At 61.3% G+C, this 56533-nt stretch carries 52 protein-coding genes and 5 pseudogenes (1 of these 57 only partly in view); 31 read left to right on the forward strand and 26 right to left on the reverse strand.

All coding sequences use genetic code 11. The annotated features are described in order from the left end of the window. The 9 genes from AC3FKH_RS21550 to AC3FKH_RS21590 form a co-directional block, all read left to right on the forward strand. On the forward strand, positions 1 to 1424 hold the 3' portion of the coding sequence (locus tag AC3FKH_RS21550; protein ID WP_488677867.1) for a metallophosphoesterase family protein. 16 nt of this gene lie to the left of the window's left edge; 1424 of the gene's 1440 nt are visible here — the last part of the coding sequence; the start codon falls outside the window, past its left edge; its stop codon occupies positions 1422 to 1424. A gap of 147 nt (positions 1425 to 1571) precedes the next feature. Beyond that, positions 1572 to 2090, forward strand: coding sequence for a hypothetical protein (locus tag AC3FKH_RS21555; protein WP_488677868.1), 519 nt, complete (start codon positions 1572 to 1574; stop codon positions 2088 to 2090). Then, positions 2078 to 4402, forward strand: a complete 2325-nt coding sequence (locus AC3FKH_RS21560) for an SMC family ATPase (protein WP_488677870.1) — start codon at positions 2078 to 2080, stop codon at positions 4400 to 4402. The genes AC3FKH_RS21555 and AC3FKH_RS21560 overlap by 13 nt, the downstream gene beginning before the upstream one ends. A 79-nt stretch (positions 4403 to 4481) precedes the next feature. Continuing rightward, positions 4482 to 5006 (forward strand): hypothetical protein, encoded by a 525-nt coding sequence (locus AC3FKH_RS21565; protein ID WP_488677872.1) that lies wholly within the window; start codon positions 4482 to 4484, stop codon positions 5004 to 5006. A gap of 173 nt (positions 5007 to 5179) precedes the next feature. Continuing rightward, entirely contained in the window at positions 5180 to 5410 is a 231-nt protein-coding gene (locus AC3FKH_RS21570; RefSeq protein ID WP_488677873.1) for a hypothetical protein, read from the forward strand. A gap of 67 nt (positions 5411 to 5477) precedes the next feature. Further along, positions 5478 to 5672, forward strand: coding sequence for a hypothetical protein (locus tag AC3FKH_RS21575; protein ID WP_488677874.1), 195 nt, complete (start codon positions 5478 to 5480; stop codon positions 5670 to 5672). Positions 5673 to 5744: 72 nt separating this feature from the next. Beyond that, positions 5745 to 6008, forward strand: coding sequence for a hypothetical protein (locus AC3FKH_RS21580; protein WP_488677875.1), 264 nt, complete (start codon positions 5745 to 5747; stop codon positions 6006 to 6008). Positions 6009 to 6022: 14 nt separating this feature from the next. Next, complete coding sequence (locus AC3FKH_RS21585; protein WP_488677876.1) at positions 6023 to 6223, forward strand: cell division protein ZapA; 201 nt, start codon at positions 6023 to 6025, stop codon at positions 6221 to 6223. Positions 6224 to 6295: 72 nt separating this feature from the next. Further along, the gene (locus tag AC3FKH_RS21590; RefSeq protein ID WP_488677877.1) at positions 6296 to 8065 is read left to right on the forward strand and encodes an adenine nucleotide alpha hydrolase family protein; all 1770 of its coding nucleotides are present in this window, start codon (positions 6296 to 6298) and stop codon (positions 8063 to 8065) included. A 79-nt stretch (positions 8066 to 8144) separates the two neighbouring features. Here AC3FKH_RS21590 and AC3FKH_RS21595 read toward each other — a convergent pair whose 3' ends face one another. From AC3FKH_RS21595 to AC3FKH_RS21635, 9 genes are all read right to left on the reverse strand, one after another. After that, complete coding sequence (locus AC3FKH_RS21595; protein ID WP_488677878.1) at positions 8145 to 8579, reverse strand: HU family DNA-binding protein; 435 nt, start codon at positions 8577 to 8579, stop codon at positions 8145 to 8147. Positions 8580 to 8706: 127 nt separating this feature from the next. Then, positions 8707 to 9618 (reverse strand): tyrosine-type recombinase/integrase, encoded by a 912-nt coding sequence (locus AC3FKH_RS21600; RefSeq protein ID WP_488677879.1) that lies wholly within the window; start codon positions 9616 to 9618, stop codon positions 8707 to 8709. Positions 9619 to 9699: 81 nt separating this feature from the next. Then, a complete protein-coding gene (locus AC3FKH_RS21605) occupies positions 9700 to 10032 on the reverse strand; it encodes a hypothetical protein (protein ID WP_488677880.1) in 333 nt (110 codons plus the stop codon). Continuing rightward, positions 10029 to 10790 (reverse strand): DUF6884 domain-containing protein, encoded by a 762-nt coding sequence (locus AC3FKH_RS21610; protein ID WP_488677881.1) that lies wholly within the window; start codon positions 10788 to 10790, stop codon positions 10029 to 10031. Before AC3FKH_RS21610 ends, AC3FKH_RS21605 begins: the two co-directional genes overlap by 4 nt. A gap of 279 nt (positions 10791 to 11069) precedes the next feature. Beyond that, a complete protein-coding gene (locus tag AC3FKH_RS21615) occupies positions 11070 to 11510 on the reverse strand; it encodes a hypothetical protein (RefSeq protein ID WP_488677882.1) in 441 nt (146 codons plus the stop codon). 81 nt (positions 11511 to 11591) lie between these two features. Continuing rightward, complete coding sequence (locus AC3FKH_RS21620) at positions 11592 to 11942, reverse strand: hypothetical protein (RefSeq protein WP_488677883.1); 351 nt, start codon at positions 11940 to 11942, stop codon at positions 11592 to 11594. 116 nt (positions 11943 to 12058) lie between these two features. Continuing rightward, positions 12059 to 12622, reverse strand: a complete 564-nt coding sequence (locus AC3FKH_RS21625) for a hypothetical protein (RefSeq protein ID WP_488677884.1) — start codon at positions 12620 to 12622, stop codon at positions 12059 to 12061. Between the two features lie 298 nt (positions 12623 to 12920). Beyond that, positions 12921 to 13331: an HVO_A0114 family putative DNA-binding protein gene (locus tag AC3FKH_RS21630; RefSeq protein WP_488677885.1), complete on the reverse strand. Its 411-nt coding sequence runs from the start codon at positions 13329 to 13331 to the stop codon at positions 12921 to 12923. Then, entirely contained in the window at positions 13328 to 13693 is a 366-nt protein-coding gene (locus AC3FKH_RS21635) for a toxin-antitoxin system TumE family protein (protein ID WP_488677886.1), read from the reverse strand. The genes AC3FKH_RS21630 and AC3FKH_RS21635 overlap by 4 nt, the downstream gene beginning before the upstream one ends. Positions 13694 to 13842: 149 nt before the next feature. On the opposite strand from AC3FKH_RS21635, the gene AC3FKH_RS21640 reads away from it, so the two are divergent. After that, a complete protein-coding gene (locus AC3FKH_RS21640) occupies positions 13843 to 14274 on the forward strand; it encodes a hypothetical protein (protein ID WP_488677887.1) in 432 nt (143 codons plus the stop codon). A gap of 78 nt (positions 14275 to 14352) precedes the next feature. Here the strand turns inward: AC3FKH_RS21640 and AC3FKH_RS21645 are convergent, their stop codons facing one another. Continuing rightward, positions 14353 to 14949, reverse strand: coding sequence for a hypothetical protein (locus AC3FKH_RS21645; protein ID WP_488677888.1), 597 nt, complete (start codon positions 14947 to 14949; stop codon positions 14353 to 14355). 221 nt (positions 14950 to 15170) lie between these two features. On the opposite strand from AC3FKH_RS21645, the gene imuA reads away from it, so the two are divergent. The 6 genes and pseudogenes from imuA to ligD all read left to right on the forward strand — a co-directional run bounded on the left by imuA (position 15171) and on the right by ligD (position 24778). Continuing rightward, positions 15171 to 15878, forward strand: a complete 708-nt coding sequence (imuA, locus tag AC3FKH_RS21650) for a translesion DNA synthesis-associated protein ImuA (protein ID WP_488677889.1) — start codon at positions 15171 to 15173, stop codon at positions 15876 to 15878. Beyond that, positions 15802 to 17268, forward strand: a complete 1467-nt coding sequence (locus AC3FKH_RS21655) for a Y-family DNA polymerase (RefSeq protein WP_488677890.1) — start codon at positions 15802 to 15804, stop codon at positions 17266 to 17268. The genes imuA and AC3FKH_RS21655 overlap by 77 nt, the downstream gene beginning before the upstream one ends. Before the next feature lie 5 nt (positions 17269 to 17273). After that, the gene (locus tag AC3FKH_RS21660) at positions 17274 to 20429 is read left to right on the forward strand and encodes an error-prone DNA polymerase (RefSeq protein ID WP_488677891.1); all 3156 of its coding nucleotides are present in this window, start codon (positions 17274 to 17276) and stop codon (positions 20427 to 20429) included. A 463-nt stretch (positions 20430 to 20892) separates the two neighbouring features. Further along, positions 20893 to 21114: a DUF2188 domain-containing protein gene (locus AC3FKH_RS21665; RefSeq protein ID WP_488677892.1), complete on the forward strand. Its 222-nt coding sequence runs from the start codon at positions 20893 to 20895 to the stop codon at positions 21112 to 21114. A gap of 109 nt (positions 21115 to 21223) precedes the next feature. Next, the gene (gene ku / locus AC3FKH_RS21670) at positions 21224 to 22126 is read left to right on the forward strand and encodes a non-homologous end joining protein Ku (RefSeq protein ID WP_488677893.1); all 903 of its coding nucleotides are present in this window, start codon (positions 21224 to 21226) and stop codon (positions 22124 to 22126) included. A 165-nt stretch (positions 22127 to 22291) separates the two neighbouring features. Further along, positions 22292 to 24778, forward strand: a pseudogene (gene ligD, locus AC3FKH_RS21675) (DNA ligase D). 123 nt (positions 24779 to 24901) lie between these two features. Here the strand turns inward: ligD and AC3FKH_RS21680 are convergent. The 6 genes and pseudogenes from AC3FKH_RS21680 to AC3FKH_RS21705 all read right to left on the reverse strand — a co-directional run. Continuing rightward, positions 24902 to 25867 carry an SOS response-associated peptidase family protein gene (locus AC3FKH_RS21680; protein WP_488677894.1) on the reverse strand — a complete coding sequence of 322 codons (966 nt, stop codon included), beginning with the start codon at positions 25865 to 25867 and terminating at the stop codon, positions 24902 to 24904. Then, positions 25867 to 26361: a zinc-finger-containing protein gene (locus tag AC3FKH_RS21685; RefSeq protein ID WP_488677895.1), complete on the reverse strand. Its 495-nt coding sequence runs from the start codon at positions 26359 to 26361 to the stop codon at positions 25867 to 25869. Before AC3FKH_RS21685 ends, AC3FKH_RS21680 begins: the two co-directional genes overlap by 1 nt. A gap of 380 nt (positions 26362 to 26741) precedes the next feature. Continuing rightward, positions 26742 to 27035 carry a hypothetical protein gene (locus AC3FKH_RS21690; protein ID WP_488677897.1) on the reverse strand — a complete coding sequence of 98 codons (294 nt, stop codon included), beginning with the start codon at positions 27033 to 27035 and terminating at the stop codon, positions 26742 to 26744. Positions 27036 to 27111: 76 nt separating this feature from the next. After that, positions 27112 to 27423 carry an H-NS histone family protein gene (locus AC3FKH_RS21695; protein ID WP_488677898.1) on the reverse strand — a complete coding sequence of 104 codons (312 nt, stop codon included), beginning with the start codon at positions 27421 to 27423 and terminating at the stop codon, positions 27112 to 27114. Positions 27424 to 27781: 358 nt separating this feature from the next. After that, entirely contained in the window at positions 27782 to 28393 is a 612-nt protein-coding gene (locus tag AC3FKH_RS21700) for a 3'-5' exonuclease (RefSeq protein WP_488677899.1), read from the reverse strand. Positions 28394 to 29199: 806 nt separating this feature from the next. Then, positions 29200 to 30148 (reverse strand): annotated as a pseudogene (locus AC3FKH_RS21705) (sensor histidine kinase); the annotation flags it as partial. A 378-nt stretch (positions 30149 to 30526) separates the two neighbouring features. Between AC3FKH_RS21705 and AC3FKH_RS21710 the strand changes: the two are divergent. After that, complete coding sequence (locus AC3FKH_RS21710; RefSeq protein ID WP_488677900.1) at positions 30527 to 30859, forward strand: hypothetical protein; 333 nt, start codon at positions 30527 to 30529, stop codon at positions 30857 to 30859. Positions 30860 to 31196: 337 nt separating this feature from the next. Here AC3FKH_RS21710 and AC3FKH_RS21715 read toward each other — a convergent pair whose 3' ends face one another. The 3 genes and pseudogenes from AC3FKH_RS21715 to AC3FKH_RS21725 all read right to left on the reverse strand — a co-directional run bounded on the left by AC3FKH_RS21715 (position 31197) and on the right by AC3FKH_RS21725 (position 34278). Continuing rightward, positions 31197 to 32135 carry a PDR/VanB family oxidoreductase gene (locus AC3FKH_RS21715; RefSeq protein ID WP_488677939.1) on the reverse strand — a complete coding sequence of 313 codons (939 nt, stop codon included), beginning with the start codon at positions 32133 to 32135 and terminating at the stop codon, positions 31197 to 31199. Between the two features lie 69 nt (positions 32136 to 32204). Further along, positions 32205 to 32702: pseudogene (locus tag AC3FKH_RS21720) on the reverse strand (MOSC domain-containing protein); the annotation flags it as partial. 334 nt (positions 32703 to 33036) lie between these two features. Next, positions 33037 to 34278: an MFS transporter gene (locus tag AC3FKH_RS21725; RefSeq protein ID WP_483735047.1), complete on the reverse strand. Its 1242-nt coding sequence runs from the start codon at positions 34276 to 34278 to the stop codon at positions 33037 to 33039. A gap of 239 nt (positions 34279 to 34517) precedes the next feature. Between AC3FKH_RS21725 and AC3FKH_RS21730 the strand changes: the two genes are divergently transcribed. The 11 genes and pseudogenes from AC3FKH_RS21730 (at position 34518) to AC3FKH_RS21780 (ending at position 47086) form a co-directional block, all read left to right on the forward strand. After that, positions 34518 to 35399 (forward strand): helix-turn-helix domain-containing protein, encoded by an 882-nt coding sequence (locus tag AC3FKH_RS21730; RefSeq protein ID WP_483735046.1) that lies wholly within the window; start codon positions 34518 to 34520, stop codon positions 35397 to 35399. 26 nt (positions 35400 to 35425) lie between these two features. After that, positions 35426 to 35749 (forward strand): hypothetical protein, encoded by a 324-nt coding sequence (locus tag AC3FKH_RS21735; protein ID WP_483735045.1) that lies wholly within the window; start codon positions 35426 to 35428, stop codon positions 35747 to 35749. A 1263-nt stretch (positions 35750 to 37012) separates the two neighbouring features. Further along, complete coding sequence (locus AC3FKH_RS21740) at positions 37013 to 38251, forward strand: MFS transporter (RefSeq protein ID WP_483735044.1); 1239 nt, start codon at positions 37013 to 37015, stop codon at positions 38249 to 38251. Positions 38252 to 38320: 69 nt separating this feature from the next. Next, on the forward strand, positions 38321 to 39169 hold the full coding sequence (locus AC3FKH_RS21745; RefSeq protein WP_483735043.1) for a dihydroorotate dehydrogenase electron transfer subunit: 849 nt from the start codon (positions 38321 to 38323) through the stop codon (positions 39167 to 39169). Next, positions 39162 to 40112: a dihydroorotate dehydrogenase gene (locus AC3FKH_RS21750; protein WP_483735042.1), complete on the forward strand. Its 951-nt coding sequence runs from the start codon at positions 39162 to 39164 to the stop codon at positions 40110 to 40112. The genes AC3FKH_RS21745 and AC3FKH_RS21750 overlap by 8 nt, the downstream gene beginning before the upstream one ends. Positions 40113 to 40128: 16 nt before the next feature. Further along, complete coding sequence (locus AC3FKH_RS21755; protein ID WP_483735041.1) at positions 40129 to 41400, forward strand: hydantoinase/carbamoylase family amidase; 1272 nt, start codon at positions 40129 to 40131, stop codon at positions 41398 to 41400. Next, entirely contained in the window at positions 41397 to 42440 is a 1044-nt protein-coding gene (gene pyrC / locus AC3FKH_RS21760) for a dihydroorotase (RefSeq protein WP_483735040.1), read from the forward strand. The genes AC3FKH_RS21755 and pyrC overlap by 4 nt, the downstream gene beginning before the upstream one ends. Before the next feature lie 29 nt (positions 42441 to 42469). Next, entirely contained in the window at positions 42470 to 43888 is a 1419-nt protein-coding gene (locus tag AC3FKH_RS21765) for an aspartate ammonia-lyase (protein ID WP_483735039.1), read from the forward strand. Positions 43889 to 43901: 13 nt separating this feature from the next. Beyond that, positions 43902 to 44579, forward strand: coding sequence for an orotate phosphoribosyltransferase (locus AC3FKH_RS21770; RefSeq protein WP_483735038.1), 678 nt, complete (start codon positions 43902 to 43904; stop codon positions 44577 to 44579). A gap of 85 nt (positions 44580 to 44664) precedes the next feature. Then, a pseudogene (locus AC3FKH_RS21775) lies at positions 44665 to 45933 on the forward strand (malic enzyme-like NAD(P)-binding protein); the annotation flags it as partial. An 82-nt stretch (positions 45934 to 46015) separates the two neighbouring features. Continuing rightward, positions 46016 to 47086, forward strand: a complete 1071-nt coding sequence (locus AC3FKH_RS21780) for a porin (RefSeq protein ID WP_483735037.1) — start codon at positions 46016 to 46018, stop codon at positions 47084 to 47086. Between the two features lie 216 nt (positions 47087 to 47302). Here AC3FKH_RS21780 and AC3FKH_RS21785 read toward each other — a convergent pair whose 3' ends face one another. The 3 genes from AC3FKH_RS21785 to pdxR form a co-directional block, all read right to left on the reverse strand. Continuing rightward, positions 47303 to 47758 carry a carboxymuconolactone decarboxylase family protein gene (locus AC3FKH_RS21785; RefSeq protein WP_483735036.1) on the reverse strand — a complete coding sequence of 152 codons (456 nt, stop codon included), beginning with the start codon at positions 47756 to 47758 and terminating at the stop codon, positions 47303 to 47305. A 24-nt stretch (positions 47759 to 47782) separates the two neighbouring features. After that, positions 47783 to 48199, reverse strand: coding sequence for a cupin domain-containing protein (locus AC3FKH_RS21790; RefSeq protein ID WP_483735035.1), 417 nt, complete (start codon positions 48197 to 48199; stop codon positions 47783 to 47785). 119 nt (positions 48200 to 48318) lie between these two features. Next, positions 48319 to 49728, reverse strand: coding sequence for a MocR-like pyridoxine biosynthesis transcription factor PdxR (pdxR, locus tag AC3FKH_RS21795; RefSeq protein WP_483735034.1), 1410 nt, complete (start codon positions 49726 to 49728; stop codon positions 48319 to 48321). A gap of 182 nt (positions 49729 to 49910) precedes the next feature. Between pdxR and AC3FKH_RS21800 the strand changes: the two genes are divergently transcribed. Together AC3FKH_RS21800 and AC3FKH_RS21805 are read left to right on the forward strand one after the other, a co-directional pair. After that, positions 49911 to 50570, forward strand: coding sequence for an HD domain-containing protein (locus tag AC3FKH_RS21800; RefSeq protein WP_483735033.1), 660 nt, complete (start codon positions 49911 to 49913; stop codon positions 50568 to 50570). Between the two features lie 51 nt (positions 50571 to 50621). Next, the gene (locus tag AC3FKH_RS21805) at positions 50622 to 51341 is read left to right on the forward strand and encodes an SDR family oxidoreductase (protein ID WP_483735032.1); all 720 of its coding nucleotides are present in this window, start codon (positions 50622 to 50624) and stop codon (positions 51339 to 51341) included. 168 nt (positions 51342 to 51509) lie between these two features. On the opposite strand, the pseudogene AC3FKH_RS21810 reads toward AC3FKH_RS21805, so the two are convergent. The 3 genes and pseudogenes from AC3FKH_RS21810 to AC3FKH_RS21820 form a co-directional block, all read right to left on the reverse strand. Beyond that, positions 51510 to 51629, reverse strand: a pseudogene (locus AC3FKH_RS21810) (taurine dioxygenase); the annotation flags it as partial. 157 nt (positions 51630 to 51786) lie between these two features. Beyond that, positions 51787 to 52977: an MFS transporter gene (locus AC3FKH_RS21815; protein WP_483735031.1), complete on the reverse strand. Its 1191-nt coding sequence runs from the start codon at positions 52975 to 52977 to the stop codon at positions 51787 to 51789. A 46-nt stretch (positions 52978 to 53023) separates the two neighbouring features. Then, complete coding sequence (locus AC3FKH_RS21820; protein WP_488677904.1) at positions 53024 to 53929, reverse strand: MBL fold metallo-hydrolase; 906 nt, start codon at positions 53927 to 53929, stop codon at positions 53024 to 53026. Between the two features lie 152 nt (positions 53930 to 54081). On the opposite strand from AC3FKH_RS21820, the gene AC3FKH_RS21825 reads away from it, so the two are divergent. Next, on the forward strand, positions 54082 to 55038 hold the full coding sequence (locus AC3FKH_RS21825) for a GlxA family transcriptional regulator (RefSeq protein ID WP_483735178.1): 957 nt from the start codon (positions 54082 to 54084) through the stop codon (positions 55036 to 55038). On the opposite strand, the gene AC3FKH_RS21830 is transcribed toward AC3FKH_RS21825, so the two are convergent. Continuing rightward, positions 55035 to 56501, reverse strand: coding sequence for an amidase family protein (locus tag AC3FKH_RS21830; RefSeq protein ID WP_483735029.1), 1467 nt, complete (start codon positions 56499 to 56501; stop codon positions 55035 to 55037). The two genes, AC3FKH_RS21825 and AC3FKH_RS21830, sit on opposite strands and share 4 nt — an antisense overlap. Positions 56502 to 56533: the final 32 nt, after the last annotated feature.

The following is a 56533-nucleotide window of genomic DNA, read 5'->3' on the forward strand; positions in this document are numbered from 1 at the left end:
AGAGCCTGCTGTTGGCTCATTTTTCTGACCTGCACTACTCGCCCGGCCATCTCGCCGAGGCAGATCGCTGCTTTGGCTTCGCGGTCCAACATGCGATCGCCGCCGGCAGTCGCGTTGGCGTCGTCTCCGGCGACTCGACCGACCATCGCCTGGACGCACACACTCCAGCACTGCGTGTGCTGGCCGAACGTATCCAGCAGCTCTCTGAGCACATGGCCGTCGTCATGCTCCAGGGAACCTATTCACACGAGCCGCCCGGCACGCTGGATCTGTTTCGTCTCGTTGGCGGCCGCTACCCGGTCTACATTGCCGACCGGATTCACCAGGTGGCGCTGCGCGATGGGGCGTTCGTTCCGTCCACCGGCGCGCTGTTCACGCCAGCGGAAATCGAAGGGCTCCTCGCAAGCGGGGTGCCGGAGGTGGTCTTCACCTGCGTCCCTACGGTCAACAAGGCCATGCTCGCTGCCGCAGTCGGGACAACCGAGGCCGCCACCGCGGTGGGGGACCATCTGGCCACCTACCTGCATGCGGCCGGCACGGTGAACCGGGCCTTGCGGTCCCGGGGCATTCGCACAGTGGGTATCTCGCACGGCACCGTGAACGGCTGCCAGACTGAGCACGGCGTGCCGATGGCCGGATTCGATCACGAGTTCACCATTGGGGCGCTGTTCGATGCGGAATGCGACGGCTTCATGCTCGGCCATATTCATCGCGCCCAGCAATGGGACCGCGAGGGCCGGCTGGTGGCGTATCCGGGCTCGATCGGGCGCTTTCACTATGGCGAGATCGGGGACAAGACCTACCTGCAATGGCACGTCACGCCGGGACGCGCAACAACCACCCCAGTGGTGACGCCGGCCCGCGAGACCCTGTGCATCGACTTCGATGGCCCGCCCGACATGTCGGAGCTGGCCCGCGTGGCGGCGCAGGCTTCCGACAAGTTCGTGCGCATCCGTTGGGTCGTGGACGAGGAGCACCGTCAGGTGGTCGATCGCGACGCCATTGGCGTGCTGTTTGCGGGCGCTGCCGAAGTGAAGCTGGAAGGCCGCGTCTTGCCCGCCGTGCGTAGTCGCGCGGAAGGTATCAGTCGTGCCGCCAGCCTGTCGGAGAAGATCACCCGGTGGGGCGAGTTGACGCAAGTCGACACCGTCCCGCTGCTGGATCGACTGTCGATGCTGGAGCATGCAGATCCGCAGGCCATCGCGGACCTGGTGCTGCAGCAGATGGACGGCGCCGGTGACTCGATCGTGGTTGACGTAGCGGCCGCGCCTGACGTTCTGTTGGCTCCAACGGATGACACTGTTGCGCCTGCAGAGCTGCCAGTGCCTGTCGCGCGTGCCGAGCGCTTCCTGGAGGAGATCAGCACATCGCCACAAGCGATGGACTGGCTTTCCGATGACCTGTTCGCGGAAGTGACCGCTTAACCCTTGAACCTGGCCGCAAGCCATGTTCCGACAGCCCAATGGTGTTTTCCCCGCGTCCTCCGGACGCATCGACCGTAGTTTCATCCCTTTGACCCCTGACGGGTGCTTCCCGTCCGGGACAGCACTCCGTCTTATCTGGAGTGCATCATGATTTTTTACCCTGCGGGCGCCGACTGGGCCCATACTTTTGAAACCACCATCGCCGCGTCCGACCTGGCCGCGCGCCTGGCGGACGCACACGGCTTTACCCGCAGTACCTTGTTCCAGCCGTTCGGGGCAGGGCGCGGCGCGGTGATTGCCCAGCGCGACCATCTGCTGGTCCTCACGGTGCACGCCGCCGACGGCCAGCACTGGTACGAGGTCACCCCCTCACTCGAAATGCAGAACCTGCTCTGGTCGTTCTCCCATGGCTACGCCAGTCAGTGGAGCGCGCTGGAGTTGAAGGCGCTGTGTGGCTGCACGGCATGGCCCGACTTGATTGCGCTGGCCCGCCAGCAATTCGCGGCCGCTGTGCGCTCCCTGGAGCGTGCGCTGGCCGGGCGGCCCGAGCAGGACGCCCCAGCCGCCGTTCCGGACATGCCGTTCTACGACGGCGACGTGATGGAGCTGCCGTCCGACTACCTGTCGTCCATGACTGGCGCGGAGGTGTCCGAATGCGTCCACTGAAACTCACCCTCTCGGGTTTTCATGGCGTGCGCGATGGCATGCGCCGTGACAGCGTGACGCTGGACCTGACGCACTTGCCCCCCGGGCTGATCGCGCTGGTCGGCCCTAACGGGGCCGGCAAGACGACGCTGATGGACAACCTGCACCCGTACCCGATCATGCCGAGCCATGCCTCGAAAATGACCGCGGACGGCTTCTCCTACTGGGATCACCTCTGTGGCACCCGTGGCGAGAAGGATCTGGAATGGGAGCACGCCGGCAAGCTGTACCGGTCGGCGTTCGCATTCCGGAATCCGGGCAAGAGCCGCAAGGCCGAGTACTACCTGTTTGAGAAGGGCGCCGCGGGCGAATGGGTGCCGCTGCAGTTGCCGGACGGCACGCTGTCGGATGGCAAGGCCGATACCTACAACCGCTGTATCGAAGCGGTGTTGGGGTCGCCCGAAGCGTTCTTCACCAGTGTGTTTTCTGCCCAGAACCGTCGCCCGATCGCCAGCTACCAGGCCAGCGAGATCAAGCGCCTGCTGGCTGAGCTGCTTGGGATCGATCACCTGCGCGACCTGTCGGCGAAGGCCGGCGACGTGGCGAAGGTGCTGGGGCGCAGTCTGGACACCCTCCAGCGCGAGTTGGTGGGGCTGTCCGCCCAGCGTGAGCGGGCCGGGCAGCTTGGCCGGGAGATCGGCAAGACCGACGAGGCATTGACGGTGGCGCGACGCGAGCGCGATGCGGAAACAGCCAACGGCGCAAAGCTCCTGCAGGAGCGCGCGACGCTGGCTGCCAGGCAGAGCGCGAGCGCGGCGACCGAAGCGCGTCTGCGCGAACTCAGGCAACGGGAGACCGAACTGGGGGCACGCCGGCGGCAGTTGGAGTCCGATCACCGGGCAACAGCCATTCGTGCCGCAACGCGGCGCCGGGAGCTTGAGCAGCTGGTGGCCAGCCGCAAGCTGACCCTGGCCGAAGGGCCGGCGATCCTCGCGGCCGCCGAGCAGCGCGATGCCTTGCAGATGGCCATTGGCCGGAAGCAAGGTGAGTTGGGCGCGTTGCAGCAGGCAGTGAGCCAGTTGGAAGCGCAGCGGACGCAGCATGCCGCGCTTTCCACCGAGTTGCAGGGGCTTGAAGCCCGCGGCAAGTCGGCGGCGCAGTTTGCCGGCTCGCTGAAGGCTCAGGCCGATGTGATCGACACGGTGCCATGCCGGGCCGATCCCATGCATAACACCTGCCCGTTGCTGGCGCAGGCGCGCGAAGCCCAAGGCAAGTTGGCCGAACAGGTCATCACGGTGCGGGATTTGCGGGCCAGCTACCAGGCCAAGCAGTTGGCGATGAAGCCGCTGGCCGACGCGCTGGCGGCTCTGCCCGGGCAGCGTACGGCTTTGTCTGCCCTGCAGGCGGAGTTGGCACGTGACCAGCAGGAGTTGCAGCGCCTGACCGCGCTGGCGGCTCGCAAGCCGATGCTGGACGTGGCCCGGGAGGGCCTAGCGCAGGCCGAGCGGGACCTGACGGGGCTTGGTGCGGAAGAGGTTGCTGCCGCGGCGATTTTCGCGCGGGAAGTGGCGGACGCCGACGCGCAGATGTCGACCGTGCAGCGCGAGCTGTCCGGGCTGGCCACCGAAGACGTGACTGGCATGCTGGCCGCGCTGGACCTTCGTATCCGCCAGAGCCGGGAGGCCGTGGTGGCGCTTGATGGGCGAATTGAAGTCCTGATTCGCCAGCAGGCCACCTTGTCGACTGAACTCGAACGGGTCACCGCCATGGTTGCCGGCCTGCCCGCAGTTCAGGGCAAGGCCGATCGGCTCTCTGACGAGATCGCGCAGTGGAAGCTGCTCGCCAAGGGATTGGGCAACGACGGCGTCATCGCGTTGTCCATCGATGACGCGGGGCCGGCCCTCACGCGCATCGTCAACGACCTGCTGCTCGCTTGCTACGGACCGCGATTCACAATCGCGATTCAGACGCAGACGACGCTGGCCAATGGCGAGAAGCGTGAAGGGTTCGAGATCGCCGTCAACGACGGGGAGAACGATTCCACGAAGGACTTCTCGGTGATGTCAGGCGGACAGAAGATCTGGATCAACGAGTGCCTGACCCGCGGGATAGCGCTCTACCGGGCGCAGGACACCGGGCAGGCCTTCCAGACGCTGTTCACCGACGAAGCCGATGGCCCGTTGGACCCCGAGCGCAAGCGAGCCTTCATGCGAATGAAGCGCGAGGTGCTGCGCCAGAGCGGGTACGAGCGGGAGTTTTTTATCACTCATACGCCAGACCTGGTCGACGAAGCCGATGCGGTCATTGATGTGGCGGCCATGGCTGCCCAGTAGTTCCTAACAACCCTTTGTATCCATGCCCGTTGTCCCGAAAGGGACACGGGCATTTTTCTTTTTGAACAAGGAGATTTTGATGAGAAGCAACATCGACATGGTGGCAACTCCGCAATCTATCGAGCTGACCGCAGAGCAAGACGGTGCGATCGCTCGTGCGATCGAGTTGGGCAAGCAGCAGATACAGCAGGAAATCGCCACCGGCCGGATTCCGCCGACGGTGACGGACTTCGCCAGGCTGCACGACTTCGTGGATGCCAATGAATTCGGCGGACTTTGCGAGGACGATGGCGAGTGGAACCGCCTGTTCCCGCGCACCAGCTCCGCGGAGGGTGATGTCTTTTGCGAGGCGGCCAACCGCGTGCAGGACGCGTTGAGCCAGTGGTTATCCACCAGTGCGGAACGGAATGCACTGTTGGTCGAGAAGCTGGTCGAAGATGCATTGAACGCCGGGTGCCTGGCCGTGCAGGATGGCCTCAAGGTGAGCGCTGGCGACGTGGCGGGGGTGTTCTTCTCCGGTTCACAGAAGGAAGCATTCCAAGCGCTGTTTGCGCGCTACGTGCTCTGCGAGATTTCGTGGATGGCTGAAGACGAAGGGGATTGACCTCCCCGGATGGGGCTGCGAGCGGTATCACTCGGCTCATGCCTGCGGTAGAATCGTTTCACTTCTCGCGTCTCTGACGCATCGACCTTGCTGGATCTCCAGCACAGCTTGTTTCTTTTCCCATAGGGGCCTTGTCCCTATGGGCAAGGCTTCGTCATCACAGGAGCCTTGCCATGCAAATTCAATCTCGCACGTCCGGAGCAGCGGTTCTCGCAATCGTTGCGGTGCTGTTCCTCGCGCTTTACCTCGTCATTACCGCACCCGGTGATGATCTTCCCCGATCGCAACTGCTTGGCTGCGGCTTGGCGATTGCCTTAATCGGCATCCTCTGGCTCTCGGCACGCGTGCGCAGTCTGCGCAAGACCCGGAGCCTCATGAAGCTGGTCCGCGCCGGCTGGCTTTAAGCCGGCCCATCTCGTTCATCGCCCTCTTCGGAGGGCATTTTTTTGCCTATTACCTGGAGTAGCGCAAATGGGGCTAATGGTGGTGATCGCCATCGAGGAGGCATCCTTCGATGGCATGGAAGCGCCTGCGCAAGCTGCGGGGCTCTTGCGTGTGCTGGCTGACGAGGTCGTGGCACGCATTCCGAGGCTCGAGCCAGGTCAATCCGTGCGGCTTGACCCGCGCTCCGGCGTGTGTGCCGTGGCGACATTCACGGCAGCTTGATGCTGCTTCTCTCTTAAATTGCCTGCAGGCGCTGGCCTGCAAGCTTCAAGAACCTCAACGATGAAAAAGATCATGATTCCGGCCGATAAGGCCGCCAAGCTGTTGCCCCGTGGCAAGAAGGTGCACACCTTCTTCAAAGTCTTCGGCTGGATGGGTGCGGACGTGGACCGGGAAAAGGTCCTGGCTGCCTTCCAGTCAGCCAAGGAGGTCGAGATCGCGGCCGAAGCTGCATGCTTCGACCATCACCTTGCCGTGGTGATGGACGGCATGCGGACCTACATCGACACCAACCAGACCGCGCTCCGCAAGCTGCATCCGCAGCTTGCTGGTGCGTGACGCGGGAGCGATCGATGGACGTGATCGTCAGCATTTGCCTGAATGCCCCGGCATTCCAAGGCTCTGCCGGCCCCGCAGAGGCCGCCCGCCGGCTTCGCCAGTTGGCCGGGGAGATCGAAGCCAACGTGCCGGATTTCTCGGCGTGCCCGGAAGGGCAACGAATCGCCGGCTCCCGCGAGGACTGCAGCTGCATCGCATACCTCGCAGACCTGTAGCCAATCATTCTTCCTATCCAACCATGGGGGCACGCCCCTGTGGGGGTGCCCTGTCCGAATTGAAGGGGCACCATGCAAGCCATTTCTCTCTTTCCCGTTGGGGCACTCGATCCGATCGAGGACCTGGGGGACCGGGTCATCCTGGCCATCCGCCAACTGCTCGAAGCCGGGCATCCTCTGGTTGTCGCCTACAGCGGCGGCAAGGACAGCAGCATCGTGGCAGCACTTGCGCTGCACGCGGCTGTGCTTCACCGCGCCGCCGGCGGGAACCCGCTGGTGGTAGTCACCACCGGCGATACGCTGGTGGAGTCACCCGAGGTGACGGAACATTACCGCGCCGAGCTGAGCCGCATGCGTGCATTCGGCAAGCGGCACGGTATCAAGGTGCAGACCGGCATCGTCCAACCCGCGATGGCCGCGACTTTTCAGGTGAAGATCCTGTCGGGCCGGGCGCTGCCAAGCTTCCCCGGTACGCACGGTGACTGCAGCACCGACCTGAAAATACTCCCGCAACGTGCCTTCCGGCGCGGACTTTTTCGCTCGCTGTCCCAGCAAGGGCACGCCGAACCCGTCACGCTGCTCGGCACGAGGTACTCGGAAAGCACCCGACGCAACATTGCTATGCGGCAGCGAGGCGAGTCAGCAACGCGGCCCGCGCGCAATCAAGACGGCGACCTGGTGCTCAGCCCGGTCTGCCACTGGCAGGACGACGACATCTGGGAGGGTATCGCGCTCTACGGCAACGGCATGCGCCCCGGCTATTCCGATTTCGAGGACATGCGTCGCATCTACGCGCACGCGGTGGGCACGTCCTGCGCAGTCGTTGCGGACGCGATTCTGTCCGGAGGAGGCGGCTCACGACGCCAAGGGAAATGTGGCGCACGACTGGGATGCCACGTCTGCCAGATGGCCGAAGACAAAAGCCTGGCCAACATGGTCGACTACGACGAGCGCTATGCCTACGCCGCAGGCCTGCAACGCCTGAACCGCTTCATCCGCAACACCCGCTTCGACTGGGGCCGTCGCCACTGGGTGGGTCGAACCATCCGCGGCGGATTCATCAAGGTCCAGCCGGACACCTACCATCCAGCGATGGTGCGGGAACTGGTGCGGTACATGCTGCAATTGGACTACGACGAGCAGTGTCGTGCTGAAAGAGCCGGGGAACGTCCAAAGTTCGAACTCCTGCCGCTGGACATGCTGGTAGCCGTCGACGCGCTCCAGTCGCTGAATGGTCTGGCTCTGCCGTTCGCAGCGTGGGCTGATTGGCGTGATATCCGCACGCGCGGTATCCGGTATGACATCCCGGACGTGCCACCGGTTGCGCAGACCGCCATGCCGCAGGCGCGCTTCCTACATGTCGGGGAGGAGTGGGACGATACCTCTGCCGCCGCGGAGTGGACCGGCCTGCGCGATCCCTACCTCGAGAGCTTCACGGCGGATTCGGCCTGTGGGCCGGAGATCCAGCTCACGGCGAGCGGCCGCGCGATCTGGTCGTTACCGACCGATCAGCAGTTTTCCGTGGACGCGGAAGCTGCGCTGCTGATTTCCGAGTTCGAACTGGACCGCTTGTTGGAGACCCACGATGCCGGCGTGGCGCCTGGCCAGGTCGTCTACGGCTACCGCTGGTACGCGCAGTACGGCTGCCTCACGCTGTCGCACGGACAGCGCGCCGAGCACGACGAGATCGCGCGGCGCACCGCGTACAAGGACCGCCTCGGGCTGACCCTTGAGTATGACGTCGGGGCCTTGCGCGAGCGGGCGCTGCCCTTCGAAGCCTTGCCGCCGGCTGGACAGGCGGCGTGGCAGCAGGTCGCGACGCCGCAGCATTCGCTGTTCTGATGACCGTCAACATGCAGAAAAGCCCCGGAATCGTGAGATTCCGGGGCTTTTCCTTTTGCAGCTGTCGGTCGCGAATCGATTACAGCGCGGCGTCCTTGAGCTTCTTCAGGGGACGCACCTTCACCTTCACGCTGGCCGGCTTGGCGGCAAACCACTGGTCTTGGCCGGTAAACGGGTTCTTGCCGAAGCGCTTCTTCGTGGCAGGCACCTGGATGGCCTGCACTTTGAACAGGCCCGGCAGGGTGAATTCGCCGGCGCCCTTCTTGTGAATGGCGCTGACGATGGTGTTCTCCAGATGGGCGAGCACCGTCTGAACGGTCTTCTTTTCCAGCTGGGTCTGCTCGATCAGGTGAGTCAGCAGGCTGGACTTGTTGAAGGTGTCCTTGATCGGCTTGGCGACCGGGGCAGCAGCGGCTGCCTTCTTAGCCGGGGCGGCAGCCTTCTTGGCCGGAGCGGCTTTCTTCGCTGCGGTCTTCGTTGCAGTCTTTGCTACGGGTTTTGCTTTCGTGGCCATAGTCGTAGGTCTGGATGGAAATGCGCGCCTGCGAGCCGGATTTGACTTGCAGCGCACCGGCGAAGCATAGCAAAGCGGGGCGCCTGTGCAAGGCCGGGATATCACCGGGCAATCGAATGGTGCGCGGCTACAACGACTTGTCGGCCGGGATCGTGGCTGCGATGCGGTCGCATGTGCGGTGGCTGGACAGGCCCAGCAACTGGCTGACGTCCTCGCGCGAGCGCCCGGCCAGTAGCTTCCGCCGCGCGAAGGTGTTGCGCAGCGTGCGCGGGCTCATCTCCGCGTCCGCCCCGCCAATCGCTTCGAGCACCGCGGACACGATGCGGCCGAAGCTCATGTCTGTGATGGGGCGTCCGTCCGAGGTGAGCGTGAATAGTCGATCGCCCTCGACGGGCAACGTCGTGCGCCGCGCCAGCCACGCGCGTAGTACTGGCACGGCGAAGTCGGGCAGGTGCACCGTGCGGGCGCCTCGCGGCCCGTGTGCCGGCACGAAGAGGTAAGCGGGGAGCGCGTCCGGGACCAGGTCCACGATGCGCGCGGTACGTGCTTCCGCGGCGGTGATGCCGGTCGCCAGAAAGGTGGCGACAATGGCGTGGCTGCGCAGTTGTGCCAGATCCTCGGCGGGGGACTGCAGATAGGTCTGCAGCCGCGCATCGGCGTCGGCGTCGAGATACTGCGGTGTGGGTTCGATGTCTGGCCACCCCTCGGCGGCGAGAAGAGCGGCAGCCGGGTTGTCCCGGCGTACGCCGGCGAAGACCAGGTGCCGGCATAGCCGGTCCAGCAGTTTGACATACCGCATGCGCGTGGCTTGGGAATAGGAGCGGGCCCCCGTGCTCAGCCAGAACGCCTCGATATCGTCGGCGCCAAACGCGACGATGGACGTTCCCCTCGCCATCAAATGCCGGCGGAAATGCTCGAACATGGCCTGGTGCTGGACGATCGAACGCGCTGAGAACGGGCGGCGATCCGCGCCGGCCGCCTCACGCGCTTGCCAGTCTCTGTAAGCCAGAGTGGGATTCGTGAGCCAGAGGGTATCCATAGCCGCTGTTATATACTGAATTTGCCTCTCCCCACACCCCTGCCGCCTCGTTGAGGCGGATATAGCCTGCAGGGGAGGGGGTCAAAAGCGCGGGCGGCCATGGCGATTTCGACGAGCAGACAGCCGCGCACGGGTTCGAGCGTAGCGGGGATAGGCCGCGTCCAGCATGTCGGCAATTTCCTGCAAGCGGTATTCCTGCGAGTAGCAACACGCCAGCAAGCATTCCGCAGCGCAGTAACGCAGAATTTCCTGGAGCAGGGCGTAGTGCTTCTCGTCCGGAAAACTCAAATTGCCGGCCTTGGCCCAGGCCCGGTAGCCGGCGTAGGTCAGTGCCAGCAGCGCCTGAGGCGTATCGGGACTGGCTTCGCACAGGTCTTTCGCCTCGCCGAACAGCGCAGGATAGAAGTCTCTCAAGACGCCTCCATGGGATGGAGATCCGCGACGCTGACCCAGCGAGGGCCGGTTCTCGTGCGGCCGCGGACCAGCTCCTCGACCTCGACATCAGCAGTTGGCCCGCTCGGACCCTCGAAGACCGTCAGCACACGCGCCGTGAGGGCAGGGCGACCGGGCACGGCACGGTACCGCAGAATGGTCATGGCGCCGGCCTCGATCCAGTCATAGCGGCGATAGACCGGTGTACCGTTGGCATGCTGGCCAATCTGGTCGCTGAAAGCCGGTGCAAGCCCATCGAGGAAGGCGCCGAGCTGGGAGCGCTGCAGGCCGATCCCGCCGGTCGTTTCCCGCATGGTCGGCATCTCCTGATACCGGCGGGCCAGGGCCGCGCGCATGACGCGCCGGTATTCCTTACCGCCAGCCAGCATCACCTTGCCAACGCGGGCTGGCCACGCCGTCGCACGCAGATAGGTTGGCAGGTCGGCGAGTATCTGGTCGGCGCGCTCCGGCGTCATCCGTTCGTCGTAAGGGGCAATTTCGGTGTGGGGGCTGAGAAAGCCATGCCGAGCGGAGAGGATCAGGACAGTCGGTGCGGCGTTGTCGCGCACGTGGGCGCGGTACGACTCATACATGACGCCGCGGTAGAGATCGATCGCAGGTGCCGGCCGGTCGAGCTTCGTGCCGGAGCAGGCGAGGAGCAAGAGGGCTGGCGCACTGGAGCGATTCGCACGGTCGGGCGCCGTTGGAAAAAGCGGGAGTTGCGTAGGGTTCGAAAGCATGGGCGTTTCTTCGCGTGGATGCTTTCACCCTACCAGTCTTCCAGCTAAGTCAAGGCTGGCTCGCCGCATTGGCCCGATACTGACCTCGCACCGCGCGGTCAGTGTCACCCACGTAGCGAACGTGTCGGCGGGTGCGGCAACCCAACTGTAGGAAACAGGAATTAGCCGGACTACGAGCGCTTTTGCGGGACCGGGAACCGGAATTAGCTTGACGACTAACCTCGCCCGGCAGTCCGCACTTTTGGCACTGCCAAACGCATGTCCATCGTATTCGCGTGATTAGCCCTCGCGCTTCGCACCTGCGAACCCGGAAAGCACCCATCCGACGGGCCAGAGCACAGCGAAGCCGGCAAGCCCCGCCCCTACAGCGAGAATCACCAGAAACCATTCTCGTTTTCGGGTCGTGGGCTCCCTGCCTTTGAAGTGCTCCTGCAAGACATCGGCCGGCGTCGCGCGGCCGTCGCCGTACAAATAGCGGCTGAAATGGTCGTCCGGCGCAAACTGTTGGCGCGGGTGGATTGCCTCAAACTCTTTGACTCCGGCCGCTATGGTTTTGCCTGCCACCCGCTCGTATAGCGCGATTTTCTCGGCATCGGTGGCGGGTCGCTCTTCGCCGACAAATGCATAACCTGCGCCTATCAGCAAGGCAACCGCCAACCACAGCCAGCCAGCCCACTTGAAAACTAGAGACAGTCGCCTTAGTCCTTCGCCAGCATTCATTTGGAATTCCCTTCACTTGTCGGGGCACGAGGTTAGCACGGCATTGCGGCATCGCCTAAGCCCCTGATCTGCTGCGTCGACCTAAATATTGATCTCACATTTCGCCGAGGGTGGCACGCGCGTGGCCAGCGTATTGGTCACGCCAAAGCCCGGATACACGCGGGCGGCCGCATGCACGAATTGAGCGAGTGCCTCGTCTTCTGAAGACGCGGCAAATACCCCGTGGAATAGCTTTGGGACACCCGTTCCATCTGCGGGTGGCTGGAGAATGCCGGACACCATGAACTGGGTCGGCTGGGTTGCTTGCCACCCAATCACATAAGCACGCTGAAATGCATAGGTCGGCGAGGGGGCGATACAGAACAGCGCAGTGGCAACCGCGAGAAAAGCTGATCTCATCATTTTCGAAGCGAGAGGGTCCTCGGACAGCATATCGGCAAGATTCGTATGTCAATGAATCTTACCTGGGGCCCTGTTCAGTCCGATGGAAGTTGGTGCGCCTCAACAAGGGGGCTCCGTCTGGCCCCGCCCCGATGGGGCGGCGTGCTTCAATCAATCCCGGCTGAGCGCATCTTTTCTCGCCTCCGGGCGCGCCGCCTCCGCTGTTCCACGCGCTGCGCCGCCCAGTCCGCGAAGATTGCCGCCAGCTCTGGCGAGGTTTGCCACTCCCACGCAATCGTCCGCTTGACCTCCCCAATCCACGTCACTAGCTCGCCCAACTGCTCGCGCGCCTGCGCCTCCAGCCCGGCCAGCTCGTGGGTTGTTACCGGGCTCTTGTCGGCTGCCGTGCGGCCGGCCGTGGCAAACGCGGCGTGCGCCGCGCGCCCGTCGATGCCGCGCCCCAGGAGACGCTGGGTGCAGTGCAGCGCTACCGTGGGCGTGATATCCAGGTCGGCGCCCGCAAGATGGCCGAAGACCAGGCGCCGCTTGGCACGTTTGATGGCCGCCGCGACCGCCGCTCCGCACCGCGTGCTGGCCAGAAACTCCAGCTGGCGGACCGTTTCGGGATCCGGCAGGACGGGCCGCCCGTCACTGGCGCGCCCGATGCGCTGCAGTTCCAGCAGGCGGGAGGCATAAGCCGCGCGGATTTCGGCCTCGCATTCGTTGGTCATGGGGTGACTCGAATATTGCCTGGGTGCTGCACCGGTTTGGCTAACACACATATGTGTTAGCCAAGCCGGGACCGTAAAGCAACCTGCCTTGCGTCGGCGCCGATCTGGTTGCACGGAGCGCCTTGGCCTAGAGTGGCGTCTATGTGCCGTATTAATCACATAATGTGCCTTATGTTAAATCTACGGCGCATCCCATGCACGAGGCGTTTTTCGCCTGTGTGGGCCACGGCAAGCTCAAATTTTCTGTCATGGGAAAGCCGTCTTCTCTCAGGCGCAATACCAGCGTCGCGCCGTTCGGCTATGCCGGCAGCAGGTCGCCGGACGACGACGGCATGCTGCGACCCAGGGTGACATCAAAATCCAGATCGAGCTCCACGCCGTCATAGTCCACCCGCGGCGCCAAGCGGCGGCGCGGTCCTGGCTCGAGTCGCACCAGCTTGTAGCGTTCCATGGTGCGTAGCGTACGCGACAGGTTCGAAATCGCGCGCCCGGTTTTCTCAGCCAACTCGTCGAGCGACTCAGGGTGCGTCTGGCTGATGAGCGTCAGGAGTTCGCGGTTGGCGGGCGACAGCACTTTGGCCAGCACTTCGAGCGATTGGAACCAGACCTTGGGCTCGTCCGGACCGGGCCTATATTGGCCCCGCGCGATGGCGATCGTACGCGCCTTGTAGTCCTCAAGTGAGGCGATGCCGATTTTCAATCTGCTCATGATCCGCTACTCCTTTGCTGGAGGATCTTGTCGACTTCCACCCAAAAATCCGCGACAAGCGTGCCCGCATCCTGGTAGTCGTAAAACCGCACGCGCTCGCCGGCGTGTTTGTGGTCGTACTCAATTCGCGTGCGTGCCCCAGGGCCGTTGCCCTCGAAGATGGAATGGGCATTATCAAAGCCAAGCAAGCGCAGGCCAGCCGCGTCATGCAAGGTCAGCGAATATCGGATGCCATGCGGTCGCTCAGGTGCCACCGCACAGGTCTTCGCTTCGAACTTGACCCAACATGCCCCGTCGGCGTCAACGGTGAAACTCTCGCCATCCAGCGCGAGCAGATTGTCCAGGCTCGGGTCACGTGTCATATCTTATCAGACTGAGATAACAAAGAGCGAGGGATGGCAGCTCGGAATTGCTTTGGCGTGCGCGCCGCAGTTCGCAAGCGCTGCGTGCGTGACATGCGCTCGATGTCATCATGTTATTGTTGCATCACTCACAAGGAGCTGCGCCACAAATGCGTTGCATCGTACTCATCGCCGTCCTCGCCCTCACAGCAAACGCGCAGGCGGCCAAGTGCCGCAACCGCGGGGAAATCTTGTACACCCAAGATCAGTACTGTCCGGCCGGATACACGGACATCACCTCCGGATCGGGCGGATCGGTGTCCACAATAGAAAAGTCAGCGATCGTGCGGCAGCAAGAACAACAATTTCTGGCTCAGCGAGCCGCTGATGGCCGTCAATACCAGGTGCAGATGGCACAGCAACAGCAACAGGAATATGCAGCTGCCAATCACCAGCGCAGCGTTTGCCAGTCGCTCGATGCGCAGCTTCGCTCTACCGAAATCGCCATGCGCCAAATCAACGCGTGGCAAGAGATGGACCGCCTTAAACAAAACCACAGGGCGATTCGCGATCAGCAATTTCAACTCGGTTGCCATCGCTGACTAAGCCAAAGGCTGGCTTGCATTGAAGGAGGATGCAGGAGGGTCTGCACGCGGGCGTCTGTGAGGCTCGCCACTCGGCTATGTCTTCGGCTCGCCCACGATGGCATAACGTACCTGCTCCATCTGATCCTCACTTACTGCTATCGTGCGGACGATGGCACGCGACCAGACGCCATCGTCCTCACAGGTGATTGCAACGCGGTGATGCCATGTCCGTGCCCTCCTCACCCGCGTCAATAACTCGCACATATCGTCAAACGACACTGGATTTCCGTTACCCGATACGACTTTATGGGCGCCCTTCTTCACGGCGACCAGTTCGGCGCGCAGCGTGTCGCGCTCATCCGAAGTCCTTATACACTCGGCAGAAGCCAGGGCAAGCTGCTTTTGAAGCCTCTGGTTCTCGGCAAGCGCCTTGTCCAACGTGGACTTGGTAGCGTCCAGTTCTGCGCGCAATTTAGCCACGTTGTCTTCGCGCTTCGCCACGTCCTGCAGAGCCTCAGGATCGCCCACTGCGCGAACCATCGCTCGCACACGTTCAGCACGGCGGCGCGCGCGGTAAGCGGCCTGACGTTCGGCATTCGTCATGGCGTCAGCCTTGCGCGGACGACCGCGGCCACGCTTGACCTCGCCCATCTCCAACTCGCCAGCCCACTTATCCGTTACGTCACGCATATTCGCCCTCCGTGGGGAGAGGCTTATTATTCGTTACTCATAACGAATAATCAATATTCGTTCGCAGAAACTCCGCGAATTTCCGGAGGTCGTTTTCGCTTTCAAGCGTGAAAGTAGATCTGGCTTCGGCATCGGGTGAGCCTTACAGGCTTTCTCGGATGAGGCGTCTCGCCTAGATGACAACTGTACAAATATACAGTACTCTGGTGACAGGACACGCCATGCTCACCGTCGCCCCTGAAACCATCCATCCGTCACTTTGGGTTGCTGCCCAGCTTGCCCGGGGCAACGCGCGCACCGTCTCGACCGGCTCCGCCGCACTGGATAAGGAACTGCCGGGCGGGGGGTGGCCAGTCGGCAGCCAGACGGAGCTATTGCTGCAGCAACCCGGCATTGGCGAACTCCGACTGCTCCGCCCCGCATTTGTGGCTCGCTCCGCGCGTCCGATCGCGCTCCTGGCTCCCCCGCATGCCCCACAAGCCCTATCGTTGGCGAACTGGGGAATTCCGCCGGAGCGATTACTTTGGATTGATGCGCAGCGGACTGCCGATGTCTTGTGGGCGGCCGAGCAAACCTTGCGGGCCGGCACTTGCGGTGTTTTGGTCCTCTGGCAATCCCACCTTCGAAATGATGCGCTACGACGCCTGCAACTGGCGGCGCAGACTTCGGACACGCTCTTCTTCGTGGTGCGCCCCGTAGCGTGCGCGCGGGATGCCTCGCCGTCACCGTTGCGCCTGGCCCTCGAGCCGGCCGCCGGCGGCGTGACCGTCAACTTTGTGAAGCGTCGCGGGCCGCAGCAAGAGACCCCTCTGCTCGTTGCGCTGGAACCCTCCCCTATTCTGTTGTACCGCCATGCTGCGCCTGTGGATCTGCCTACGCCTGCCGTCGCTCCCCCTCGAAGTCTTCCGGCCGAGCTGGTCCACCACTGAACTGGCCGTTGCCGTCCTCGACAAGGAACGGGTCCATCTTGCTACGCCCCTGGCACTGGCCGCAGGCGTCAAGCTGGGCATGCGCCGCGGCGGCGTGCAAACCATCGCGCCGGCCACTATCCTGTTCGACCGCGATGGCGCCAAGGAAGACGACGCACTGGCAAGAATCACCATGGCGACGCTGCAGTTCTCGCCGAATGTGGCCGCAGCAGAAGAAGCCGCGATCCTGATCGACGTTAGCACCACGCTGAGGCTCTTCGGTGGGCCGCGCAAGCTCCGCCGACGGATCATCGATACGGTCGAGGCGATGGGCTTCAGCGCGATGGTCGGCAGCGCCCCGACGGCGCAAGGCGCGTGGCTGCTGGCGCGCTGGGGTGGTGGTACCGCTTTGACCATGGCATCGTTGCAACGCCGGCTGGCCCACCTGCCGATTCTTACCCTACCCGCAGCGCGTAAGTTTGCCGACTGGTTCGATGGGCTCGGCTGCCGCACGTTGGAGGATCTGCGCCGCCTGCCTCGCGCCGGTCTGCAGCGTCGCTGTGGCGCCGACTTCCTGGATGCATTGGATCGCGCCTACGGGGAGGCGCCGGAAATCTTCGAGTGGGCCGAAGCGCCGCCAGCATTCGATGCGGCGGTGGACCTGCCTGACCGCATCGAGAATGCTGAACAGACACTGGCGTATGTCCGCGGCCTGCTAGTGCAGATGGTCGGCTGGCTGACTGCCCGGCATCTCGCCATCAAGCGATTCCGAGTGGAACTGCGCCATGAGCGCGGCCGCGCGGCCATCCCCCCGACGACCATAGAGATCGCGCTCGCGGAGCCCAACTGGCATGAGGAACATCTAGTCCGTATCCTCAAGGTGCGGCTCGCCCTCGTTGCCGTTGAAGCGCCAATGATCGCCGTGGCCGTGTCTGCGATCGACACGGAGCCGGTGGCGCCGCCCACGGATTCCCTCTTTCCGGAACCTGGCGGGACACCCGCCGATCACGCTCGGCTGCTTGAGCTGCTCAGCGCTCGCCTCGGCGCCGACAAGGTTTGCCAGCCCTGCATGCGGGCAGATTACCGCCCCGAGGTCGCCAACGACTGGCAGCCGGCTACGGAAAAGCCAGCCCGCATCTCCTTGCCCCCAGCCCTACCGCGGCCGACCTGGCTCCTGGGCCAGCCGGTTCCGCTCATCGAGCGGGACCACCGGCCGTTCTACGGCTCGCCGCTGCATATCGTCTCGCCACCCGAGCGCATCGAAGCCGGCTGGTGGGGTGGGCAACTGGTCACGCGCGACTACTTCGTCGCGGAAGGCAAGGACCACACCTGCTACTGGATTTTCCAGGAACGTATGGGTAGCCGCGAAGGGGATGAATCTCGGTGGTACCTACACGGCCTCTTCGGGTAACCACCATGAGTGAGATCCTCGCAGCAGGCCTGCCCGACTATGCGGAACTGCATTGCCTGTCCAACTTCTCCTTTCTCACGGGGGCATCCCGCCCTGAAGAGCTGGCCGAGCGCGCGGCACAGCTGGGCTACCACGCGCTCGCGATCACGGACGAATGCTCGCTGGCCGGGATTGTGCGCGCGCACACCGAGGCGAAGAAGGCAGGCATGCGCCTGGTCGTGGGGGCGTCGTTTCGCTTGCAGAATGCCGATGGCTCCCCTGCCCTGTCCTTTCTGGCCCTTGTCAGAAACCGGGAAGGCTATGGCAATCTATGCGAGCTCATTACGCTGGCCCGCATGCGCGCCGCCAAAGGCTCGTATGTCCTGACCCCACGCGACCTTGCGGCACCGGAGGCGCCCTACCAGCACCTCAAGGGGTTGCCCGATTGCCTGGTCGTCTTCACGCCGGATTACGGCGTGCCAGCCGACAAGCTCGACACGCAAGCGTCATGGGTAAGCACCACTTTCGCGGGTCGGGCCTGGATGGGCCTGAACCTGCTGTACCGCCCGATGGACGAAATTCACCGCGGGACGGTCGAGGCGGCCGCCGCGCGCCACCATCTGCGCCTCGTGGCCACCGGCTGCGTCACCATGCACGTGCGCTCGCGCAAGCCAATGCACGACGTGCTGACGGCGATCCGAGTAGGCCGTCCTGTTCCAGAGTGCGGCTACGACCTGGCACCCAATGCCGAGCAGCACCTGCGTTCGCGCCTGCGTCTGGCGAACATCTACCCGCACCGCTACCTCACCGAATCCATCCACATCGCCAACCTCTGCCAGTTTTCGTTGGACGAGTTGCGGTATGAATACCCCGACGAAGTGGTGCCGGACGGCACCGCACCCGCGGACTATCTGCGCGCCGAGACTTACGCCGGTGCGCACCGCCGCTTCCCCGCCGGCATCCCTCTGGTCGTGCAACAGCAGCTCGAGCACGAACTGGCGCTCGTCCGGGACATGGACTATGAGCGGTACTTCCTGACCGTCTATGACATTGTCCGCTTCGCACGCTCCAACGGTATCCTATGCCAGGGCCGTGGTTCGGCGGCCAATTCCGCGGTCTGCTACTGCCTGGGCATCACGGAAGTGGACCCCGCGCGCGGCAACCTCCTGTTCGAGCGGTTCATTTCCAAGGAGCGCGGCGAGCCCCCCGACATTGACGTCGACTTCGAGCACCAGCGACGCGAAGAGGTCATCCAGTACCTTTACCGCAAGTACGGGCGAGATCGGGCAGCGCTCGCGGCCGCGGTGACGACTTACCGTCCGCGCAGCGCCTTGCGCGATACCGGCAAAGCTCTCGGCGTGGACCCGGCCATCGTGGACCTCGTGGCCAAGTCGCATCACTGGTTCGATGGCAAGGCGGACCTGCTCAAGCGCTTCGCGGAAAGCGGCGTCGACGCCGAAGCCGAGCTTTCCCAACGATGGGCGAACATGGCCGTCGCGTTGCTCGGTTTTCCGCGCCACCTGTCCCAGCACACAGGCGGATTCGTACTCGCGCGCGACAAGCTGTCACGACTCGTGCCCATTGAGAATGCCGCGATGGTGGACCGCAGCGTGATCCAGTGGGACAAGGATGATCTGGACGCCTTGGGTCTCCTCAAGGTGGACGTGCTGGCGCTCGGCATGTTGTCCGCCGTGCGACGCGCACTGGACCTCGTCGCCGACCAGCGCGGCGAAGCCTTCGAGCTGCAGGACATTCCCGCGGAAGACCCGGCGACCTACGACATGATCTGCCAGGCCGATACCGTGGGGGTGTTCCAGATCGAATCGCGCGCCCAGATGTCGATGCTGCCACGCCTGAAGCCGCGAACGTTCTACGATCTGGTCATCGAGGTCGCCATCGTCCGGCCGGGACCCGTCCAGGGTGGCATGGTGCACCCCTACCTGCGCCGACGGCAGGGCTTCGAGCCCGTCACCTACCCCAGTGCCGCGATGGAAAAGGCGCTGTCGCGCACGCTGGGCGTGCCGATCTTCCAGGAGCAGGTGATGCAGGTGGCCATGCTGGCCGCCGGCTTTTCGGCCGGCGAGGCCGACCAGTTGCGGCGCGCCATGGCTGCGTGGAAGCGCAAGGGAGGTATCGATAAATACTATGATCGGATCGTCTCGGGCATGCTCGAGCGCGGCTACGACCGCGAGTTCGCCGAAAGCATCTTCCGCCAGATCCAGGGATTCGGCGAATACGGATTCCCCGAGAGCCACGCGGCCAGCTTCGCCCTGCTCGTCTACGCCAGCGCCTGGCTGAAATGCCATGAGCCCGAGGCCTTCCTTTGCGCGATGCTGAACAGCCAGCCCATGGGCTTCTACACGCCCTCGCAGCTGGTGCAGGATGCGAAGCGCCACGGCGTCATCGTGCTGCCCGCTGATGTGTCGGTAAGTGGCTGGGATTCCGCGCTCGAACATTCTCTCGGTGACGGCGCGCGGCCTGCCGTGCGACTCGGCCTGTCCCTGCTGCGCGGCATGCGGCGAGAGGCAGCACACCGCATCGAGGAGGCCCACGCGATTCGGCCGTTCGCCAGCACTGCGGAGCTGGCCCGGCGAGCGGGGCTCGATCGGAACGACCTGCAAGCGCTCGCCGCAGGCAATGCCCTGGCAGCGATGACCGGCGGGCGCCGGCAGGCCCTTTGGCTGGCCGCTGCGGCGGTGCCCGACAAGGACATGCTGCGGGCCGCCGAACTCGTCGAAGAGCCGGCGGAACTGGCGCAGGCGACCGAGGGCGAGGAGATCGTCGGGGACTACCGGGCGATGGGTCTGACGCTTCGGCGCCACCCGCTCGCCTTGCTGCGCCCAATACTGACCGAGCGGCGTTTTGTGCCAGCCTCGGAGCTTGCGCAATACCAGCCGCGGCAGACCGCCCGTGCGGCCGGCATTGTGACGGTGCGGCAGCGCCCGAGCACCTCAAATGGCGTCATCTTTATGACATTGGAGGATGAGACCGGCGTTGTGAACGTGATCGTGTGGCCTGGCGTCTTCGAACGCTTTCGCAAAGAGGTCCTCACCGCGAGGATGGCCGGCATCTATGGACAGTGGCAATGCGAAGGCGAAGTCCGCCATCTGATCGCGCAGCGCATCGTGGATCTGTCTCCGATGCTTGGTCGCCTTGACACCGCCAGCCGCAATTTCTGCTGACGCACCCACCGTATCACGTTTTTTCTAGTAGCTAGCCAACACCACGTGCGCAGGCCGCGAGTCGACTCTTGTCTACGACCAACGAACTCGTAATAGACACCCACCATCGTTTATTCGCCCGCGCCCCAAGTTTTCTCAACGGAAACATCGAGACAACGAACAGGCATGCCACTCTGAACAGATGGCACGCTTCAGGTAAGCGTTGCAGTTTTGGCGTGGAGACCTTAGACAAAGCAGGTGGCCACCTGACGAACGGCCGAGGAGAGTACCAGCCAAGCGCGTTGAGCTGCTCGTCCCCTTTTGCCACGTGCCGAATACCGCATGTTCGGGCCATCGTGGCCGGAAGCGACGGCGGAATTGTTATGACAACGGGGCCGTACAACTCGTTTGTAGGACACCAACTGATAGTTCAGCCACTGAGCGGACAGCAGACTAAGCCTATACCAGTTCGCAGGAGGTCATCATGGCCACCGCAAACATTCATGTCGTCCCCGCCGATGACGGCTGGGCCGTCGAAGCCGCCGGCGGCGGCGAGCGTTCCCTGTATCCCACCCAGGAAGCTGCCATTTCCGCCGGGACAGAACGCGCCAAGCGAAAAAAGGTTGAGTTGCTCATCCATGGTCGGGATGGCCAGATACGAGAGCGCAACTCTTTTGGTCATGACCCTCGAGACGTCAAGGGTTAGAACAAGCTCGCGATTCTCGAAGTGCTTTCTGGCTGAGGCCTTATCGGCGCCGGCCAGTCCTCTAGCAAACCGCTTACAGGCCGGTATCCACCCGGATCAGGAGTGCCAGATGGCCGCGCGCTCTATCGCCTCGTTGTCGATCAGTTTTGGGCTCGTGTCCATACCAGTCAAGGTCTTTTCCGCTACGGAAAGCAAGGCGGCAATCAGCTTTAACCTTCTCCATAAGGGCTGCGGCTCACGCCTTAGACAGCAGTACATCTGCCAGCGGGAAGGCGTTGTCGTTGACCGTGCCGACATGGTGAAGGGTTATGAGTTCGAGAAAGACAGGTATGTCATCTTCGAGCCGAGCGAACTCAAGGCGCTTGAGGAGGCGACCCAGCAAACCATCGATATCATCGCGTTCATGCCGCTAGCCGCCATCGATCCAATCTACTATGAGAAGGCTTATTACCTGGGTCCCGACAAACGCGGCGGAAAGCCATACAGTCTGCTGGTCGAAGCCCTGCGCGCCTCGGGAAAATGCGCCCTCGCGAAGTGGGCTTGGAGGGGTAAGCAATACATGGTCCAGATACGTGTCGGCGACGACGGTCTTGTTTTGCAGCAGCTTCTGTACGCTGATGAGGTCCGCTCCATGGCGGAACTGCATATCGAACCCGTCAATGTTTCAAAGGCCGAACTGTCGTTGGCGGAGCAACTGATCGAACAAGGGACGGTGGATGGGTACGACCCGGCGGAGTACACCGACGAGGAGAAGCAGCGAATCCTGGCGCAGATTGACAAGAAGATTGCTGGTCAAGCGATCACGATTGCTCCGGAAACAGGCGGCGCGGCAACCGGCGCCGAAGTCATCGACCTGATGGAGGCCCTGCGCATGAGCATTGGCGTACCCAAAGGGGCCGCTGCGGGCAAATCGTCCGTCAAGGAAGCGAAGCCACCGGTGAGACGCGGTTCGAAGCGTGCCAATACTGAGGCGGCAGTAACACCGGCCAAAAAGACGCGGAAGCAAGCCTGATGGACTTGTACACCCTCTGCGACGGTCCAGAGATCACTGGCGTCCCGCGCAGCGCGATGGGTCTCATTGCAGCTGGCATCGTGACGAGCGCAGGCGGAAATCATGACGAGTCGCCTTGCACTCCGCCAGGTATCACCGGCAATCAATCCCAAAGTCCATCGTGCCATGACATCCCGGAAAGGGTCTCTTGAGCGTTACAACGCCAAGCGAAATTTCGCGATCACGCCTGAGCCATCGGGACGTGCCAAGTGAAAGCACGACGCTCCCCCGAAGCTCTCTTTCGTCATTCAGAAACACTGGGCGCGACGACTGCACTATGATTTCCGGCTCGAGCTCGATGGCGTCCTGCTGAGCTGGGCCGTGCCAAAGGGACCCAGTTACGATCCCAATGAAAAGCGCATCGCCGTCCATACGGAGGATCATCCGCTCGACTACGCCAGCTTTGAGGGTGAGATTCCGGCTAAACAGTATGGGGCCGGCTCCGTGATCGTCTGGGACCGTGGGACCTGGGAGCCTGTCGGCGATCCGCGTGAGGGGATGGCAGCGGGCAAGCTGCTGTTCGACCTTTACGGCGAGAAGCTAGCGGGCCGTTGGGAGCTGTTGCGTATCGCCAAATCAGGTGACAAGTCGGAACAGTGGATTCTGTTCAAGAAGCGAGACGCCTGGGCACGATCCCTTGCCGAGTTCGACGTGTTGGCAGCCTTTCCGGACAGCGTCATAGCGAAACCGCTGGGTGCGGTGACCCAGCCGTCGTTGACCACGTCTCACACAGATTCCTCTGAGACGATCGAGGATGGTCCGCTTGCGCCTTTACCGGTAAAGCTGGCCCCGCAACTGGCCACATTGTCGCCCACACTCCCCGATGGCTCGGGCTGGATCATCGAAACCAAGTTCGACGGCTATCGCATGCTGGCAAGAATTGAAGATGCCAAGGTGACCCTCTTCACTCGGAATGGTCATGACTGGACGAGTAAGCTGAAGTCCCTCGCCACCGAGCTCGAAAAGCTGGACATTTCGGAAGGCTGGCTCGATGGTGAGATCGTCGTGTTGCGCGATGGCGTGCCCGATTTCAATGCACTGCAGAATGCCATTGACCGGCATCGCAACGACGCGATCGTCTTCTTCGCATTCGATCTTCCTTTCTGGGAAGGTCGGGACTTACGCAATGTTCCGTTGCTGCAGAGGCGGGCAAAGCTGGAAGGCCTTGTGGCGAGTCATTCCGAGCGCGTGCGCTTCAGCGAGGCCTTCGATGCGCCACCGGCACAGATTTTCCAGGCTGCGTGCAAACTAGGCTTGGAAGGCTTGATGTTCAAGCGGGCAGACGCCGCTTATGTTTCGGCGGGATCCCAGACCTGGCTCAAGGCCAAATGCAAGCTGCGGCAGGAGTTTGTGATTGGCGGCTTTTCCGACCGCACAGGGGCTACCGCTGAAGTCGGCAAGCTCTATCTTGGCGTGTATGAGCAGGGAGAACTTCGCTATGCCGGCGGGGTCGGTACCGGCTGGGACAGTGCGACCGCCGCGGAACTGAAGAAGCGCTTGCCCGCCATCGAGATCGAGCAAAGCCCCTTTTCCACGGAGGCGCGTTCCAGCCGTCGATGGGGCGGAAGTCGGGAAGCCACGAAGCGGTGGGTAAGGCCGACGCTCGTTGCAGAGGTTGAGTTTTCCGAGTGGACACCCGAGGGACATGTGCGCCATGCCTCCTTCAAAGGCCTGCGCGTCGACCATCCCGCCAAGTCGATCCGGCGGGAGGCGGTCCAAACGTCTGTGACGCCCCACGGCGTCAGCGCCATCAAGGTCACCAACCCCGATCGTGTCATCGACAAGTCTGAAGGCATCACAAAGGTCGAACTGGTCCGCTACTACGAGAGCGTGGCAGAACTCATGCTTCCCCACCTTCAGGATAGGCCGCTATCCCTGGTGCGCGCACCCGACGGGATCGACGCCACGAGGTTTTTCCAAAAGCATGCAGAAACAGCAATGCCAGGCCTGACCGAACAGCCCGCTTCCCTCTGGCCAGGCCATGCGGCGCTGCTCACAGCCGATTCGCCTGAAGCGATTGTCGCGGCTGCCCAAATGAATGTGGTCGAGTTCCACACCTGGAATTCCACCGTTGGCAGCATTAACCGTCCCGACCGCGTCATCTTTGACCTGGATCCCGGGGAAGGTGTGAGGTGGGAAACCATGCTCGAAGCAGCTGTCCTGGTGCGCACGCTGCTGGATGAACTTGGCCTGCAATCATGGCTCAAGACCAGTGGCGGGAAGGGTCTTCATGTCGTCGTGCCATTAGCACCACGTCGATCTTACGATGAGGTGAAAGCGTTTTCCCGCGCAGCCGTCCAACATCTTGCCGCCACGTTGCCACAACGCTTCACTTCCCGCTCGGGGGCGGCCAATCGCAAAGGGCGAATCTTCGTCGACTACTTACGTAACGGCTTCTCGCAGACGACTGCAGCCGCTTTTTCCGCTCGCGCAAGACCCGGGCTTGGCGTCTCCATGCCCGTTGCATGGGACGAGCTTTTCAAGTTGAAAAGCGGCGACCAGTGGACCATTCGGGATGCCCGCGAGCACCTCAGTTTCCAGCTGGTTGACCCATGGGACGGGTACTGGACGACTAAGCAGGTACTAACGGGTGCCATCAAACGGATAAAGTAACCGATCATAAATATGCACCAATGCGCACTTCGATAGCGCCTAATTTCGTTGAAGTGATGCATTCCCCGCGCTGAAGCAGTTTGAATCCGGCCAAGTATCGTGGGCCATGGGAGGCCACCGTAGTCACGCGGCCAGTCGATGCTCGTAATAGGGCCTGCTGCGTTCTTCCAGAATGGCATCGAGTGCCGGCAGGTTCTTCGGATCTGGGTGCAACCACGCGTCGACGTTCTCGCGGCGGATCGGCACGATGCAACGGTCGTGACCGGCTGCGCTCACTTCTGGTGGTGGCTCATCGGTGATTGCGGCGAACGAGTAGAGGTCAGCTTCGCCCTCCTCCCCCTTTGTCAAGGACCACAGGCATGCTACCAGCATGTCCTGCTGCGGCTCCGGGCGGAATTCCAGCACCACGTTCTCCTCGACCTCGCCCGGCGCGAGCTCACGATGCTCCAGCCGGTGGCGAGCGACGTTTTCGTAGAAGGCATTGACGATCACGATGCCGTGCTTGTAGCCATAAAGCTGGCGCCAGGCCTTCTTGAGACTGTCGCGGCGCGCATTGTAGGTGCCGGGCTTCTGTCGTTCCATCGCCGCAGTCCAGCCAGGCAGTCGGCACTGATAGCGCATCGGAATGACGGTGAGCTGGCCATCCTCAACGACGAGCACGGGCGCGTAGTAACCCGGAAATATCCGCGAATCGCGAGGGAGTAATTCGGTGCGCTGCAGATCAGCCAGGTTGCGCTGCGCCCTTGCAATCTTGTCCGTGGCGATGCGCTGGTCGTTCTCCGCCTTCTTCGTCCGCTTGGTGGCCAGCGTGCGCTCGGCAGCCGTCAGACGCGTCTTCTGCTGGAACAGCTCTGCCTCAAAGAGGCCGGCCTGCTCTCGCTCGGCCGAGGCGATCAGGTCCGCAATGACACGCTCCCCGTCGTTGGTCGGCGCCTCGAATGCCGCTAGCATGGCCTTGGGCAGCTTCGACCAGCCGCCATCGCGTCGCTTTTCCCAGAAAAGATCCACAAAGCGCTCCAGGCTGATGTGTGCACCGAACTCTCGCACGTACCTGCGATAGCTGGCCTGGATTTGGGCGGAATAGCACATCAGTTCTCTCCTGACGCAGGATCCTTCTTACGACTCGCTGACGACGCCTGATCGCTCAATCGCTGGCGTGCCCCCTGAAAGTCGGCTACGTAACGGATCGCCTGTTCGCACTGTTCATGGCTCAATGCATGAATACTTGGTGTCGACAAATTGAAACTAAGCTCGCTCGCCAGCCACTTGATCGCCTTGCCGCGCGCCTCGAATGGGTTCACGCCATGACGGCGCATCTTTGCGGCTACCAGGGGCTCTAGCGCATCATGCAAGCGCTTCTTCGCGTCGCGCAGTTCTGCATTCGCAAGTCGACCGAGCGGTGTGTGCTGACGGCTGCGAGGACGGACGCCGATCCAGGCCTCGCATGGCACACAGATCCAAACCGGTCCGTGATCCTCAAGGTAGGGATACGCGGAGTCGCCCGCCTGGGCAAGCCGGGCAACGTTGCCGCAATATTCGCAGACGTGCTGTACTGGTGCAGGTATGGGGCGTCCAACGCGCATTGCTGCCGTTTGATGAAAGAAGGGCTGGGACCAATAGTACCGACATTCGCACCCGGATTCATCCGGCCGACCAAGGGGGACGGACGACAGGAAACGGCGCCGGTGCTGGCGAACATGCGTACTGGCCTAAAGCCGCCGTGCTGAGAGTAGTTTCGCAGCCAGTTGGTTCCATGCTGCACCGCCTCACCAGCTTTCTGCGAAAGCGGGGCTTCGCGACTGAACTGTAGTCGACCAGTTGACCATTCGGCGTTGCGAGAGCCCCGGCCCGTCGTACGCAGAAACAGGTACGCTGACGCTGGCAGGGAGGGCTTCTGGCACGGGTTCCGAAATTGGAAGAGGCCAAGGATGGATGTCCTGGTCGCTACCAAAGCAAAAAGTGACTAGATCGACTGTTTTTGGATGATTTCAACCTGCTCGTCGATAATGGCCAAGAGTTCGGCTACAGAGCCAGAGAAACGCTGTCGTACCTTCTCTCGTCTTTGGCGCTCGCTGGCCGAACGTACAAGCTCGTAGCTACCACCTTCTTGCGAAAGACGGATGACTCGCAGTTCCTTGCTGGGCGGAACCCGCAGCCAATAAGAATACCCATTCCTAATCCCCTTCTCTGTGCGTTCGCGAGGAATCAGGTATGGCCGAGCAAGCATGATTTCGGCGTGAATCGCTTCAAAGGACATGGTACTGCTCTCAAAAAACAAAGCCCCTGCCTTGCGGACAGGGGCGAACTCTATTCCGGGGAGCAGAAGTCAAGGTTTAGGCTTCTTCTGCAATCAGGAACCTCTTGGGGTTCCTACCGAGCCAAGCCGGTTGACGACCACGGCCGGACCAGGTCCTGCCGGTCTTGGGGTCGCGGTACTTTGGAGGCAGTTCCGACTTCGGCTTGCTTGCACTGTTAACCGCGGGACGGCCGCGACGGCGCTTGGCGATATCTTCGACCGCCAAGCCATACTCCGCCATCAGGGTCCGAATCTTCTCGATCACGCCTGCTACCTCATTCGCGCGGACCTCTGCCAGTTTGGCTTCGAGGGCCTGCTTCTGGGACATGAGTTCCTTATAGGATGCCATGTGAGTTTCCTTTCTAGTCGAGGTCTGAGAGAAGAGAGTTTAAAGCCAATCCGAGCTTACATCTACAACTGGTTGCATCTTCACATTATAGGTGCACAATTCAATCCGAAACCATCGATGTATGCCAACTGAATTCAGCGAAAATACGGCTAGGAGCAGTAAGAGAACGACCGATAGAAGGTCCATGGTTACTGCGCTGGAGTTCTCGGATCATCAAAGGGTCCGCCATTACGGAAGGCAGAGGGAGCGCTCGCCAGTCCGAGGGCAAGGACTTCACGCTGCCGTCCCGGCTCTTGTAATCTGTCGGGTCAGATATAGCGGCCATTCGGCAAACGGTGGATGATGATTGATGTACGTACTAGGTCTGGCCTAACGAGCGCAGGAGCGTTGGGACCTTAGCGCTGCTCGTGGCCTGCACACGGGCGATGAGTGCGTAATCGACCTGACTCACTCCATATGTCTGAGCAATATCGTGTTGCAGGCGATTCCACAAATGACCGGTCATTTCCGCGTCGGCCATTGCTCGGTGTGCACGCCCCGTCGTAGGCAGTTGAAGCATATCGACGAGTGTCGATAACTTGTGATTTCGAGCCTGCGGGTAGATGCGTCTGGAAGTAAGCATCGTGCACGCGAAGTGCTGATCGGCTGCGATGTCCAGTAGCCCAAGCTCGGCTCGCCAAAATCTTCGATCGAAACCAGCATTGTGGGCTACCACCGGATGTCTGCCGACAAACCGTGCCGCTTCACCCATGATCTTGGACGCAGCAGGGGCATCCGCAATCATGTCATTGGTAATCCCGGTCAGGCTGACAACCTGCGAGGGGATACGCCTTCCTGCGTTCATCAAGCTTTGAAATCGGTCGACGATTTCACCGTCGCGCAGCAGGATCACAGCAATTTCCGTTGCTCGGTCACCTCGACTTGGCGACAATCCCGTCGTTTCGAAATCCAGAACTGCAACCGTTCGCACCCTGCTCCCCTTTGTTCATTGAAAACCAAAATAGGCTCCACGCTGCCAAAAGGCGTCCGCCCGAGGTTACGTAGACCGCTGTGGACTGCGCCGGACCTCCTTGTTGCCGACACAGTACCCCCATGACACGTCTGGATTTTGCGTGCCCACACAGGTGCAACGCTTGCTACTGAATGCGCAGTAATGCCTCTTTTGCTCGCATCTTCAAGGACTGATGTGTGACAGCCGGATCCCCAATTGGCCCCGTACATCGAAGCCCATTATCGGCCAATCCCCTATTGCAAAGACAGCCTGCAGATTGAAAAATCTGGCTGTAGAAGGAGGCTTGCGATGGAAATGCGTTGGGAAAAGCTTTACAGCGGCGGTCTGGGAGAGCTTCATCGGTCCGAACGGGCGATATGTCGGCCGGCGCGTCGGTCAGGCAGGCGGAACGGGCTGTGGGCTGGAATGATGGTCACCCTATTAGTCATCGGAGGTGTACTGGTCTTTATATAGCGCTTGCGGGACGCCAGGTGAGAGCGGGAGGAAAGTTGCCATACATCTGGAATGCCGGCGCTGATGGCATCCTGCCCTCATACTTCGCCACGCCCGTCGAAGCTGACGCCCGAGTGGTGCGGGGCTAATGACGGTAGTGGGTCGACTTCTGCCCTACGCGGAACGGTCCAGGAAAAGTGCTCCGTTGTGCTCGGCGTCGGGCCGTCCCCGGCCATGAGCCGTCGCTCGCCAGCACGTCGCGAGGACATTCCGACGTCAACTCAGCCTCGCAAGCGGCCATTGCGGCCAGATGAAGTAGGTTGCTTGCGAACTCAGACCTTCCTTGAGGCTGCTGCTACCGCGCGACGCGGTAGACGCACGTCAAATGCGGTCTCCTCCTGGTCGGACCGGGCGATGATCGATCCGTGATGGGCTTTGGCAATCTCGCTCGCGATATACAGTCCGAGCCCGAGGCCGCGCGGGTTGTTGTCTTCCTGATCTGGGCCTCTGCTCAGCGGGTCGAAGATCCGATCCAGCGTCAGGGGTCAATGGCTGGGCCGCTGTTGATAACCTCGAGACTAACTTCCGCATCGTAACCGGTTACTACAACGCGGACCGGCTTGTCCGGCGCGCCGTACGCTATCGCATTGAGCACCAGATTGGAAATCAGTTGCTGCAGGCGCGAACCGTCCCCAGCACCTACCAAATTGCCGCTTAGCTCAAGATCGATGCGGTGGGCCGGATTCGCTGCGCGCAACTGGTCCGCGGCATTGCCGACCACTTTAGCCAGGTCGACATCAGTAGGTGCGATGTTGATACCGAGGCCAAGCTTCGTTCGGTTGAAATCGCACAGATCATCCCGGAGAGAATTCATGCTGACATCGCTTCGAATCAGTCGGACTGCCGCTGCTGATACCTTTTCCCCGGCGTTCAGTGCGGCCAGATAGGTAGCAGTCATCTGGATGGTTTGGAGGGGACTTCGCAAATCATGTCCAAGCATGCCGAGCAACAGATCGCGAGATTGCTCCACCTCCGCATTGAAAAAATCCACGGATTCCGCGACTGCCTGATCAATGGCTTCGTTGAAGCGCACCATGTCGTCCAGATCCGCAGCGACCAACTGAAATTCGTTGATCCACAAGCGCAATACGCTGGCGCGAAGCGCCCGGAACTCGGCGACCAACTGGTTGATGTTGAACCCCCCGCGCGCCCGCATGAGGCGTGCGTCTGCGCTGCGGTCTCCGGCGCACCGGGGGGCGCTCGCCCCAGTGATTTCTCGCGTATCCAGCTAGACGCATGGCTGCTCCATAAGAGAGGGAAGGCGCCTGCCCTTGCGTAGAACAGGATCACGTAGAAGGGATTGATGGTCAAGCGGGCGAGATCCGCGTTCCCACGATCAAGCATACGAACACCCCGCAATCGAGAAGTGTGGGTATCCGCACTTTGTCCCGAATATAAATACGTCGTGAGTTGACCCCTCTCGGCAACTTTTCGAAGGCCGCTCAGCACGGGCTACCTGGGCCCATAATGCTATCCGCTATGATTAGATGAGCAGCATGCGGCACTCGCATCTCTACTTCGTTTGGGCTAGATCAATTCGAAGGTTAAGTTGGGACGTAGAGTAGTTTTACTTTTTACAATGATCAGTCCGCAGCGAGGTTGAACGCAATCGTACCGCTTCGCGTTCGCACTAAAGCCATGTACCACCGCGGTGTATATGAAGCATTGACCGAGAAAGTGACACAGCTAAAAGCGGCGTTCCCCGGTAAAAGAGTTTTAGTGGTCCGTGATGAGTTTGCCGCCATCTTTGAAAGCTGCGAGCTCGAAAAGCAAGGCGTAGTCATAACGGCCACGTCCCTTGATAACAGCTCGGATTCCTTTGCATTTCTGTGGCACCCGAAAGACTACAGCCTTCTTGTCGAGGCTGTGAAGACGGCAGTCCCCGCAGCCCAGGCCGAGGGGACGATGTGCCAGGCCTCGACGAAGCTCTGAATGACCGCTTTCCTCCGGGGCGAACGTTGGAGCCTGCTGGACCGAACGGCGGCAGTCGACCAGGAGCGGCCGCTCGCCCACGGAATTCCCCTGCCATTCGATTGTCGGCTCCAATCTGAAAACGGACTTCTGCTGCCGAACGACACGCCCAATCCCAGGAGGATCCGCTCAATCCGCAAGAGCAACATATTTATCACACCGCGGGACTCGGCAACTGCCTACAGGGCAACTATGCAAATTTGCGAGACACCATGGGCGCGACCTGATTTCTCGCCTTCTAGAGCTTTTGGCCAGTGCAACTGCCTACCCCGCATCTGCCATCAGCTTCGTCCTAAGACTATAAATCCAGCACCAGCGACGACGTCTTCGTGCCTGAACAGCACACCATGATCTGGTCATTTCGGGCCCGCTCCTCAGGGCTAAGCACAAGGTCGCGGTGGTCTGGGATGCCGTCGAGGACTCTAACCTTGCACGATCCACACACGCCTTCCCTGCACGAATAGGGAACACTGACATGTGCGGCCAACAAGGTATCGAGGATCGTGCTTCCACGGTTCACTTCTAGCGTCCGCTGGGAGCGCTGCAACACGATCTTAAACCCGCCTTCGGCCATCGAGGGCTTGCCTCCGAAGTGCTCGACATGAACCTGCGCCTTCGGCAGCGACGCGGTCGCAGCTTGGAACGCCTCGATCATCGGTCGGGGACCACAGCAGTAGAAATGCGCCATGGCAGGTGCCCCCTTCACGATTGCGGGGATATCAAATATTTTATCCCCGGCCTCAGCATTGAAATGAAAGTGGATGCGCCCGGGCTTAATATCCTCGATTGCTTGAAGCTCGTCGAGAAACGCCGCCACCGCGCGATTTCGCGTGGTGTAGAACAGCTTCCAACTGTGGCCGAGGTGCTCGAGTCTGGCGATCATCGCCTTTAGCGGCGTGATGCCGATTCCGCCTGCGATTAGCACCGTGTGTTCAGCGGTCTCGTCGAGCTGGAAGTGGTTGCGCGGCGGACTAACCTGCAGCCGGTCACTGACTCGCAATCGTTCGTGCACGTGCCGAGAACCACCCCGGCTGTTCGGGTCCTTGTTGACGGAGACGATGTAGCGATCCCGCTCATGTGGAGCGTTGCTCAGAGAGTAGCTCCGCGTCAGGTCGGGCGCCAGCATGAGATCGATGTGCGCTCCTGCAGTGAAGGGCGGAAGGTGGCCGTTGTCCAGGGCCCGCAATTCCACTGAATGAATGCCTTCCGCTTCCCGGCGGATCGACGTGATGCGCAGATCGAGGACCGGCGGGCGGTAGACGAGCGGTGCATGAGGCGGTGGTGGCAACTCGACCTCGATTGTGTCACCTGGGCGGACCTCGCCGCCGCGGATCACGATGCTCATGACCCCTGCCTTCCTCACCAGCCCACTGGGTTCAGCTTCCACCACGTGCTGGAGCAACCCCGGCTTGAACTGCTCAATTTGCACACATGGATTGCGTAGGCCCGTCAGTTCAATCACAGCGTCATTGCCCAGATGCAGGCGGGTTCCGGTCGGGAGGCCCAACAAGTCGAGATGTCGTGTAGCGATATTCTCGCCGAGGTCGCCCGGCCGGACCAAATGCCCTTTCAGGTCCAACTCGTCGAACAGTTCCGTCTGGATCAGATGAACCTGCCGGAGATTGGGCTGCTGGCCAAAGCGCTTAACGTGGTACGCATGCTGATCGGTCGTGCCCGCATGGGCGTCGCCCTCGACGCCAAAGTTCTCGATGAGCCGGATGGCCTGCTTCGGGGTCTTACTGAATGTGTGGTGCTTGCTGATCTGCACTCCAACGACTATGGGCTTAACGTTTGTTTCTGACATGGAATAGTCCTGTTTCTGCACGCCCGACGGGAGCTTCCGCTGGCGTTATAACCGGGACGGACGCTGCTGCGCTCGACCGCGGCCGGTATTAACCGCATATGTGGGCACGGGCATCAGAATGTCGCATCCCAGCACTCGGCGTCAGCTTGACCCAGAACGGATGCTCGGTGCTCCGGCGGATCGCCGAGACCACCTCGCAGATAGTCTCGAGCAGGACATATTTGGCTTCGATCGCGACCGCTTCCGGAAGTCACATTTCATCGTCTGCACGCCGAATTCATCCGCGGTCTCGGCTGAGGTTGCACGTCCGGGGATTGCCTTGCTCAGTCCGGCGTCATTCCAGTTCGATACCCTTGAGTTCAGGCACCAGGAATACGGTGGCGATCATTTCAATGACGTAGAGGCCGGCGAGCAGCGCGATCGCGATTTGAAACGAGTAGGCAGCCGCTATGGCGCCTACGACGATGGGACCGAGCCCGCCCACCGCACGCCCAATGTTAAAGAGCACATTCTGCGCGGTAGCGCGGGCAGCCGTCGGATAGGCTTCCGAGATCAGCGCACCATAGCCGCCGAGCATGCCGTTGACGAACATGCCCATCACAGCGCCTGCCCACAGCATCGTCATGGGGTCGGACAGCCTGGCATAGAGGAGCACCATCACCACGGATCCGCCCTGGAAGATCAGGAACGTCGGTTTGCGGCCGATGCGATCTGCCAGTTGGCCGAAGGCAAAGATGCCGATCATCATGCCGACGATGGTCACCGAGGTCCACATTGCCGACTTGGTCAGCGAAAAGTCCAGGACTTTGGATAGGTAGGTGGGCAGCCAGATCATGATGCCGTAGTAGCCGAAGTTCTGGACTGAAGCGAGAATTACGATGCCAAGGCTGGTACGCACGGTCCTGCCGTCGGCCACTAGCAGCCGAAAGGCGTTGGGCTTGTTCCCTGCGCGCGCGCTGCGCACAAATACTTCGGGCTCGTGAAGGCGGTTTCGGATGAACCATGCAACCAGGGCCGGAATCACACCGACCACAAACATACCGCGCCAGCCCACCACGGGCAGCAGCACTGGCGTCAGTAAGGCGGCCATCAGCACGCCCGTCTGCCAGCCCAGGGCAACATAGGATGAAACGCGTGCGCGCTTGGCGGCTGGCCACGCTTCGGCCGCCAGGGCCATGCCGATGCCGAACTCCCCGCCCAGGCCGATGCCCGCGATGGTGCGATAAATTAGCAGGTCCCAGAACCCCTGAGCGAACGCACACATTCCGGTAAACACGGCGAACAGAACTATGGTCCAGGTCAGCACCCGTACTCGCCCATAGCGGTCACTCAGGGCTCCGAAGACGATGCCGCCGGCCACTGCCCCAATCAAGGTCCACGTCACCAGCGCACCCGACTGGCTGGAGTTCAGTGCCAGGGCCGCACTGATTACCGGCAGCATGAAGCCCAGGATTAGCAGGTCGAATCCGTCCATGGCATAGCCAATGGCGGATCCCGCCAAGGCCTTCCAAGCATAGGGGGGAGTAAGTGGTGACTCGACGTCCTGCGCCGGTTGGGTGAGTGGCTGACTTCTCATGCTGTCTCCATTTTTAGACTGAAAAAGCGCAAAAACACAGCAGCGCTGGCCGTCGAGCCGGGTCAGTGATCCTGCAGGCCAGCGCCGCCGCAAATCTCTTTTTTTAGACTATGCGGGACGCATCACAAAAGCAAGCTGTTTGTATTTTTTCGGGGTTTACGCCTAGCGCTTCAGTACAAATACAGCCCTCTCATGGCTGTGGCATGCTATAGTGACAAAATCTAATTAATGAGACATCTATGCCACGTTGCGCGACGGCACCCGGGGAGATCGACTTCGAAGCGATCGGTGCCCGGCTTCGGGCCTATCGCTTGGGCGCTCAACTGCGTGCCGAACAGATTGCCGACGTTCTCGGCATTTCGCGCGCTGCCGTCTATCGAATGGAGAAGGGCGAGATCGTCAAGATCGAAACGCTAGATCGCTTGGCCGCCATTCTGGGGACTTCGCTGGAGTCGTTGCTCGGAGCGGGAACTGAATACTATCCGTCGGCCATTGCCTACATCGAGCGAATGCGTCAGCTTGAGCAAGGCGCGACGCGCATCCTGGCCCACTTCGAACCGATTTCATTCCTGCTCACCTCACCAAACTATGAGAGGTATCTCGAGCAGATGCTACAGGAAGGTGGAGACAACGATGAGAGCCGTATCCAGGCCGTCATGGAGTTGCTGCGCGAGCGGAAAACGTCCTATGCTTCTCAGCCAACACCGATTGTCAGTCTTATTGGTTTGCGGGAACTCGAACGGTTCGTGCACTTTGGATTGATTGGCCGAATGGATTTGCCCCCGGCGACAAGGATGGAACGCTCGCTCGCTGCCCGAGCCGAAGTGGAGCGCATTGCCGGGCTACTCGAGCAGCAACCGGCCGGTATGCAAATCGGCATCGTGAACGAGAGCATGCCAAACGCCACGTTCCAGATCTTCGAGCGTCCGACAGGCTCCTATGTCGCGGTCAGCCCGTTTCGATTCGGGGAGTTTCCCAATATATCCGGAGGCATTGCGTCTGTAACCGCCGCGCCTGAGGCTGTCTCGCTGTACACCAGCATGGTCGATGCACTATGGCAGCGGTCCTTTAAGGGAATCGATGGCGCCAGGCTTTTGCGGCGCATGCTGCAACAGGTTTGATTTGATCGTTTGAAATAGAGAGACATATGGACTTCAAGACCGTCACCGCCGAGTTTGCACAGAGTGCCCCCGGAACGGACGCCTTCCTAAAGGTAAAGCAACAGTCGCTAGAGCTGATGAAAAGCGATATCGGCAATGCTGCTGCCTATTTCCTAATCTACGGTTTCGCACGTTCCTACGTAATCTTGCATGACGACGAAGGTATCACGACCGAAGTCGCGAACGCAGCCCAGATCCAGTTGCTCGGCTATATGAAGACAATTGAGCCGGCGCTAGGAAATACTCAGGCCCTTCTGGATGCGATGAACCGGATTGTGCTCGACTACGACGAACGGCGCCAGTTCTTTTAACAGAGCAGTCTAAGACCTTGAAGCTTGCGTGGCAAAATCCAACTGATGCCTCCCCAATATTTCTTCGATCCGGCCAAGATAGCTGAGTTTTGATGAGGGTGTAGAAGCAACGTAGTGAGTCCGGGTCTAGTAAAACAGAAACGTCTGCGTGAGGTGTGAGGCGCTCCCCATGATATTCAGCCTGCCCGGTCGAACGTGAGGGAGGTGGCCAAGCAATTACTAGATCCTAAGATCCGAGGTCATTGAAATTGATGGGGCCAAGACAGCCCAGGCAGCATTGAAGGTCAGTTGCAGCGCAGCATGGCTGCCGAACGATCGCCCATCACGGACTGGCAGCTTCGGCCGTTGCTGGAGCACTACAGGCCGAAAGGCCCGTCGGGCTAGTGTCTCGCACGCGTAGGCGCCCCGCGACAAATGCCTGTTCGGCTGAACGGGAGGCCGCGGCTCAGGCCTTTTTCCGAGAACGTTCTTTGGATTTCGGATCTACGCTGCATGCAAGAAGCTGCACGAATGCCACGGGCTGAACCTGTCAAAGGGTACGATCCGCAGGCTGATGGCTGTGGTGTGCGACGCAGCGTCTGCACGCTGCTCGCATACGTTGACGATATGACCAGCCTGATCATGGAGCTACGCTTCACGCATTCAGAACCTTGTGTTCATGTACTTCGACGCGATGCCACCTATTTGAAGCGGCATGACAATTCGGATGTCGCTCTACAGCGACAAGGCTAGTGTTGTCAGAGTCAACATGCCGAGCTTGACTGCGGCCACCTAGCATTGCCTTCGTCGATATTTCATCTCTCAACACCTGCTCGAGCTACCCATCGTAGCTTGGGCAGGTAAGCAGGAATGAGACGGCCTCCAAAGAGCCAGGATGCGTGTCGCAATTTTTTTCAGTCGAACGCGAGATCCCGAGTGCGCCTCTCAATCTGCTCAGCCCATATAGCTGCTGCGCAGCCAACGCGGCAAGGCGGTTGGCACGAAGCCCCCAATCGCCTCGAAGTCAATCCCTCCCGATGCAACGTCGTCTCATTAATTGGATTTTCCAAAGTGTAGCATGCGACCGAGCTGCATCATGCTTGCGCATGCCCCGCCTCGGCGTAAACCCCGACATTGCCGTAAATCGCTTGCAATCGGCATTGTTCCGGCATAGTCTAAAAAATAAGATCTTCCACTGCATCAGCACTTCATCCTCATCAGGATCCCAAGCGCACCGCAATGCAGTGGTTTTTCAGGCTCTTACAGTCTAAAAATGGAGACAGCATGCGAAGCCAGCCCCTCACTCAGTCAGTTTCAGAGGCCGAGGTCCCCACTTCCCCGTACGCATGGAAGGCCTTGGCCGGATCGGCCATTGGCTACGCCATGGACGGCTTTGATCTTCTGATCCTGGGCTTCATGCTGCCGGCCATCGGCGCAGCGCTCGCGCTCAGCACCAGCCAGTCAGGAGCACTGGTCACTTGGACGCTGATCGGTGCCGTGGCGGGCGGAATCATCTTCGGCGCGCTCAGCGACCGCTATGGACGCGTTCGCGTGCTGACCTGGACCATTGTCCTGTTCGCCGTGTTCACCGGCATGTGCGCGTTTGCACAAGGGTTCTGGGATCTGCTGGTCTATCGCACTATCGCCGGCATTGGCCTTGGCGGCGAGTTCGGCATCGGCATGGCCCTCGCAGCCGAAGCGTGGCCGGCCAGCAAGCGCGCCCGCGTCTCATCCTATGTCGCGCTGGGCTGGCAATCCGGCGTGCTAATGGCTGCGTTGCTGACGCCATTGCTGCTGCCCCTTGTCGGCTGGCGCGGCATGTTCGTGATTGGTGTCGTCCCAGCACTGGTTGCATGGTTCATCCGTAATCGCCTGCACGAGCCTGAAGTGTTTGTCCGGAGTACCCGCAGGGAGAAAAAGCCCAATGCATTCAAGTTGCTGGTTGCTGACGGTAAGACCACGCGAATCAGTCTTGGCATCGTCGTTCTTTGTTCGGTTCAGAACTTCGGGTATTACGGCATCATGATCTGGCTGCCCACCTATCTATCCAAGACACTGGGCTTCTCGCTGACCAAATCGGCCATGTGGACCTCCGTCACGATCGTCGGAATGATGATTGGCGTCATCATCTTCGGCCAGCTCGCAGACCGCATCGGCCGCAAGCCGACGTTCCTGATCTTCCAGGCAGGCGCAGTGGCGATGGTGCTGTTTTACGCCCAGTTGTCGGATCCCATGACAATGCTGTGGGCTGGCGCGGTGATGGGAATGTTCGTCAACGGCATGATCGGTGGATACGGTGCACTGATCTCCGAGGCCTACCCCACCGCGGCACGCGCTACCGCACAAAACGTCCTGTTCAACATCGGACGCGCAGTCGGCGGGCTGGGACCAATTGTCGTAGGCGCCATTGCGGCAACCTACTCCTTTCAACTCGCGATCGCATTGCTTGCCAGCATTTACGTTCTGGACATGATCGCCACCATCTTCCTCATCCCTGAACTCAAGGGCGTCGAGCTCGAATAACGCCGGAACCTACCGGACATTCCTTAGGCTGCGCCGTGCGGCGCAGCGCATTTCTCAGGAGTTACCACCATGTGTGCCACCGTGTGTAGCGCGGATTCCGCGGCTACCGTAGCCTCCTATCGCTGTCGAATTGTTGAGCACTACTGGGTCAACCAGCGATACAAGTACATCAGGCTCGAATCCGATGCCCCGATTGCCGACATTACGCGCCCCGGGCAGTTCTACCAGCTCAATTGTCCAACGACTGCCGAGGAGCAACCGTTTCTGCTACGGCCGATGAGCGTCTACGGCGCCGGCCCGGAATCCGGGCGAATCGAGTTCCTATACAACGTCACTGGCGTTGGCACGAGGGCGATGGCCACTCTTCCCACCGATGGTTACATGGACATTGTTGGGCCGCTCGGCAACACCTTTACGTTCGAGCCATCCTTCCGAAGGATTCTCGTCGTGGCCCGTGGCGTAGGTCTGGCCACGATGGCTCCGCTGATCCATCAGGCTGCCGAAGCTGGCGTGGGCATCACCGCGGTGATGTCTGCACGCACCTCGGGCGACCTGATGGAGAAGGAGTTCTTGCGCGGCGCCACAGCAGAGGTGCATAGCGTCTTGGACACCGACGGCACGTCATCGGTGGAGTCCGTGGAGGCCCTGATTCGCCGCCTCATCGCCGAGCAGTCCCCCGACGCCATTTATACCTGCGGGTCGCACCGCCTGCTAATGCTGCTCCAGCGCGTGCTGCAAGACCACCCCGAGGTGCAAGGCGAGGTCGCAATGGAGCAGCGCATGGCCTGCGGTATGGGTGTGTGCCTGTCGTGCGTACGCCTGTTCGATTGCGAGGGTGGCAAGCAGTTCCTCCGCGTGTGTCGCGAAGGCCCGGTATTCAAGATTCGCGAAGTGGTTGGGGAGGTGGAGTTTGGCTAATTTGACTGTCCGGGTTGGCGACCTGACGCTGCGCAACCCCGTAATGCCCGCATCCGGCTGTTTTGCGATCGAGTATCGCGAAGCCATGAACCTGAACAAGCTTGGCGCCCTGGTCATCAAAAGCGTTTCGCCAAAATCGCGTGCCGGCAACCCCACGCCGCGCGTGGCGGAAACCTATACCGGGATGCTCAATTCGATTGGTATTCCGAGCAAGGGGCTGGACTACTACAAGAACGAAGTACTTCCGCCTTACACGCAGTACAACACTCCCGTTATCGTGTCGATCTCTGCTGACACTGCGGAAGAGTTTGGCGCGGCATGCGAAGAGATGTCACTGCCAGAGGTCGCGGCAATAGAGGCGAACATCTCATGCCCCAATCTGGAGGCGGACGGCATGGCCTTCGCCATGTTGCCGGAAACGACCTACAAGGCCGTGTCCGCAATCCGCCGTCGTACCAAGCATCCATTCTGGGTAAAGCTCACACCTAACGCCGGCAACATCGCCGCGGTGGCCAGGGCCGCCGAGGAAGCCGGTGCCGATGCGATTGTCATGGGTAACACGGTGCTGGGCATGGCGATCGATATCCGTACCCGCAAGCCCAAGCTTGGGAACGTCATGGGCGGTGTCTCGGGACCGGCCATCAAGCCGATTGCGCTACGCATGGTGCACCAATGCTACCGCGCCGTACGCATCCCGATCATCGGTTGCGGTGGCATTCAAAACGCTGAAGACGCCATTGAGTTCATGTTGGCCGGCGCCTCTGCCATTCAGGTCGGCACCGCCTCATTCCGCGATCCGGCGGCGATGCAGAAGATCATCGATGGGCTTTACGCCTTCTGCACGCAAACCGGCGTTGAATCCATTCGCGACCTCACTGGTCAGGTAATTCTGGATCGCCAGCTTAGCGACCGCTGGCTTCGCTTCGCCCAGCAATCCGGTTGAGCAACGAGATAAGGAAATGGACATCCTCCACCTCAAACCACTCGCCGAGCAGCTATTCGCGGACATCCATGCATTGTCCTTCGACGGTGTCGGCGTCACGCGCGACAGCTACGGCGCGGGCGAATCCGCAGCGGCAGACTACCTGCGTCGCGTCGCCGTCCAGCACGGACTCAGCGTGCAGAACGACAAGGCCGCCAACCTTGTCTTCTCCCTGCCGGACGAGGACGCCAGCGCGCCGGCTGCATGGGTAGGTTCGCACATGGATTCTGTCCCGCAAGGCGGAAACTTCGATGGACTGGCCGGCATCATCGCCGGATTGCTATGCCAGATTGCGCGAAAAGAGCAGGCCGTCTCCAGTAGTGTGCCACTTCGGGTCATCGCTTTCCGCGGCGAGGAAAGCGCCTGGTTCGGCAAGGCATATATGGGCTCTGGCGCAGCACTGGGTAAGCTGGCTCCGGAAGATCTCACGCTAAAACACCGTAGCTCCGGACGAACACTCTCGGAATGCATGGCGGCGGTGGGCGCCGACGTCGACGCCATCGCAGCGCAGCAACCACTCTTCGACAGGGCTTCGGCCGCAGCGTACTTGGAGTTGCATATTGAACAGGGCCCTGTCATGGTCGCGCGGAAGCTCCCACTGGCCGTGGTGCCCGGGATTCGCGGCAACGTCCGTCACAACCGAGTGACATGTATTGGCGAACCAGGACATTCTGGTGCTGTTCCCCGCTGGCTGCGCAAAGATGCCATGTTTGCGGTAGCGGACCTCATCACCCGCCTCGACGAGCACTGGAAAGTGTTGCTGGAACGCGGTAGCGATTTGGTCGTTACCACCGGAATCGTCTCCACCGATCCTGCAGAACATTCCATCTCGCGCATTCCCGGCAAGGTGGACTTTAGTTTTGAAGTCCGCAGCAAGAGCGTGGACATGCTCGAAGGCTTTTACCAACTGTTCCGCACCGAGTGCAAGGCCATCAGCCGCGATCGTGGCGTGAACTTCGAGTTTGATCGCCGCATCGAATCCGCGCCTGCGACGATGGATCCCGGGCTTTCGGATCTCCTGCGCAACGCATGCGCCAAGGCGGAACTGCCGGTAGAAATGGTCCCGAGCGGCGCAGGCCACGACGCGTCGCTGTTTGCCAATGCCGGCATCCCGACTGCGATGCTTTTTGTACGCAACGAACACGGCTCGCACAATCCGGACGAAGCCATGGAGCTGGACGACTTCATTCTCGGCACGAAGGTTCTGTACGAGGCGCTCGAAGCCATGCCGCGCGGGAGGAAGTCATGACCATTGAGACGCTGACGATTCGTCGTCCAGACGACTGGCATCTACATCTGCGCGATGACGATATGTTGCGTGCCGTACTACCGGCTTCCGCCAGCCAGTACGGCCGGGCCATCGTGATGCCGAACCTGAAACCGCCGGTTACGACCATCAAGGCTGGTTTGGCCTATCGGCAACGGATTTGCGATGCACTTCCCAGCGATTTGGCGTTCACGCCGATGATGACGTGCTATCTCTGCGACGACACAGATCCCGGGGAAATCCGTGCCGGATTCGAGTGCGGAGCGTTTGCTGCCGCCAAGCTCTATCCCGCTGGCGCCACGACGCACTCCGAGTATGGCGTCACATCGGTCGACCGGATTGCCAGCGTCCTGGCGACCATGCAAGACATTGGCATGCCGCTGCTGCTCCACGGCGAGTCCACGGACCCGGCGATCGACGTCTTCGATCGGGAAGCGGCGTTTCTGCGCACGACGCTGACACAGATCCTCACCCTCTATCCACGTTTGAAAGTCGTGCTGGAGCACATTACGACCGAGGAAGCGGCCGATTTCGTCATGCGCGATGAAAGCGGCCGCCTGGCGGCCACCATCACGCCGCAGCACCTGATGTTCAACCGCAACGCGATGTTCACTGGCGGCATTCGCCCTCACTTCTACTGCCTACCGGTGCTCAAGCGCGAACAGCACAGACTGGCACTGCGGCGTGCGGCCACATCGGGATCGCCTGCCTTCTTCCTGGGCACCGATTCCGCTCCGCACGACACGAGCGCCAAGGAATCGGCATGCGGTTGCGCCGGCATTTTCAGTGCCTCTGTCGCATTGCAGGCATACCTGACGGTGTTCGAAGAAGAACAAGCCCTGCACCGCTTCGAAGCCTTCGCCAGCGAGAACGGTGCGCGCTTCTACGGTGTCCCGCTGAACGAAGGAAGCGTCACCTTCCATCGGACGCCGACACGCGTCACCGGTAACATCGACCTGCCGGATGGACGCCGAATCCAGACGTTCCTCGCTGGGGAAACGCTGCCCTGGACCCTCGCATAGCTTTACGCGCTCTTTCATTGGACTGCACCGTGACTACCACCTATCGCACCGAAGCCGACCTGCTTGGCGAACGCCAGGTTCCTGCCGACGCCTACTATGGCGTGCACACCCTGCGTGCTTGGGAGAACTTCCAGATTACCGGCACACCCATTTCCTCTTGGCCGGATCTCATCATTGCGCTGGCGTCCGTCAAACAGGCTGCCGCCGAGGCCAACGCCGAACTAGGCCTATTGCCACTCGCATTGCGCGACGCCATTATTGCCGCGTGCCACGACGTGCGCGACGGCCGCCTCCACGATCAGTTCATCATTGACACGATTCAGGGCGGCGCAGGTACGTCCACGAACATGAACGCCAACGAGGTGATCTGCAATCGTGCCCTCGAACATTTGGGTTTCGGCAAAGGAGACTACGCCTTCCTGCACCCGAATGAGCACGTAAACATGGCACAAAGCACGAACGACGTGTATCCGACGGCGCTGCGCATCGCCACGTGCTTTGCCATCGAACATCTCATGGAGGCGATGGATGTCCTTCGCATCGCCTTCGACAAGAAGTCAGCCGAGTTTTCGAGGCTCTACAAATTGGGGCGCACTCAGCTTCAGGATGCCGTGCCGATGACTCTCGGACAAGAGTTCTCCACCTATGCCGTAATGCTGGAAGAGGACATGGAGCGGCTGCGTGAGGCCTCAACCCTTATTCGCGAAATCAACCTCGGTGCCACAGCCATCGGTACGGGCATCACGGCCCACCCCGACTATGCAGCGAAGGCACTGGCCGCGCTGCGGCGTATCACAGGTCTCGATCTCGCACTGGCACCCAACCTGGTGGAAGCCACCCAGGACTGTGGTGCGTTCGTCCAGATTTCTGGCGTGCTCAAGCGGATCGCCGTCAAGCTCTCCAAGACCTGCAACGACCTGCGTCTTTTGTCCAGCGGCCCGCGTGCCGGGTTCGGCGAGATCAACCTTCCCCCGATGCAGGCAGGCTCATCGATCATGCCGGGCAAGGTCAATCCCGTCATTCCGGAAGTGGTCAACCAAATTGCCTTCGAAGTGTTTGGCAATGACACAACCATCACGTTCGCCGCGGAAGCTGGTCAGTTGCAGCTCAATGCGTTCGAGCCAGTCATCGCCGCCAGCCTGTTCCGCAGCTTCCGGCACTTGACCAATGGCTGCCTGACGCTGGCGCAGAAATGCGTCTGCGACATCACCGCCAACCCGGAACGCTTGCGCGAGACCATCGAACGGTCCATCGCACTGGTGACGGCACTCAATCCTGTGATCGGCTACAAGAATGCGACGTCGGTTGCTGCCCAGGCCTATGCGGAGAACAGGACGATTCGCGAAGTGGTACTTGCCCGCGGCCTGATGACGGCGGAGGCTCTGGAAGAAGCGCTGCGTCCGGAGGCTCTCACCCATCCCCGTGCGGACGTTCACTGCAAGCCATAAAGGGACTATTGCCATGTCCAAGAACCGCACCGATCTCACTCTCCAGGCATCCATCAGCCAGGCGCTGCTAGATGCAGGTTGCGTTCGCTTTCGTAGCGATGAACCGTTCCGTCTCCCATCAGGGTGGGCGAGTCCTGTCTACATCGATTGTCGCCGTCTGATCTCCTACCCGACGCTGCGTCGGGCATTGGTCCAGCAAGGTCTGGCGCTGCTACGTGACAGGGATAGATTGACCGGCATCGATGTGATTGCAGGCGCGGAATCCAGTGGCATCGCGTTTGCCGCCTGGGTTGCCGAGTTGCTGAACCTGCCGATGGTATATGTGCGCAAGGAAGCACGCGGCACGGGTCCTGCGGCTCAGGTCGTGGGCGATATCCGTCCCGGTGACCGTGTGCTGCTGGTCGACGACATGATGGCAGCGGGACGATCCAAGGCTGCCTTCTGTGAGGCGCTGTCCGCTGCGGGCGCGACCGTGCAGGACATCCTGGTCCTGTTCGACTACGGAACCTTCCCCACAGCCGACGCGCTTTCCCAGTGGAACCCGGGGGTCCATGCCCTGGCCACCTGGTCAGACATCCTGAACGCCCTGAGCGAATCCGGCGAAGTGCCAGAGGTTGAACTGTCCGAGCTGCGCGCGTTCCTGAGCGATCCGCCGCACTGGTCCAGCGCGAACGGCGGCATCGCCGGGTAGCGCCAATCCTCTGAGTTATTCGTGGTGCCCCGCCCGTTCACGACGGGCGGTGGCCTCCTTTTTTCCGCATTTTCTGAAACCATCCATGGACGAAGCATTCAAGCAGCGCGCACTCGAATACCATCGCGCCTCGACACCCGGCAAGATTTCGATCACGCCGACTAAGCCACTTGCCAACCAGGCCGATCTCGCACTGGCCTACTCCCCCGGTGTCGCCATCGCGTGCGAAGCCATCCACGCCGATCCGCAGGACGCGCGGCACTATACGGCGCGCAACAATCTTGTTGGTGTGATCACCAACGGCACCGCAGTGCTGGGGCTTGGCAATATCGGTCCGCTTGCCGCCAAGCCGGTGATGGAGGGGAAAGCTTGCCTGTTCAAGGCATTCGCCGACATCGATGTGTTCGACCTGGAGCTGTCTGAAACGGATCCGGACAAACTCGTCGACACCATCGCCATGATGGAGCCGACGTTCGGTGGTATCAACCTGGAGGACATCAAGGCACCGGAGTGCTTCTACATCGAGCAAGCACTGCGGGAACGGATGCACATTCCTGTATTCCACGATGACCAGCATGGCACCGCCATCATTGCTGCCGCAGCCATCCTGAATGGCCTCAAGGTAGTGGGAAAGGCCATCGACAACGTGAAGCTGGTTTGCTCCGGCGCCGGTGCCGCGGCCGTAGCGTGCCTTGACCTGCTGGTTAACCTTGGACTGCCTCGTGAGCATATCGCCGTACTGGATTCGCGCGGCGTGATTCTGGCCGAGCGCGAAGCACTCGATCCAAGCAAGCGCCGCTACGCTCAGGATGGAGCGACCTACCTGGCGCGCACGCTGGGCCAAGCGCTGGAGGACGCCGACGTATTCCTGGGTTGCTCAAGTGCCGGTGTGCTCAAGCCCGGCATGCTGCGTGGCATGCGTGAGCGCCCGTTGATTCTCGCACTCGCCAATCCCGAACCCGAGATTCGCCCGGAGGAAGCACGCAAGGTGCGTTCCGATTGCGTCATTGCGACCGGTCGTTCGGACTATCCCAACCAGGTGAACAACGTACTGTGCTTCCCGTTCATCTTCCGTGGTGCGCTCGATGTCGGCGCAACAACGATCACCGAATCGATGAAGATGGCATGCGTGCACGCCGTGGCCGCGTTGGCAGAGGAGGCGCCCGGCCAGGAGGTTGCCGGCGCCTATCCCGGCCAATCGTTTGATTTCGGCTCCGAGTACCTGATTCCGAAACCATTCGACCCCCGCCTCATTACGCATCTCGCGCCTGCCGTGGCCCAAGCAGCCATGGATGCCGGCGTGGCACGACGCCCGATTGTCGACATGGCGGCCTATCGATCGCAACTCGCTGCACGACGCTTCGTGTTTTCGGGTTGATCACCGCACGCGTTCTAAGCAAGTTCAACAGCGTTCCTAGAAAAAGAAGGAGGAGACTATGCATCAATTGAACCGATCCCTTGCCGCCACAGCGCTGGCGGTAGGCCTGATTCAGCCTGCGTTGGCGCAATCGAGCGTCACGCTCTATGGCCAGGTTGACGCCTTTGTCGGCTCCACGAGAGCCTCAGGCGGAGACCGTGCAGCAATCCTGGGGGCTGGCGGCATGCAGACCTCCTATTGGGGCATGCGCGGATCCGAGGATCTTGGCAGCGGCCTGAAGGCGGTCTTCGACCTGAATGGCTTCTATCGCGTCGACACGGGGCGTTTCGGCCGATCCGACACCGATGGATTACTGACGCGCAGTGCCTATGTAGGACTACAATCCTCCGGCTACGGTACGTTCAGGCTGGGACGAAACACAACGCCGTACTTTCTTTCGACCATCCTGTTCAATCCGCTGGTCGACTCCTACAATTTCGGCCCTTCGATCTTCCAAACGTACAAGACGACCACTGACGGACGTGTATTCGATCCCGGCATCATTGGTGATTCGGGTTGGTCGAACTCCGTCGTGTACTCGTCGCCAAACTTTGGCGGCCTGACGGTGAATCTAATCTATGCGTTTGGCGAGCAGTCTGGAAGCACGGGACAGAACAAGTGGGGCGGCAATGTGACCTACTTCAGCGGGGCGTTTGCGGCAACGGCGGCATTCCAGCAGGTCAAATTCAATATCCTCCCTGGAGATGTCTCCGCTCCACCCGCGGCATTGGCCGGCTTCGACAAGCAGACGGCCGCCCAACTCGGGCTAAGCTACGACTTTGGCGTCGCCAAGGTATTTGGGCAAGCCCAGTACATTCGCACGGTCGTCAATGGCGCGCAAGGCGATATCCGCCATGCCAATGGGCAGCTTGGCGCGTCAGTCCCGTTGGGCGACGGCAACGTCCTGGCTTCATATGCCTATGCCAATACGCGCAATGATACCGCCGCGATTGGCCGGCATACAGCGGCCATTGCCTATGACTACAACCTGTCCAAGCGGACCGATCTGTATGCTGCGTACTTCTATGACCGCGTGACCGGTCAATCACATGCCGAGACCTTTGGCGCCGGGATGCGGCATCGATTCTAGGCACGCTGATCGGCGCCGCGGATATCGTTCGCGACTCGGAGTCAAAACTGCCTTTGCATCACTCTACTCGCGTCTTTTTGGCGCCCTGACTGGAAAACTCCAAGATATGCACGCGCGCCGTGCCTATCCATAGCGATTGGGGAATCCCATTGGAAAATTGCGCGCGGCTAATGCCGAAGTCGGGACGCTTCTCGCTGCATAAACCCGCGAGGCGTTTTACTGTTCTGTCACGGCCTGAGGCGTGTTGCGGAAGCTGATCGCCATACGGTTATACGTATTCATCAGGCTGATGGCGATGGTCAGGTCAACCAGTTCGCGTTCATCGAACACGGCGCGGGCGGCCTCGTAGGCCGCGTCCGGCACGCCGGTCTGCGCCACCAGCGTGACCGATTCGGCCCACGCGAGTGCTGCACGCTCGCGGTCGTCGAACAGCTGGCCCGCTTCCCTCCATGCCTGCACGAGCGCAAGCTTTTCGACCTTCACGCCTTTTTTCAGCAGGTCGCGTGTATGCATGTCGAGGCAATAGGCGCAGTTGTTGATCTGCGAGATGCGCAGGTAGACTAGGTCGACGAGGACCGGCGACAGGTCGCTCTGCATGACGTAGCCGTAGACGGCGCCAAGGGCTTTGACGCCCGCAGGCGCAATCTGGGTGTAGTCGAGGCGCTTGCTCATGAGGTGACTCCTTGAGGCTGCGGTTTACTTGATGGGGGTGGTCAGGGCTTTGTCGTTGCTGTCCGCAACGAACACGGCGAGCAACTTTGCAGGCCTTGTTTCGCTCGCGTTGCGGCTTATCCGGTGAACGGCGCCCGGCTCCTCGAAGAAGCTCTCGCCGACATGGTAGACGTGCTTCGGACCGTCATCCACCTGTGACTCGATGTCGCCCGATACGACGTAGGCATAGATGAAAGCCGAGCCCGCATGCCTGTGCGCGGGTGACGCTGCACCGGGTGCGTAATCGACGACGACGGCGGTCAACGACTTTCCCGGAATGTTGGAAATGGCGTGCTGAAAGTTCGGTGTGACGGTTTCGGCCGCGCCATGTGCTGCGGCCGGCACGGTGATGGCGAAGGCCATGACCGTGCTAGCGGCTCTTACGATGGATTGAATGTTCATGGATGTCTGGCTCCTTTGTGCTCGTGTATTGTGGTGCGACTTGGGTAGCACGCAAAAGCACCAGGAATGAACATTTTCGATGTACCAAGAAGCGATGGCAGAGTAGTGTCGGAGGTCCGTCAGTGGCGCCCGTGAACGAGTTCGAGCAGGCGGGAACAGTCGGCCGGCAGCGTTCTTTCATTCAAATTCGTTACGCCAAGCAGTAGCCCGTGCTGCGCCGGATGGCTCGTGTACCAGGGTGAGAGAGGAACTGGGGCCAGCCCGAGAGCTCGTGCCCGCAAAGCGATATCAATATCCATTTCGGATTCGGGAAGCGCGGCGACGACGGTCATGCCGGCGGCGGCCTGCACTTTGATTGATTCCGAGGCCAGTTCCTTCAGACAACGAACGAGGGCTTCCTGTCGGGCAGTGTAAAGACGCTTCATACGCCGCAGATGGCGAAGAAAGTGTCCGTCGTGCATGAACTCGGTCACGGCGTGCTGCACGGATGCAGCCGGGGCGGGCGCAAGGCACGCCGCGACGTCGCCGAAGCGGCGTGCCATGTCCGGCGGGACAACGAGAAATCCCAGGCGCAGTGCCGGGCTGATCGTCTTGCTGAAAGTCCCGATGTGCAGCACTCGTCCGTCCTGATCGAGCGAGGCCAGCGCCGGTGCGGCCCGTCCTTTCAACTGCAACTCGCCGAGATAATCGTCTTCGACGATCCAGGCGTCGTGTTGTTTGGCCCAGCCGAGCAGTGAAATCCGTCGAGCGAGCGACATCGTCATCCCGAGCGGCGCTTGCTGGCCCGGTGTCACCACCGCGAGGGCGGCTTTGGGGGCGATCCGCATGCCTGCTTCGATATCGAGCCCGTCCGCGTCCACCGGCACCCCTGCCACGGTCATGCCGGCCAGCCCGAGCGCCGTACGCGTGAGCGGAAAGCCGGGGTCTTCCATCCAGGCTTGTCTGCCTTCCACGCGCAGGGCGCGAATCGCGAGATTGAGCGCGCCAGAGAAACCTGCCGTGACGAAGACCTGGGAGGGACTGCATCGAAGTCCGCGTGAGACGCCAAGATACGCCGCGATCTCCTGTCGCAAATCCGGTTCGCCGCGTGGATCGGGGTATCCGACAGGAGCCGCTGCCGCCCGGCGCGCCGCGCGTGCCTGAATGCGTGACCAGAGCTTGTAGGGAAAGGCGTCCTGGGAGGGCACACCCATTTGAAACGCCAAAGGCGCCGTGCTGAAGTCGTAGAACAGCTCCGGAAGGGGCGGCGCTTCCGGCGACCATGCGGTCGTCGCTGGCAGTGGCCGCGCGGCTACCCGGGTGCCGGCCGCGCCCTGGCCGATCGCGAACTGCTCGTCGATCAGACGTTCATAGGCGGCACGAACGGTGCCCCGGGACACGCCGAGCTGGGCGGCCAAATCCGACCAGGAGGGCAGCCGCGCGCCGGCGGCAAGGTGGCCCGACTCGATCGCATCTCGGATCGAGCCGTAAATTTGCGCCGATAGCGAGATGCGTCCGGCGCGATCGAGGCCAATAGAAATCGTTGCCATGGACGCGATAGTACATTGGTATTTCTCGATCTTGGTCCTGTTTCACGATTGATGGGCGGCGTAATCTATTGGATGTAACCCACCGCCAGTAGTCCGGGCGCGGAATTAGCCGCCCACGTGGGGCGGTCGGGAAGTCAAGCGTGCCGCAGGAAACGCACGCTCTCTACAGCTCGAGTATCCCGATGAAGCAAGATAAAACCGCACCGACGAACCAAATGTTCGACGTCGTAATTCCAGACAGCCAGCTGGCACGTAAGGTAGCCCAGCTCATTCGCGACACCGAAAGCGAATTGCTGTTTAACCACTCGACACGGGTCTACCTTTGGGGCGCGCTGTTGGGAAAACAAAAGAGTGTCGCGTTCGACCCGGAGCTGCTCTACGTTGCGGCCATGTTCCACGATATCGGTTTGACGTCGGCCTATCGCGAAAGCCAACTTCGTTTCGAAGTGGACGGCGCCAACGCCGCGCGCGATTTTCTGCGCAGCCATCATATCGACGAGGCGGACGTCGCAAAGGTGTGGACCGCTGTGGCGCTCCATACGACGCCGGGCATTCCCGAGCACATGCACGGTGAAATCGCGCTGGTGCAAGCCGGAGCTGGAATGGACGTGGCGGGACGGGGCTTCGATGCGTTTACCGAGGAACAGCGCGCGGCGGTGGTCGCGGCCTATCCGCGCGGCGCCGATTTCGCCGGCAAGATGATCGATGCCTTCTACGATGGCATGAAGCATCGCCCAGGCACCACATTCGGCACGTTCAACGACGATTTTCTGGCGCACAAGGATCCGGGCTTCGAGCGCGTGAACGTGTGCAGCATCATCTTGACTTCCAGCTGGGGTTGACTTCCTTAGCGGACCCCAACGGCTCACTCCTACATCTATCGGATTTTCGCAATGCTCAGACGTACATTTTTGGTCACGGGCGCCAGCAAGGGCATCGGGCGCGCGTTGTCACACCGGCTCGCCGCGGACGGACATCAGGTCATCGGTCTTGCGCGCGGGCACGACCCGAGTTTCCCCGGCACACTGGTTTCCGTCGATCTGACCGATCGCGATGCGACGACACGAACGCTCGAGGGGCTGGTCGACCGTTATACCTTTGATGGCATCATCAACAATGCGGGGTTCGTCCGTCTGGCCGGCGTCGAAGCGGTTGATCTTGACGATCTCGAAGCGTCCTTCCGCCACAATCTCACCTCGGCCGTACAGACCGTGCAAGCCTTGCTACCCGGCATGCGGGACCGAGGGTGGGGACGAATCGTCAATCTCTCGAGTCTCGTCGTGCTTGGCGTCGCCAACCGCACAGCCTATGCTGCGGCAAAAGCCGCGATGATGAGCTTTACGCGCACTTGGGCGCTGGAGCTTGCGCAGACCGGCATTACCGTCAATGCTGTTGCGCCCGGGCCTACCGAGACCGCACTGTTCCGGCAAAACACGCCCGTCGGCAGCGAAGCGGAGCAGCGCTTTTTGTCGCTGGTGCCGATGAAGCGATTCGGCAAGCCTGAGGAATTAGCTGCGGCCGTGGCGTTTCTTTTGTCCGAGGATGCGGGCTTCATCACTGGACACACCTTGTTCGTCGACGGTGGCGCGTCGGTGGGCAAAGCGGCATTCTGATCGTTCGGTTCTTGTCGTCCTCAAAATACGCGAGGGAACAACGCCGCCCTCGAGCAATATTGCCTGAAGCAGCCCGGCGACTGACGCTGGCGTTAGTTTCACGATTTGTCATGCGCTGCCTCGATTCGGCAGGCAGCTCGACACCAGGATGACGAGCCGCCATATCGGGCTGATCAGATAACGCAGCGGGTCGCCCGCACCGGGAATCGCGTCCTGGCCAAAGCGTACCCGTGCCGGCGTGTGAGAGTTGCTGAAACGGCTGGTGAAAGCGTTCACGAACAGCACTTCTCCCCGTCGAGATCGCCCACTTGATGCGGTCTGAGGCCTGCTGGTGCGGGGGCGTGGCTTGCATCCGATCAAGTGAGGAGTCAGCCAGCATCGACTCGAGCGCGTTTGGCCATCGAGCGTTCATTTCAAATGGGCTTGGTCCGCTTCGACAGGCGATTTACAGCGCTTCCGCCTGCGGGTCGGCCGTTGTGTAGTCCCGCCTGAGCGTTCGCTCAGTGCACAGATGCGCGGCCTCGGCACAAGCCAAAGCGACTGCAACCAGGCCCGCTCCGACGAGACTGAGGTACTGCCTGTCGACGAAAAGAAGCACAATGCCGCCGAGAACGCCCGAGCAGGCAAGTCCGCCGTAGGTGGCCGTATTGTTCAGGGCGAGCAGCAACGGAGCCACCTGCGGCGCGATCTTCACCAGCCGGTGTTGTTGCGGCACGATCAATCCCCATCCGACCAGCCCCCAGACAATCAGGGCGGCCACGGAGGTGGCCATATGTGCGGAAGTCCACGGCAGCGCACAGAAATTCAGGATGCCCACGCAAAGCCCCGCGTTGATGATCTTGCGGCCTTCGAAACGATCGACGAGACGGCCGGCAAACATGTTCCCGACTGTCGCGGCGCAGCCCCAGACGAGAAGCACGCCAGCGAGCACGCGTTCGTCGCCGCCGGTGACCGGCGCCAGCACCAGTCCGGCATAGGTATAAACCATCAGGAACCCGCCAAAGGCGAACAGCGATGTGAGCAGAGTGAGCGCAACGCGAATATCGCGCATGGGCGCCAGCCGCTCGCGCAGCGTGATGCGTGCAGGTTGTGGAACCGAACGCAGCATGGCCCCTACCCCGACCATCGCGATCAGCCCAAGGAGCGCGACGAACCAGAGCGTGCTTCTCCAGCTACCGAATCCACCGATGAACGTGCCGATCGGGGCGCCGAGCGCCGTTGCGCCGGCAAGACCGGCGGTTACGGTGGCAAGCGCGCGCCCTCTTCTGTCAGGATCCGCAAGCAGGGTGGCAACTCCCAATGCGGTGGGAGAAAACATCGCCGCGCCAAGGCCGGCCAGTGCGCGGCTGAACAGAACCGTATTCAGATCCGTTGCGAGCGCCGTGATGACGTTGCCGACAACAAAGATGCCGAGCGCGGAGACCAGCAACAGCTTCCTGGGCCACCGCCCTGCGACAGCGGCCATCACCGGAGCCAGGATCGCATAGGAGAGGGCATAGACGGTGACCATCTGGCCGGCCAGGCTGACGGTGGTGTGCAGTGATTCAGCGACGCCAGGAAGAATGCCTGCGACAACGAAGTTGTCCGTCCCCATGGCGAACATGCCTAAGGCAAGCATGAGCAGTCGACGATCCATTTGATTGACCTTTTACGTGGTTCGGTAAGCTTGAATCGGCCGCGAGCTAGAAGCTGTACGACTGGCCGTCCTCCGGCACCAGCACGCGCCGCGAATTCATTCCCTTCTCGGCGATGTAGTCGCGCAGTTCCTGGCGGGACTGAGTGCAATGGGCAAGCGCCTCCATATGGCTGGCAATCACTGTGGTTCCGGGCGCCGCCTGGTAGACGCGATAGAGATCTTCCTTGCCCATGATGAAAGCGCCGTCATAACCGACCAGGCGTCCAAAGCACGCGTTCAGGATCGCGACGTCTGGCCGGTATTGCGAGAGTGCCTCCTCCACATATCGGTTCCAAACCGTGTCGCCCGCCACGTACACCGTCTTGTATCCTGGCCGCTCGAATACGATGCCCGAAGATTTTCCCAGGCGCTTTCCCCGACCTTCGACCATCGCGTCACTGCCGTGCTGACCACCAGTCTTGCTCAAGCGTGTCCCATGAAAGTCGACGTTGGTGGTAAGCACGCGCACGTTCTCAAAGCCGTCCTTGCGGAGGCTTTCAGCATCTTCGTCGCTCTGCGTAAAGATCGGAATGTCCTTGGGGAGGCTGCGCCTGGCGGCTTCATCCCAGTGATCGTAGTGCTGTGCGTGGGTGACGATGACCGCGTCAGCCTTGATGACTTCCTCCAGCGGTATCGGTAGGTCAACCAACGGATTTCTGAGCTGGCTGTTGTAGGTACCCTCGAATCCCGGGTATGCGCCTTTCCTGGCGAGCATCGGGTCGATGAGGAAGGTGGCCCCGGCATACTCGACCTTGATCGTGGCGTTGCGAATCTGACTGAATCGGACCACCGACGCGTCTGCGGGCGGCGTCATGTTGGCGACGGAATCAGTGGCAACGATGTCTGCGCAGCCACCTAGCAGGATGGCGGACGCCGCGGCAACGGCGATCTGCAAGTGCGTCGAACAATTCATGGGTATCCTTTGCATTACCGGGAAGGTTCCGGCAACGGCGCCGCTTCCCATGGCCCGAATTCTGTGCGCATCGCCCGTGAGCGAACAGTATTCCGGAGGCCCAGCTTCGATATAATCGGGCCATGCGGAAAACAGCCTCTACACCTCGACGCCTGAGAGTTGCTGTGATTGCCTTCGACGGCATAACGCCTTTTCACTTGTCGGTGCCATGCCTGATATTTGGCGGCAATCTCAGTGACCCCGGGGTATCGGCTTTCGAGGTGATGGTTTGCGCAGCGGACGCGGTGCCGCTACGCACTACCGCCGGCTTTGCCATCGACACTGCGTGCGACCTTGCCGCCGTGGACTCCGCCGATCTCGTGATCATGCCGTCCTGGCATGACGACTGCCGTCAGGCCCCGTCGGACTTGCTCGAGGCGCTGCGTCGTGCGCATCGTCGCGGTGCGAGGGTGGTGGGCTTATGCCTGGGGGCATTTCCGCTGGCCCAGGCCGGCCTGCTGGATAGCAAAACCGCGACAACTCACTGGGAATGTGCCGGCACACTGTCGGAACGATATCCGAAGGTCAGAGTGGATCCGGATGTGCTGTATGTCGACGAGGGCGATGTCCTCACCTCCGCGGGCGTCGCTGCAGGCATAGATTGCTGCTTGCATCTGTTGCGCCAGATTTCTGGCGCAGAGGTTGCCAATCGTCGCGCCAAACGGCTATTGATCGCCCCACATCGGCAGGGAGGGCAGGCGCAGTTTATCGAGCGGCCATTACCGGTCACCCACAGCGACGACCGGCTCTCCCAGGTTCTCGACTGGGTGACGCACCATCTGGAGCAAGCCCATACCATCGAATCGCTCGCGGATCGCGCCGCGATGAGCCGACGCAACTTTACCCGCCATTTTCGTCAGACCACCGGCACGTCGTTCAAGCAGTGGATATTGCACCAGCGGCTGGCACGTGCGCAGCATTTGCTTGAAAGCGGCGACGCCTCGATTGAATTCATCGCCCAGGAAACGGGCTTTGGAACAGGCTTGTCGCTGCGTCAACATTTCCGCGCCGCCCTGCTCATCTCGCCGTCGGCCTACCGCAGGCAATTCCGGTCGGATCCGCCAACCTAGCCAGGAAAACCCGGGCGCTGGTCCCAGAGCTGCTGGATCAGTGTTCCGTGCGCTGCCTCGATGATAGCGCCCGCATGCAACAGTCGCATTTCACGGAATGCCGGCGCAACGAGCTGTACCCCAACGGGCAACCCCCCAGCCAGTCCCGTCGGAACGTGCAGACCTGGCAATCCGCACACTGCCACTGCCATCAGCGGACTCTGCACGTTGAGCAAAGCACGCATTTCATCGACCGACCCTTGGTCGGCGTCCCAGCGCAAAGGCAAGCGGCACGACGTAGGCATCAGGACCAGCGGGTAGCGCCGGAACAGGATATTCCACTTGCGTCGCATTTCATCGCGAGAGGCAATCGCTTCGGCATAGCCGGACAGGTTCAAGTCTGGCGCACAGGCTGCCATGTTATGCACCGGCGTACTGATGACCGCGTCGCCAATTGCGTCCACGGCGTCAAGCATGCCGAGCCTGCATTCCGACATGACGATGCTTTCCCATAGCTCCATCCCTTGCTTAAGGTCTGGCAAAGGAACCCGCTCAACCGTGTAACCCGCGCTGGCCAGCACGGCGGCGGCCGAGAGTAGTGCTTGTTGGATTTCTCGATCGACATGGATGCCATCTATCTCGTCTACGAGAGCCACATGGATTGGCAGTTCGTCATCGTCGTATCTGAGGCGCGCATCGACCCAGGTCGGATCAATGCCCCCATCACGCGCCATCGCTTCCAGAGCCAGCCTTGCGTCCGAAATAGTACGCGTGAGCGGACCCTGCGCAGACATCGCCTGAAGTCCGAAGTAGCGTCGTGGCGCCGTGGCCTGGAATGAGGGAATGCGACCAGTCGTTGCCCGCAAGCCCACAACACCATTGACATATGCCGGATATCGGATTGACCCCGCTATATCAGTGCCGTGAGCGATCGGACCCATACCACTCGCGACGGCTGCGCCGGCGCCACCGCTCGAGCCACCTGATGTCACCGCGGCCGACCAGGGATTGCGCGTGCGTCCATAAACCGGATTCTCGGTGAACCAGCGGAAAGAGTGTGGTGGCGTGTTCGTGCGCCCTATGATTACCGCCCCCGCGCGGCGCAGATTGGATACAACGCCACTGTCTTCGCAGGCAATCCGATCGAGCCATAGCGGATTGCCATTGCTCGTCGCCTCGCCGGCGACATCGACGTTCAGCTTGATCGAGACAGGCACTCCGGCAAGCGGCCCCAACGGCTCGCCCGCACTGCGCCGGCGGTCCAGCGCTCCGGCTTCGGCCAGCGCACGTTCCCTGTCCATATGGACGATGCTGTTGATCACGGGATTCACCGCGTCAGCACGCGCGTAAACGCTCTCCACGACCTCTACAGCCGAAATGTCGCCACGGCGAACCGCGTTGCCTATTTCTGCGCCGGACCAGCGCCAGAGATCCCTGGCAACGTCGATCGCGCGTTTGCTGCTTTCAGTTTGATTCGCTGACATCCTTTCCTTCCGGTTTCCTCTGGTGACAGGCA

Source organism: Cupriavidus sp. 21MJTG02-4 (genome assembly GCF_057798975.1).

What these genes read in the sequence shown, in the direction of transcription:
- AC3FKH_RS21790 (WP_483735035.1), bottom strand. Translation starts at nt 48,199, where the DNA reads ATGAACATTCAATCCATCGTAAGAGCCGCTAGCACGGTCATGGCCTTC.
- AC3FKH_RS21645 (WP_488677888.1), bottom strand. Translation starts at nt 14,949, where the DNA reads ATGCGTGACGTAACGGATAAGTGGGCTGGCGAGTTGGAGATGGGCGAG.
- AC3FKH_RS21590 (WP_488677877.1), top strand. Translation starts at nt 6,296, where the DNA reads ATGCAAGCCATTTCTCTCTTTCCCGTTGGGGCACTCGATCCGATCGAG.
- AC3FKH_RS21745 (WP_483735043.1), top strand. Translation starts at nt 38,321, where the DNA reads ATGTGTGCCACCGTGTGTAGCGCGGATTCCGCGGCTACCGTAGCCTCC.
- ku (WP_488677893.1), top strand. Translation starts at nt 21,224, where the DNA reads ATGGCCGCGCGCTCTATCGCCTCGTTGTCGATCAGTTTTGGGCTCGTG.
- AC3FKH_RS21695 (WP_488677898.1), bottom strand. Translation starts at nt 27,423, where the DNA reads ATGGCATCCTATAAGGAACTCATGTCCCAGAAGCAGGCCCTCGAAGCC.
- AC3FKH_RS21635 (WP_488677886.1), bottom strand. Translation starts at nt 13,693, where the DNA reads ATGACACGTGACCCGAGCCTGGACAATCTGCTCGCGCTGGATGGCGAG.
- AC3FKH_RS21555 (WP_488677868.1), top strand. Translation starts at nt 1,572, where the DNA reads ATGATTTTTTACCCTGCGGGCGCCGACTGGGCCCATACTTTTGAAACC.
- AC3FKH_RS21615 (WP_488677882.1), bottom strand. Translation starts at nt 11,510, where the DNA reads ATGAATGCTGGCGAAGGACTAAGGCGACTGTCTCTAGTTTTCAAGTGG.
- AC3FKH_RS21565 (WP_488677872.1), top strand. Translation starts at nt 4,482, where the DNA reads ATGAGAAGCAACATCGACATGGTGGCAACTCCGCAATCTATCGAGCTG.
- AC3FKH_RS21620 (WP_488677883.1), bottom strand. Translation starts at nt 11,942, where the DNA reads ATGCTGTCCGAGGACCCTCTCGCTTCGAAAATGATGAGATCAGCTTTT.
- AC3FKH_RS21585 (WP_488677876.1), top strand. Translation starts at nt 6,023, where the DNA reads ATGGACGTGATCGTCAGCATTTGCCTGAATGCCCCGGCATTCCAAGGC.
- AC3FKH_RS21755 (WP_483735041.1), top strand. Translation starts at nt 40,129, where the DNA reads ATGGACATCCTCCACCTCAAACCACTCGCCGAGCAGCTATTCGCGGAC.
- AC3FKH_RS21630 (WP_488677885.1), bottom strand. Translation starts at nt 13,331, where the DNA reads ATGAGCAGATTGAAAATCGGCATCGCCTCACTTGAGGACTACAAGGCG.
- AC3FKH_RS21665 (WP_488677892.1), top strand. Translation starts at nt 20,893, where the DNA reads ATGGCCACCGCAAACATTCATGTCGTCCCCGCCGATGACGGCTGGGCC.
- AC3FKH_RS21680 (WP_488677894.1), bottom strand. Translation starts at nt 25,867, where the DNA reads ATGTGCTATTCCGCCCAAATCCAGGCCAGCTATCGCAGGTACGTGCGA.
- AC3FKH_RS21735 (WP_483735045.1), top strand. Translation starts at nt 35,426, where the DNA reads ATGGACTTCAAGACCGTCACCGCCGAGTTTGCACAGAGTGCCCCCGGA.
- AC3FKH_RS21805 (WP_483735032.1), top strand. Translation starts at nt 50,622, where the DNA reads ATGCTCAGACGTACATTTTTGGTCACGGGCGCCAGCAAGGGCATCGGG.
- AC3FKH_RS21815 (WP_483735031.1), bottom strand. Translation starts at nt 52,977, where the DNA reads ATGGATCGTCGACTGCTCATGCTTGCCTTAGGCATGTTCGCCATGGGG.
- AC3FKH_RS21600 (WP_488677879.1), bottom strand. Translation starts at nt 9,618, where the DNA reads ATGGATACCCTCTGGCTCACGAATCCCACTCTGGCTTACAGAGACTGG.
- AC3FKH_RS21560 (WP_488677870.1), top strand. Translation starts at nt 2,078, where the DNA reads ATGCGTCCACTGAAACTCACCCTCTCGGGTTTTCATGGCGTGCGCGAT.
- AC3FKH_RS21690 (WP_488677897.1), bottom strand. Translation starts at nt 27,035, where the DNA reads ATGTCCTTTGAAGCGATTCACGCCGAAATCATGCTTGCTCGGCCATAC.
- AC3FKH_RS21580 (WP_488677875.1), top strand. Translation starts at nt 5,745, where the DNA reads ATGATTCCGGCCGATAAGGCCGCCAAGCTGTTGCCCCGTGGCAAGAAG.
- pdxR (WP_483735034.1), bottom strand. Translation starts at nt 49,728, where the DNA reads ATGGCAACGATTTCTATTGGCCTCGATCGCGCCGGACGCATCTCGCTA.
- AC3FKH_RS21800 (WP_483735033.1), top strand. Translation starts at nt 49,911, where the DNA reads ATGAAGCAAGATAAAACCGCACCGACGAACCAAATGTTCGACGTCGTA.
- AC3FKH_RS21575 (WP_488677874.1), top strand. Translation starts at nt 5,478, where the DNA reads ATGGGGCTAATGGTGGTGATCGCCATCGAGGAGGCATCCTTCGATGGC.
- AC3FKH_RS21610 (WP_488677881.1), bottom strand. Translation starts at nt 10,790, where the DNA reads ATGCTTTCGAACCCTACGCAACTCCCGCTTTTTCCAACGGCGCCCGAC.
- AC3FKH_RS21640 (WP_488677887.1), top strand. Translation starts at nt 13,843, where the DNA reads ATGCGTTGCATCGTACTCATCGCCGTCCTCGCCCTCACAGCAAACGCG.
- AC3FKH_RS21685 (WP_488677895.1), bottom strand. Translation starts at nt 26,361, where the DNA reads ATGCGCGTTGGACGCCCCATACCTGCACCAGTACAGCACGTCTGCGAA.
- pyrC (WP_483735040.1), top strand. Translation starts at nt 41,397, where the DNA reads ATGACCATTGAGACGCTGACGATTCGTCGTCCAGACGACTGGCATCTA.
- AC3FKH_RS21770 (WP_483735038.1), top strand. Translation starts at nt 43,902, where the DNA reads ATGTCCAAGAACCGCACCGATCTCACTCTCCAGGCATCCATCAGCCAG.
- AC3FKH_RS21830 (WP_483735029.1), bottom strand. Translation starts at nt 56,501, where the DNA reads ATGTCAGCGAATCAAACTGAAAGCAGCAAACGCGCGATCGACGTTGCC.
- AC3FKH_RS21820 (WP_488677904.1), bottom strand. Translation starts at nt 53,929, where the DNA reads ATGAATTGTTCGACGCACTTGCAGATCGCCGTTGCCGCGGCGTCCGCC.
- AC3FKH_RS21660 (WP_488677891.1), top strand. Translation starts at nt 17,274, where the DNA reads ATGAGTGAGATCCTCGCAGCAGGCCTGCCCGACTATGCGGAACTGCAT.
- AC3FKH_RS21730 (WP_483735046.1), top strand. Translation starts at nt 34,518, where the DNA reads ATGCCACGTTGCGCGACGGCACCCGGGGAGATCGACTTCGAAGCGATC.
- AC3FKH_RS21570 (WP_488677873.1), top strand. Translation starts at nt 5,180, where the DNA reads ATGCAAATTCAATCTCGCACGTCCGGAGCAGCGGTTCTCGCAATCGTT.
- imuA (WP_488677889.1), top strand. Translation starts at nt 15,171, where the DNA reads ATGCTCACCGTCGCCCCTGAAACCATCCATCCGTCACTTTGGGTTGCT.
- AC3FKH_RS21655 (WP_488677890.1), top strand. Translation starts at nt 15,802, where the DNA reads ATGCTGCGCCTGTGGATCTGCCTACGCCTGCCGTCGCTCCCCCTCGAA.
- AC3FKH_RS21625 (WP_488677884.1), bottom strand. Translation starts at nt 12,622, where the DNA reads ATGACCAACGAATGCGAGGCCGAAATCCGCGCGGCTTATGCCTCCCGC.
- AC3FKH_RS21725 (WP_483735047.1), bottom strand. Translation starts at nt 34,278, where the DNA reads ATGAGAAGTCAGCCACTCACCCAACCGGCGCAGGACGTCGAGTCACCA.
- AC3FKH_RS21780 (WP_483735037.1), top strand. Translation starts at nt 46,016, where the DNA reads ATGCATCAATTGAACCGATCCCTTGCCGCCACAGCGCTGGCGGTAGGC.
- AC3FKH_RS21740 (WP_483735044.1), top strand. Translation starts at nt 37,013, where the DNA reads ATGCGAAGCCAGCCCCTCACTCAGTCAGTTTCAGAGGCCGAGGTCCCC.
- AC3FKH_RS21595 (WP_488677878.1), bottom strand. Translation starts at nt 8,579, where the DNA reads ATGGCCACGAAAGCAAAACCCGTAGCAAAGACTGCAACGAAGACCGCA.
- AC3FKH_RS21785 (WP_483735036.1), bottom strand. Translation starts at nt 47,758, where the DNA reads ATGAGCAAGCGCCTCGACTACACCCAGATTGCGCCTGCGGGCGTCAAA.